Origin of the sequence: Methylocystis sp. SC2 (assembly GCF_000304315.1) — a bacterium.
In the GTDB taxonomy this organism is placed as follows: Bacteria; Pseudomonadota; Alphaproteobacteria; order Rhizobiales; family Beijerinckiaceae; genus Methylocystis.
The window spans coordinates 3421131-3476871 of sequence record NC_018485.1; the positions used below are offsets into that span (position 1 = coordinate 3421131).

Here is a 55741-nt window from a genome sequence, read left to right on the forward strand (position 1 = left end):
AGGCGGCCTTCACCTCCTCAATGCCCTTGATCTCTTCCGTGCCGACATTGAGCAGGCCGACCGTCGGGCGCTCGAGCCCGAGAATGACGCGCGCCATCGCCGCGCCCATGATCGCGAGGTCGACGAGATGGCTGGCGTTGGCGCCCATCGAGGCGCCGACGTCGAGCACCACCGACTGGCCCCTCAGCGTCGGCCACAGGCAGGCGAGGGCGGGCCGGTCGACCCGAGCCATCGTGTGCAGGCAGATTTTCGCCATGGCCATCAGCGCGCCGGTGTTGCCGGCCGAGACGGCGACGTCGGCGTCGCCTTTCTTGACCGCATCAATCGCGAGCCACATCGACGAGACCCGCCTTCCGTAGCGCAGCGCCTGGCTCGGCTTGTCGTCCATCCGGATCGACACCGAAGAGTGGCGCACGTCGGCGCAATCGGCGAGGCGCGGATGACGCTCAAGCTCGGCGCGGATCGCCGGCTCGTCGCCAATCAGCAGGAAGCGGCTGTTGGGACGCCGTTCGAGCGCGTTGGCCGCGCCCGCGATGGTCACCTTCGGGCCAAAATCGCCGCCCATCGCGTCGAGCGCGATCCGAACAGTTTGCGGCATTTAACTCGTTTCTCCCGACTGCGCGCCTGGATTCGCCGCCTTAACTCTTGGCCGGCCTTTGTGACGCGTCCGAGAAGCGCGTGCGCGCTCCCGCCCTTGCGGGCGACTTGCCATTTGCTGGCCATAGGCGCAAGTGCCTATTCTGTCTCGGCTCAAGCCTCGCGGCGCGGCTTGAGCCGTCCCAGGGCGGCGAAAGGGGAGACGGCCTGAGCTCCGTCGTCCGGCTGCGGTTCGACGAAATTTGCACCTGGCTTGCGAGGATAGGGATCAAGCGCCAGCGTAAAAAACTCCGAAACCACGGCGCCGAGATCGACGACGCCGCCGATCAACGGATCAGGCGGATCCTCGTCGAGCGTAATTTCAGTCACCGCTTCATCTCGCCCTCGGCCGCGCGGCGCCTCGTCTGGCGGCGGCGCAAAGCGCATCCGAATGGGTTCGACAAGCGCCGAATCGAACTCATCGAGCGTCGTGACGCAGGTCTGCCGAATGCTCGCGCGCAGCGCGCCTTCGATCTCCAATCCGTCGCCGCGCCGCCGCGCGCGCAGCTCTGCTTGAAGCGAATGGACGGCGGGCAGCGCATTGTGCCGCGCCAGTGCGGCGCATTCGAGCGGCGTCGCCCGGATGTCGACGTCGAGACCTTCGGGGGGCACTTCAGAGAGGGCGAGACGGCGCGAAAGCGGCGGATGCGAGTCGAAAGTGTTGGTCATGGCGCTGTCTCCATGTCGCGCTGTCTCCATGTCGCGGGCGTTCCACAGAACCAGATATGTGCGTCGGCGCACGGACGCCAGCGCTGTGCAGCGCAAGAAGAGCGTCTTGCTTTCGCTGCGTTCGAAGATTACGGATTTGGCGAGGGACTATCGACCGGGCGCAGGCGCGCCGCGGCGGATGATTTCGGAGATATTCATGGCGCAGGCTTTGCGCGTCGTTTCTCGTTTAGCGGCCGTGGCCGGCCTCGCTGCTTCGCTTTCCGCTTGTCTCGGGTATGAGGGCGTCGTCACCCGCGGCGCCGTGCTCGATTCGCGCAGCACCGGGCAGATCAAGCCTGGCATGCCGGCGCAGCAGGTGATGGCGACCCTTGGCACCCCTTCCACGACGTCGACGGTCGGCGGCGACGCCTGGTATTACGTCAGCCAGCGTATTGAGCGCCAATTCGCCTTCATGCCGCAGAATATTACCGATCAGCGCGTCTATGCGGTTTACTTCGACAAGTCGAAGAAGGTTCAGCGCGTGGCCGATTACGGCATGGAGGACGGCAAGCCGATCGACTTCATCAGCCGCACGACGCCGACCGCCGGCCCCGAATATCATCTGCTCCAGGGCATGCTCTCCAAGGTCTCGAATCTCTTTTAGAGACACCCGCTTCGTTTCGAGACGCCGCCGCCGCGAGTCCGCGTTTCGACTGATGGCGTCATTGTGGCGACGGCGACGGGCCTGTCTGCGCAATCCATTGTAATGCATGAGTTTACGGCTGCCGCTCGTCTGTGGCGCGGCCGTAATTATGGCGCGAGCAAGGCTCCGGCCGCCGATCTTTCGCCCCGCCTCGCAGGTAACCTTCTGTTTACGCAAACTTTGCGTAATTGTGGAGAAACCGCGAAGCATGACCGTCCCGCTGACGAACGCCCCGCCGCCTTCTAAAGACCAGAAGGTCGCGTCGCCTCGCTCCGGCCGGCACTCCAAGGCGTCGCCCAGCGCGACCTTGCCGTGCTTACTGCTTGATCAATCCTGTTCGCCTTTGTTGCGCGCGCTTTGCGTCGCGACCCTGCTTTCCGTGCTGGCTGTCCTGGCGATGACCGCTGAGCGCGACGCGACTCGTCGTCCGGAGCGGGCCGCGCGCGCTTCACGCGTCCGCGTCGCCGCCTCTCCGCTGACCACGCTGACGACGCTGACGCAATCCGCCGATGACGATACGGCGCTCGATTCGGACTTCTCTTTGGACCAGGCGGCGCTCACCTGGTCGCATCGGCTGGGGAGCGACGACGCCTTCGACGCGCCGGGCGTGATGCGGTTCGGGTCCGTCAAGGTGCATCAGTCAATCGTCGAGCGCGTCGTGAAGGCGGCGCAGACGACGGAAATGGACCCGGCGCTGCTCATGGCCATCGCGGACAAGGAGTCGAATTTCTCCTCGACGGCGAAGGCGCGGACGTCGTCCGCCAGCGGGCTCTTCCAATTCGTCGAGAAGACCTGGCTTAAGGCGATGAAAACCTTCGGTTGGCGCCATGGGCATGGCGAGACGGCGGCGGTGATCGCGAGCGACGATTCGGCGCGCGTCAGCGGACAGAAGCGGGCGCAGATCCTGGGCCTGCGCAACGATCCCTATCTTTCCGCGGTTCTCGCCGCCGAAATGCTTAAAAAGGACAGCGCCAGGATCGCCGAGAAGCTCGGCCGTCCGCTGACCCGCGGCGAAACCTACCTGATCCACTTCCTGGGACCGGACGACGCCGAGCGCTTCATGAGGACCATGGACGAGGCGCCGCACACGTCGGCGGCGTCGCTGCTGCCGAGGCCGGCGCGCGCCAACAGGCCGATCTTTTACGAGCAGCAGGGCCGCCGGCTCAAAACTCGCTCGGTCCAGGAGGTGCACGAAGCCTTCGAGACGATGATGGACAAGCGCACCAGCCGCTATGAGGACGTCGCCGCGAAACTGCCCGGAGGGGCGACGGCTTACGCCGAGTGAGCGGCGAATGGTGAGCTGAGCGCACTACTCACGACCCACTATTCGCTCGCTTTCCCCATCATCAGGTCGAGATTTTGCACCGCTGCGCCGGCCGCGCCCTTGCCGAGATTATCGAGCCGGGCGACGAGCAGGGCGTGACGGCGCGGCTCATTGGCGATGACGAAGACCTCCAAATCGTCGGTTCCGTTCAGCGCCAGCGGGTCGAGCTTGCCGCTTGTCGGCGCAGCCGCGTGCCGGACATGTTTCGCCTCGGCGTAGTGACGCGCATAGGCGGCCTCGAAATCTGCGGCTTTGGGCTTGCCGGGCAAGGCGTCGAGCGCGAGCGGCGTCGAGACCAGCATGCCTTGCCTGAAATTGCCGACCGAGGGCACGAAAAGCGGCCGCGCGGAAAGCTTCGAATAGGCCATGATCTCCGGCACATGTTTGTGCTCGAGTCCGAGCGCATAGAGTTCGAAGGGCGGCGCTTCGCCGCGCTGATAGGCTTCGATCATCTGCCGTCCGCCGCCCGAATAGCCCGAGATGGCGTTGATCGTCAGCGGCTGGTCCGACCGGATAAGCCCGGCGTCGACGAGCGGACGGATGAGCGCGATCGCGCCCGTGGCGTAGCAGCCGACGTTCGCGATCTTGCGGCCGCGGGCGATCGCCGCCGCCTGACCCTTGCAAAGCTCCGCGAAGCCGTAGACCCAACCCTCCGCCACGCGATGGGCGGTGGAGGCGTCGAGCAACCGCGGGCCGCCCGCGCCGAGGGCGTCGCAGAGCGCGACGGTTTCTCTGGCCGCGTCGTCCGGCAGACACAAAATCGCGATGTCGACGGAAGCGAGAATGTCGCGTTTCGCGGCGACGTCCTTGCGCGTCTCCTGTGGGAGCGCGTGGAGCGAAATGTCCGCGCGCCCGGAGAGCCGCTCGCGGATTTCGAGCCCCGTGGTGCCGGCGTCGCCGTCGATGAAGATCTTGGTTTTTGTCGTCATGGCCCGCATCTAGTCGATTTGGCGAAGAAGAAAAAGGATTGTCGCGAAGAACCGTCACGCGTTTTTGACGCGCGCGGCGCGCCATCCTATAGCGCGGCGGGACTCACTCCCGGGGCGGCGCAGTCAAAAGTGGAGCCGATGGTCGACAGTCCGTGCATAAAGATCTGCGAACTCGATCAGGACGGCGTGTGCGTCGGCTGCGGCCGCACGCGCGCCGAGATCGCCGGCTGGATGTCGATGTCGGATGCGCAAAAGGCCGAGGTCGTCGAACTGGCCGAGCGGCGCAGATCCGCACGTCGCAAACAAGCGCGCGCCAGCAAATAATCCTTTGAAATGGATTGGCGCCAGCTTGATCGTCCCTACTTTGCATTTTGAGGGCGAAATCACTCGCGCCCGCTTCCAAAGGAGGAGCGGCCATGGCGAAACAGGTCGCGGAAAGAGACGGCGCGTTGCGGGCATATGCGCTGCGGTTGGTGGATTCGGTCTACAACGCTTCGGTCTATTCGGTGATCGGCTACACCGCGCTCCTGGCCATGCTTGCGGTCATGGCTTTGGCGGTCTGCTTGAAAATCATTTACGTGCCTGAATTCCACCCCTGGTAGCCGCGCTCATTGCCCAAGCGCCTGCTCATCGTCGCGCATGCGCCGTCGCGCAACACCGAGCGGCTGAGGGACGCGGTCGCCGCCGGCGCGCGGGCGCCCGAGGGCGTCGAGGTCGAGACGCTCTGCCCCTTCGCGGCGACGCCCGAGCATGTTCTCGCCGCGCAGGCGGTCATTCTCGGAACCACCGAAAATCTCGGTTACATGAGCGGCGCGCTCAAGGACTTCTTCGACCGTTGTTACTATCCCCTGTTGGAGCGCACCCAGGGCCTGCCTTACGCGCTCTATATTCGCGCCGGCCACGACGGAACAGGAACGCGGCGCGGCGTCGAGACGATCGCGACGGGCCTGCGCTGGCGGGCGGTCCGCGAGCCGCTCATCTGCCGCGGCGAATGGCGGGAGGACTTCGTCGACGCATGCCGCGAACTGGGGATGCTCGTCGCGGCGGGCCTCGACGTGGGGGCGATTTGAGCCGATCAAGCCATCGTCTATAGCAGCCGTGCGGGCCGTAGGCCTGCGCGAACGATGGTCCGGCGGAGCGAATGCAGCGAAGCGACGATTTTCTCGGCCATCCGCGCGGGCTCGGTTTTCTGTTCGCTTCCGAAATGTGGGAGCGGTTTTCCTATTACGGCATGCGGGCGCTTCTCGTCCTCTATATGGTCGACTACCTGCTGACGCCGGCGCGCATGGACGCGGCGCTCGGCCTAGACGCCTTGAAGCGCGGACTCGAGACGCTTTTCGGTCCGCTCGGCCCGCAGCCTTTCGCCTCGCAAATCTATGGTCTTTACACAGGCCTCGTTTATCTCGCGCCGATTCTTGGCGGGGCGATCGCCGACCGCTGGTTCGGGCGCACGCGCACGATCGTGATCGGCGCGGCGTTGATGGCCGTCGGCCATTTCATGATGGCCTTCGATCGCCTGTTTCTGATCGCGCTGCTTTGCATCGCGCTGGGCTGCGGCGGCTTCAAGCCGAACATCTCCGTCCAGGTCGGGGAGCTTTATGCGCCGACGGACGCCCGTCGCGACCGCGCTTTTTCGATTTTCTACGTCGGCATCAATATCGGCGCGTTCTTCGCGCCGCTGGTTTGCGGAACAGTCGGGGAGACGATCGGCTGGCATTACGGCTTCGCCTGCGCGGGCGTCGGCATGGCGATCGGCCTCGCGACCTATGTGATCGGTCTTCCGAGCCTGCCGCCCGAGCCGATGCGCGGCCAATGGCGCGCGCCGACGGCGCAGGCGCGCGCGCAGTTTCGCCGCTCGTTCGCCATCCTGATGCTGCTCTTCGCGCCTTCCGCGCTGTTCTGGGCGGCCTTTGAGCAGCAGGGCAACACGATCGCGCTCTGGGCGGCGCAGTCCACCGACCGCGGCGTCGATGTTTTCGGATGGCGCGCCGAAATTCCGGTGACGTGGTTTCAGGCCTTCAATCCGCTGATGATCTTTCTCTTCACGCCGCCGCTCGTGTCCTTCTGGAGCCGGCTTTCCCGGGCCGGGCGCGAGCCTTCGACGATCGGCAAAATGTCGCTTGGCTGTCTCGGCGTCGCCGTGAGCTATGGCGTCATGGCGCTCGCCGCCTGGACGAGCGACGGCGACAAAGTGAGCTGGCTTTGGCTCCTCGCCTTTTTTTGCGTCATCACCGTTTCAGAACTGCACTTTTCGCCGATCGCCCTGTCGCTCGTGTCGCATGTCGCGCCGGAAGGATCGCGCTCGGCGCTGATGGGCCTATGGTTCACATCGATGTTTCTCGGCAATCTCCTGGCGGGATGGCTCGGCAGTTTGTGGTCGAGCGTCGCCAGCGTGCATTTCTTCCTGCTCATGGGCGCGCTCGGCGCCCTCGGCGCGCTGATCGTCGAGGCTGCGCGGCGACCGCTTGGGGGCCTCCTGTCTTCCCGCGTAAGGCATAGAGGCGACTGAGAGGAGCGGCGCGCGCTCTGTCGTCGGCTCGCCGCCGCCGCAACGGCAATGTTAGCCGGTCCGGCGCGGTTCAAGTTACACGAGATGAGGAAGTCTTCACCCGATCGCCTTGCCTCGCGGCCCCTCGCCATTGCCGTTTCCCCCCGAAACTGTCATATCGCGCATGATGAAGCGCGCGACGGCGCCGTCTGCCGCAGCCTTCGCCGCAACCTTGGACCGTCGCCTGTTTCGTTGAAACGAAAGGCCGCTCCAGGTTATTGTTTTAAACGCGTCTCCCGCATCGGCGCAGAAGCCGCTTCGGCGACGGAGACGCATTCGCGAGCCGTGACCGCATGAGTGGCGTCAACCAGATCCGAACCGCCTTCCTCGACTATTTCGCGCATAATGGGCACGAGAAAGTCGCCTCCTCGTCGCTTGTGCCGCACAATGATCCGACGTTGATGTTCACCAACGCCGGCATGGTGCCCTTCAAGAACGTCTTCACCGGCGTCGAGAAACGCGCCTATGCGCGCGCCGCCTCGGCGCAAAAATGCGTGCGCGCCGGCGGCAAGCATAACGACCTCGACAATGTCGGCTACACCGCGCGCCATCACACCTTCTTTGAAATGCTGGGCAATTTCTCCTTCGGAGACTATTTCAAGGAAGGCGCGATCGAGCTCGCCTGGAACCTCATTACGCGCGAATTCGGGCTCAACGTCGATCGGCTGCTCGTCACGGTCTATCACGATGACGACGAGGCCTATGATCTGTGGAAAAAGATCGCCGGCTTCGACGACAGCCGCATCATCCGCATCGCCAGCGCCGACAATTTCTGGAGCATGGGCGACACCGGCCCCTGCGGCCCCTGCTCGGAGATCTTCTACGACCAGGGCGAGGCGCTCAAAGGCGGTCCGCCCGGCAGCCCTGACGAGGACGGCGACAGGTTCCTGGAGTTCTGGAACCTCGTCTTCATGCAATATGAGCAGGTGGCGCCGGGCCAACGCGCGCCGCTGCCGCGTCCGTCGATCGACACCGGCATGGGCTTGGAGCGCATCGCCGCGCTGATGCAGGGCGTGACCTCCAATTACGACATCGATCTCTTCCGTGCGCTCACCGGCGCCGTCGCCGATTTCACCGGCGCGCCGGTCGACGGCCCGCAGGGCGCGAGCCATCGCGTCATCGCCGACCATCTGCGCGCCTCCTCCTTCCTCGTCGCCGACGGCGTCACGCCGTCGAACGAAGGCCGCGGCTATGTGCTGCGGCGAATCATGCGCCGCGCCATGCGCCATGCGCAGCTGCTCGGCGCGAAGGAGCCGCTGATGTGGCGGCTGGCGCCGACGCTCGTCGCCGAGATGGGCCTGGCCTATCCGGAGCTCGTGCGCGCGCAGTCGCTCATCGCCGACACGCTGCTCAGCGAAGAGACGCGCTTTCGCGCAACCTTGGCGCGCGGCCTCGCGATCCTTGACGAGGAGACGGCGGCGCTCGGCCAGGGCGACAAGCTGTCCGGCGAAACCGCGTTCAAGCTCTACGACACCTACGGCTTTCCGCTCGATCTCACCGAGGACGCCCTGCGTCCGCGCGGCATCGGCGTCGACAAGGAGGTCTTTAACGCCGCGATGGAGCGCCAGCGGGCGGACGCGCGCAAGGCCTGGGCCGGCTCCGGCGAAACCGCGACCGAAGCGCTTTGGTTCGCGCTGAAGGAACGTCTCGGCGCGACCGAATTCCTCGGCTACGAAACGGAAAGAAGCGAAGGCGTCGTCACCGCCATCATTCATGACGGGGGCGAGGCCTTTTCGCTGAAGGAAGGCGCGCGCGGGGCGCTGATCCTCAATCAGACCCCCTTCTATGGCGAGTCGGGCGGACAGGTCGGCGACGTCGGCGTGATGCGCGCCCGCGGCGTGCGCTTTCGCGTCGAAAACAGCATCAAGAAACTTGGCGACCTCATCGTTCACGAGGGCGTCGTCGAAGAGGGCGAGATCACGCCCGGCCTCGCGCTCGAACTCGACGTCGACCACGAGCGGCGCACGCAGGCGCGCGCCAATCATTCGGCCACGCATATTCTGCATGAGGCGCTGCGGCAGGTGCTCGGCGAGCATGTGGCGCAGAAGGGATCGCTCGTCGCGCCGGATCGGCTGCGCTTCGACTTCACCCATCCGAAACCGCTCACCGATGAGGAGCTGGCGCGCGTCGAGACGCTGGCCAATGAGATCGTTCAGGATAATGCGCCGGTCGAGACCCGCGTGATGGCCCAGGACGACGCCATCCGCTCCGGCGCGCGCGCGCTCTTTGGCGAGAAATACGGCGACGAAGTGCGCGTCGTCTCGATGGGCCCGGTGAATCCCGGCGCCGCCCACGCCTTTTCCGTCGAGCTGTGCGGCGGCACGCATGTTTCGCGCACCGGCGATATCGGGCTCATCGCCATCGTCGGCGAAGCCGCGGTTGCCTCCGGCGTGCGCCGCATCGAGGCGCGCACCGCCGAGGGCGCGCGCGGCCAGCTCGTGGCGCAATCGCGCGCGCTGCGCGACATGGCGGCGCTGATGCGCGCGCCGCTCGAGGACGCGCCGGCGCGGCTTGCCGCTCTGCTCGACGAGCGCAAGCGGCTGGAGCGCGAACTCGCCGACGCCAAGCGCAAACTGGCGATGGGCGGCGGCGCTGGCGACGGCGCCGCTGAGAAGCCGAGGGACATCGGCGGCGTCAAGCTGCTCGCGCGCGCGGTCGAAGGCATCGAGGCCAAGGATTTGAAGTCGATGGTCGACGACGCCAAGAAGGCGATCGGCTCGGGCGTCGTCGCCATCGCCAGCGCCTCGCCCGACGGCAAGGCCGGCATCGTCGTCGGCGTCACCGACGATCTCACCGAAAAATACAGCGCCGTGGATTTCGTGCGAGTCGCGAGCGTCATGCTGGGCGGCAAAGGCGGCGGCGGAAGGCCCGATCTCGCGCAGGCGGGCGGCCCCAACGCCGCCGCCATCGATCAGGCGCTCGCCTCCGTCGAGGACGCGTTGCGCGGAAAAGCAGCCGCGCCATGAGCGAGCCGGACCGGCGGCGCGGTCTGGCTTTGTTGCGGCGGCGCGTCCACGTCGTCCTTGACGGCGGCAGCCACGATCGGTTCGCGCGCGTCGTCCATCGCGGGCTGATTGGGCTCGTCCTGCTGTCGGTCGTTTCGGTGATCTTCGAATCGGTGCCGGACTATAGCGACCGCTATGAGGACGTCTTCACCGTCATCGAATATGTCGCGGTCGCCGCCTTCACGCTCGAATATATTTTGCGCGTCTGGTGCGCGCCCGAACATACGCTCTACGCGCGCCGCTCGCCGACGGCGGCGCGGCTCTCCTTCATCGCCTCGGGCTGGGCGCTGATCGACCTCGCCGCGTTCCTGCCCTTCTATCTTTCGTTCTACTTCTCGGCGGATTTGCGCGTCTTCTTGATGCTGCGCCTGCTGCGATTCTTCAAATTCGCGCGTTATTCCCCCGGCATCCGCACCTTGCTCGCGGTGATCGAGGCCGAGCGCAAGGCGCTGCTCGCCTGGCTGATCATTCTGTTTGGCGCGGTGCTGTTCTTTTCGACCGCGATGCATATCGCCGAGCACGAGGCGCAGCCCGAAAAATTCGGCACGATTCCCGACGCCATGTGGTGGGCGATCGAAACCGTGACGACCGTCGGCTATGGCGAAGTGATTCCACTCACGCTGGCGGGCAAGCTCATCGCCTCCTTCGCGATGGTGACGGGCTTTCTGCTGCTGGGCCTGCCGGTCGGCATTCTCGCCACCGCCTTCGCCGAAGAGATTCACCGGCGCGAATTCGTCGTCACCTGGACGATGGTCGCCAGCGTGCCGCTGTTTCGCGGCCTCGACGCGGCCGGAATCGCGGAGATCATGCGTTACCTTCGGGCGCAATCCATCCCCCGGGGCGCAATGATCGTGCGCAAGGGCGATCCCGCCCACTCGATGTATTTCATCGCCGAGGGCGAGGTTGAAGTCGAGCTGGCGCATGAAAACGTCACGCTCGGCGAAGGCCAGTTCTTCGGCGAGATCGCCGTGCTGCGCAAAACGTCGCGCACCGCCGACGTGCGGGCGACCGCGGCGACGAAGCTCCTCATTCTGGACGCCTATGATCTGCAGACGCTGACCAAGCGCAATCCGGAAATCGGCGACGCGATACGCGAGGTCGCCCAGTCGCGATCGGGATTGGCGCCCGTCGAGCTGCACGGCGACATCACCGAGGCCGAACTCGAAGAACCGGCGGCGTCGGCGGAAGCGGACGAGGCGTAGATCACGCTGCGTTGAGCGGTTCCGCATGGGAGCGCCGCGGATGCCCGCGACAAGCGCGCGGGCGGGGCGCGCAGAGGAAGCGCATGGCGACGAAGAGACACTCGCGTGGAAGCAGAGTCTCTAACCTCGTTGCGCAATCACTCAGCCGTCATGGCCGGGCTTGTCCCGGCCATCCACGCCGAGAGGAAGCGCAAACGTTGAGAGATTCGCCGGACGGCGTCACGTGAATGCCCGCGACAAGCGCGGGCAGGGCGCCGAGAGAAACTGCGAGACTGCGCGGCGGGCGCCGCGTGAATGTCCGGCGCGGTCGGATCAGCCGCCGATCGCCGCGCGCAGCTCCTGCAATTGCGCCAGCTTGTCGGACGCGGCGAGACGCGCTTCGTCAGACTTGGCGTCGGCGATGTCTTCGCGCGCATTCCGAATGTCGGCGTCGACCTTGGCGACGTCGATTTCGGAAAGCGGAATCGCCTGTTCGGCGAGAATGGTGAAGCCGGACGCGTTGACGTCGGCGAATCCCCCGCGCACGAAAAGCTTCTCGACCTTGCCCTCGCCGCCGGCCACCGTCACGACTCCCGCCTTCAGCGTGGTCATCACCGGCGCATGGTCCTTGAGCACGGTGAACTGGCCGTCGGCGCCGGGCGCGACAACCGATTCGACCTCGCCGGAGAAGAGATGCTTCTCGGGAGAGACGAGTTCGAAGTGGAATGCAGCCATGATGTTCTCCGACGGCGCTTTGCGTTCCAGCCCGTCATGGCCGGACTTGACCCGGCCATCCACGAAAACTGATCAGCGTCGTGGCCGAAGCATGTCCGGCCGAAACGCTTGCTAAAATTACGCCGCTTCCTTGGCGAGCTTGGCGGCCTTTTCGACCGCCTCATCGATCGAGCCCACCATGTAGAAGGCGGCCTCCGGCAGATGGTCGTATTCGCCTTCGACGAGGCCCTTGAAGCCCTTGATCGTGTCGGCGAGCGCGACGAGCTTGCCGGGCGAGCCGGTGAACACTTCCGCGACATGGAAGGGCTGCGACAGGAAGCGCTCGATCTTACGGGCGCGGGCGACGACGAGCTTGTCCTCTTCGGAAAGCTCGTCCATGCCGAGAATGGCGATGATGTCCTGCAGCGACTTATAGCGCTGCAGCGTCGACTGCACCTTACGCGCCACGTCGTAATGCTCCTCGCCGACGATCGCGGGCGACAGCATGCGCGAGGTCGAGTCGAGCGGATCGACCGCCGGATAAATGCCCTTTTCCGCGATCGAACGCGACAGCACGGTCGTGGCGTCCAAATGGGCGAAGGAGGTGGCCGGCGCCGGGTCGGTCAAATCGTCGGCCGGGACGTAAATCGCCTGCACCGAAGTGATCGAGCCCTTGGTCGTCGTGGTGATGCGTTCCTGCAGCGCGCCCATGTCGGTGGCGAGCGTCGGCTGATAGCCCACCGCCGAAGGGATGCGGCCAAGAAGCGCCGACACTTCCGAACCCGCCTGCGTAAAGCGGAAGATGTTGTCGACGAAGAACAGCACGTCCATGCCGCGGTCGCGGAAATCTTCGGCGACGGTGAGGCCCGACAGCGCGACGCGCATGCGCGCGCCCGGCGGCTCGTTCATCTGGCCGTAGACCAGCGCGCATTTGGAGCCTTCGCCGCCGCCCTTCTTGTTGACGCCGCCCTCGATCATCTCGTGATAGAGGTCGTTGCCTTCGCGGGTGCGCTCGCCGACGCCGGCGAAGACGGAATAGCCGCCATGCGCCTTGGCGATGTTGTTGATCAGCTCCATGATCAGCACGGTCTTGCCGACGCCCGCGCCGCCGAACAGGCCGATCTTGCCGCCCTTGGCGTAAGGCGCAAGCAGATCGACGACCTTGATGCCGGTCTCGAGAATCTGCGCTTCCGTCGCCTGCTCGGCGTAGGAGGGGGCCGGCTGGTGGATGGCGCGGCGCGATTTCGTCAGCATCGGACCCGCTTCGTCGACCGGCTCGCCGATGACGTTGATGATGCGCCCGAGCGTCTCGTCGCCGACCGGAACCGAAATCGGCGCGCCGGTGTCGGTGACTTCCTGACCGCGCACCAGGCCTTCGGACGAATCCATGGCGATGGTGCGAACGGAATTTTCGCCCAGATGCTGCGCGACTTCGAGAACGAGGCGATTGCCTTGGTTCGTCGTCTCGAGGGCGTTCAGAATCTCAGGCAATTGCCCGTCGAACTGCACGTCGACGACGGCGCCGATGACTTGGGTGATGCGCCCGCTGGGCTTATTGGCGGCCATGTTTCGTCCTCGTCCTAAAATGACTCAGAGCGCCTCGGCGCCCGAGATGATTTCGATGAGCTCCTTGGTGATCATCGCCTGACGCGACCTGTTGTAGATCGTCGTCTGCTTCTTGATCATGTCGCCGGCGTTGCGCGTCGCATTGTCCATCGCGCTCATGCGGGCGCCCTGTTCGGAGGCGGCGTTCTCGAGCAGCGCGCGGAACACCTGCACGGAGATGTTGCGCGGCAGCAGCGTCGAGAGAATTTCGTCCTGTCCCGGCTCATACTCGTAGGACGCCTGCGGACCTTCGACCGGCGGCGCGTTTTCGTTCGAGGGAATTTGCGCCGGGATGAGCTGCTGCGCGGTCGGAATTTGAGCGATCACCGATTTGAAGCGCGAGAAGAACAGCGTCGCGACGTCGAAGCCGCCCTCTTCGAACATGCGGATGATCTTCTTGCCGATCTCATCGGCGGTGTCGAAGCCCATCTGCTTGACGCCGCGCAGCTCGATGACCTCGATGATGTGGCGCTCATACTGGCGGCGGAGCTGCTCGAAACCCTTCTTGCCGACGCAGAGGATCTTGACGGTCTTGCCCTGATCCTGAAGCCGCGCGATGTGCTCGCGGGCGAGACGCACGATGGAGGAATTGAAGGCGCCGCACAGGCCGCGCTCGGCGGTGGCGACGATCAGGAGATGCGTCTCGTCCTTGCCATTGCCGGCGAGTAGCGCAGGTCCGCCCGCCGTCACGCCGGAGGCGAGATTGGCGAGCACCGACTCCATCCGTTCGGCATAGGGACGCGCCGCCTCCGCCGCCGACTGGGCGCGGCGCAATTTCGCGGCGGCGACCATCTGCATGGCCTTGGTGATCTTCTGCGTCGCCTTGACGGAGGAGATGCGGTTTCGAAGATCCTTTAGCGAGGGCATATCGTTTTGCCTGTCTCGTTTTTCCAACGCCCGTCATGGCCAGGCTTGTCCCGGCCATGACGACACGCTCGTTAGGCGAAGGACTTCGCGAAGCTCTCGACGACGTTCTTGAGTTTCGCCGCAGTCTCGTCGGTGAGATCCCGCGTCGTGCGGATGCTCTCGAGAATGTCGCTGTGCTGCGAGCGCAGCAGCGCGAGCAGGCCGTCCTCGAACGCGCGCACGCGATTGACCGGCAGCGGATCGAGATAGCCGTTGACGCCGGCGTAGATCACGCAGGTCTGCTCTTCCATCTTCAAGGGCGAGAACTGCGGCTGCTTCAAGAGTTCGGTGAGGCGCGCGCCGCGATTCAGGAGACGCTGCGTCACCGCGTCAAGGTCCGAGCCGAACTGGGCGAAGGCGGCCATTTCGCGATATTGCGCGAGTTCGCCCTTGATCTTGCCGGCGACCTTCTTGGTCGCCTTGGTCTGCGCCGAAGAGCCGACGCGCGAGACCGAGAGGCCGACGTTCACCGCAGGACGGATGCCCTGGTAGAAGAGATCGGTCTCCAGGAAGATCTGGCCGTCGGTGATCGAGATGACGTTGGTCGGAATATAGGCCGACACGTCGTTCGCCTGCGTCTCGATGACCGGCAGCGCGGTGAGCGATCCGGCGCCGCGATCGTCGGAAAGCTTCGCGGCGCGCTCCAGGAGGCGCGAATGCAGATAGAAGACGTCGCCCGGATAGGCCTCGCGGCCCGGCGGACGGCGCAGCAGCAGCGACATCTGGCGGTAGGCGACGGCCTGCTTGGACAGATCGTCATAGATGATGACCGCATGCATGCCGTTGTCGCGGAAATATTCGCCCATCGCGCAGCCGGAGAAGGGCGCGAGGAACTGCATCGGCGCCGGATCGGAGGCCGTCGCGGCGACGATGATCGAATAGTCGAGCGCGCCGCGCTCTTCGAGCACCTTGACGAATTGCGCCACGGTGGAGCGCTTCTGGCCGATGGCGACATAGACGCAGTAGAGCTTGGCCTTCTCGTCGTCGCCGTCGTTCAGGGACTTCTGATTGAGGATCGTGTCGAGCGCGATGGCGGTCTTGCCGGTCTGGCGGTCGCCGATGATCAGTTCGCGCTGGCCGCGGCCGATTGGAATCAGCGCGTCGACGGCCTTCAGGCCCGTCGCCATCGGCTCATGCACGGATTTGCGCGGGATGATGCCGGGCGCCTTGACGTCGACGCGGGCGCGCTGCGCCGTCCGGATCGGGCCCTTGCCGTCGATCGGATTGCCGAGCGCGTCGACGACGCGGCCCAGGAGCTCCTTGCCGACGGGAACTTCGACGATGGCGCCGGTGCGCTTGACCGTCTGGCCTTCCTTGATGGCGCGGTCGTCGCCGAAAATCACGATGCCGACATTGTCGGTTTCGAGATTGAGCGCCATGCCCTTGGTGCCGTCCTGGAATTCGACGGTCTCGCCGGCCTGCACATTGTCGAGTCCGTAGACGCGCGCGATGCCGTCGCCGACGGACAGAACCTGGCCGACCTCGGTGACTTCGGCCTCGGCGCCAAAGTTGGCGATCTCCTTTTTGAGGATCGCGGAAATTTCTGCGGCGCGGATATCCATCAGCCGACCTCTTTCATGCGTGTGCGGATTGCGTTGAGCTTGGTGCGCACGGAGGCGTCGACCATGCGTGAACCGATTTTGACGACCAGACCGCCGATGATCGACGGATCCGTCTTCACATTGAGATCGATGGTCTTGCCGCCGGTGACGCCGGCGAGCGTCTCGCGCAGCGCGGCTTCATGATCCGGCTTCAGCGGCGCCGCGATCGTCACGTCGGCGCGCACCAGGCCCTTCGCCTTGTCGTGCAGGCGGCGATAGGCGGCGATCATGTCGGAGATGATGAAGAGACGCCGCTTGGCGGCGACGAGACGGATGAAATTGGCGGCGACGCCGGAGATCTGGCCCTTATTGAGAACGGGTTCGAGGGCTTCGAGCTGCTCCTTGGCGGAGAACACCGGGCTTTTGACCATCCGCTTGAGATCGGCGCTGCCGTCCAGCAGAGTCTTGAATCGATCGAGCGCCGCGGCGACGTCATCGGCGGCGTGGTTTTCCGTCGCCAAATCATAGAGTGCGGAGGCGTAGCGACCCGCAACGCCCGATAAGGAATCTCCGTCTTGAGCCACTTGGTTCGCTCGTCAATCTACGCCGTTTGGAGACGCCGCTCGCAGTGCAATTCGCACGGTCGCGACGATTAAGCGGTTAGCCTCAAACGACGGATGCTGTAGGAAAAGGAACGAGGGCCGCTGCGCCCCAGCTCCAAGGCGAGCGTCCCCTAACACAGGCGTTTTGGGGGCGCAACCCTGTCACATTGCCGCGATTTTTGGCGCCGGTCCCCAACCGGCCAAGCAACAGCTGTCGAAGGAGACATGATTCATGACCAAAGCGGTCGTCGGAATAATCGGCGGGTCAGGCGTTTATGATCTACCGGGGCTCGCCAACATCCGCCGCCAGCGGGTCACGACGCCCTGGGGCGAGCCTTCCGACGAACTCGTCTATGGCGAGCTCGGCGCGACCCAGGCGGTCTTTTTGCCGCGGCACGGGCGCGGCCACCGGCTTTCGCCCTCGACCATCAACTACCGCGCCAATATCGACGCGATGAAGCGCGCCGGCGTCACCGATCTGATCTCGGTCTCGGCCTGCGGCTCGTTCAGATCGGAGCTTTTTCCCGGTCTCTTCGTGCTGATCGATCAATTCGTCGATCGCACCTTCGCGCGCCAATCCTCGTTTTTTGGCGACGGCTGCGTCGCCCATGTGTCGATGGCGCATCCGATCGCCCCGCTGCTCGCGGCGCGCATCGCCGCGGCGGCCAAGGCGGAAAACATCGACCATGTCGCGAGCGGAACCTATGTCTGCATGGAAGGCCCGCAGTTTTCGTCCTACGCCGAATCGCTCACCTACAAGGCCGCGGGCTATGACGTGATCGGCATGACGGCGATGCCGGAAGCCAAGCTCGCGCGCGAAGCCGAAATCTCCTACGCCACCGTCGCCATGGTGACCGATTTCGATTGCTGGCACCCCGAGCACGACAATGTCGACATCGCCTCGGTGATCGCTGTGGTTCAGAAGAATTCGGCGACCGTCGCGCGATTGCTGGCGCGCGTTCTGACCGATTTCCCGCGCGACCATGAGGCCTGCCCGATCGGCTCCGACCGCGCGCTCGACAGCGCCATCGTCACCGCCCCCGACGCGCGCGACCCGGGACTGTTGAAGAAGCTCGATGCGGTGATGAAAAGGGTGAATGGGGGGTGAGGGGCGAAATACGGACGGCCGCGAGGCTCCCCCAGGAACGCGCCCCGTTGGCCGTCCGGCGCGCTCGATCGAGCATGTCCGCATCAATAATGAGGATCGGCTGCCAGCGTCGAAACATTGCTTCTGGCGGCTTCACAAAGATCGCCAGCCTGTCCGGTCGGTTGTAGGCTGGAGCAATGCCCTGCGCGCCCACCTCCTCAAACCCCTCGCTTCCCCCCTTCCGCGAGCGGGCGCCGTGGCTCGGCGGCGATCTCCAGACCCTGCGCAACATCATCGTCGGCGGACCGCCGGAGCTTCCCGGCGGCGAGCGGCTGCTGCTCGCCATGCCCGACGGCGACCTTCTGGCGGCGCGGCTGGATCGGCCGGCCGCGGAAACGAACGCGCCGCTCGTCGTTCTGACGCATGGGCTCGCCGGCTCCGAATCGAGCCGGCATGGAATCGCCACGGCGCGCTATCTCGTGAGCCAAGGCTGGCCGGTGCTGCGCCTCAATCTGCGTGGCGCCGCGCCCTCGCGCCCGACCTCCGGCGGGCGCTACCACGCCGGCAAGACCGAGGATCTCGTCGCGGCGCTGCGCGGCCTGCCGGCGGAGCTCGTGCGTCGCGGCGTTGTGCTCATCGGCAATTCGCTCGGCGGCAATCTCGTGCTGAAATTCGTCGGCGAGGGCGGCCATGGGCTGCCGGTTCGCGCCGCCGTCGCCGTGTCGACGCCGATCGACCTCGCGGCGTCCTGCGCCCGCATGATGGCGCCGCGCAATTTCATCTATCATCGCTACATGCTCAATGAGATGAAACGCGAAGCGCTGGCGCCGGGCGCCGCGCTCACCGCCGCCGAGCGCGCCGCCATCGCCGGCGCCCGCACGCTGTACGAATTCGACGATCGCTTCGTCGCGCCGCATTTCGGCTATCGGGGCGCGCAGGACTATTACGACTCCAACGCGGCGAAGAATTTCCTCGCCGGCGCGAGCCTGCCGACGTTGATCCTGCACGCGCTCGACGACCCTTGGGTGCCGGCGGAGAGTTATGCGGCGATCGACTGGTCGAATCTGCCGGCGATCGAGACGGCGTTGACGCAGGGCGGGGGACACATGGGTTTCCATGGCGCGGGCAGCCTGACGCCCTGGCATGATCGCGTCACGGCGCAGTGGCTGGCGCAAAAGGGTCTCGGCCCGGAACGCATGTTCGAGACGAAGTGAGACCGCAGCGATGAATGCAGGCCAGACGATGGTGTTCGGCGACAATGCGGGCGACTATCGCGCCTTTCGCCCGCATTATCCCGACGCGCTGTTCGCGTGGCTCGCAAGCGTCGCGACGCAGAGTCGGCTCGCCTGGGATTGCGGCTCGGGGAGCGGGCAGGCGGCGCTCGGACTGTCGCGCCATTTCTCACGCGTGCTCGCGACGGATCCCGATCCCCGGCAGCTGGCGCTCGCGCCAAAGGAGCCCAATGTCGACTATCGCCTGGCGCGGGCGGAAGACGACATCGGCCTGCGCGCGGAGGTCGATCTCATCGCCTGCGCCTGTTCGATCCACTGGTTCGACCTGCCGAAATTTTACGTAAACGCGCGGCGCGCCCTGCGCCCCGAGGGGATCATCGCGGCATGGACCTACGACTGGCCGCGAACGCAGATCGAGCCGATCGACTCGATCCTGCGCAGGCTGAAGGAGGATATTCTCGGCCCGTTCTGGGCGGAGAATTCGGCGCTTTATTTCGATCGCTACGAGACCCTGCCGTTTCCGTTCAAGGACATCGACCGCCCGCAGTTTCAGACGCCCATCGCGCGCTCGAAAAGCGATCTCGTGAGCTTTCTCAAGACCTGGTCCGCGGTCGAGAAATACAGACTGCAGTATGGCCGCGATCCGCTGGCGCTCGTCGACCGGGAGTTGGAGGAAGCCTGGCGCGCGCATCCGCCCGATCTGCCGCTGTGCGTCCCGCTCTACATGCGCTGCGGCGTCAACACGGCGTGAACTTAAGAATTGGCGGGGAACGACGCCCGCCTATTCTATGTGTCGCCCGCAGTTTTCCCTAATTTTGCCCGTTTCTTGACGACGATGAAGAGTCGTCGCGTTGAGCCAATGCCGTATTTCCTAAGGGGATCATTCTGCAAAGGACAGCAACATGCTTGAGGCCGGGAAAATCTATAGAGTCACGACGCTGGTGAATTGCGAAGGCGCCTGGGACGAAGAGATCGATCTGTGGACAGTGACGGCGGTCGAAGGCACCTGCGCCAAGCTCTGCAATGAGAATCGCGAAAACAGGATCGTCGACACGGCGTCCTGGAATTTCGTCAAAGCCGAAGCGGTCGAATAGATTTCTGAGCGGCTGTCGGAGGACAGCGTCGTCCCCGCGACGAGGCGTCGCATGTCGCGCGGGCGCCGAAGCGCCGCTATTTGCACTTCATCAGCCGGGCGTCCTTCGTTAAGCCGGATTCGGTGCACAAGCCGAAGTGCCTGTCGGCGTCGTCGTTAGGACAGCCGCCGCCGGATTGTTTGTCGTAAGCGGCGAAATAATAACTGTCGAAGTTCTGCTCGCGCGTTTTCCACGTGCTGAAATAATCAATTTCCGACTCGATGTTCATGTCCTTCATGCCGGCGTTGTTGCCGCAACTCGGCCAGCCTTCCTCGGTGACGATAACCGGCTTCGTGGTTTTGCTCGCTAAGCCCGTAACAGTGGCCTGAATGTCGTTTGCGACGCTCCTGCCGTTGACCTTCTCGGGCGAGCCGCCCCAGAACGGATAGATATTCGCGCCGATGACGGGGACATTCTGCAACACTTTTTGAGGATCGCTGGCGACGAGGCGAATCCAATCCGGCGCGCGTTGCGCCGTCGTCACCACAACCTTGTTGTTGGTCTTACTCCTGAGCGTGTTCATGTCGGCCACGATTCGCTGCTGCATCGCCGGCTGCGGATTGCCTTGCCAATCGAACATGTCTTCATTGCCGACGACGAATGCGATGACCGTTCCGGGGTAGCGGATATTAGCGTCAACGGCGGCGCTAATCTGCGACTGCGTCCAGTCGGGATGATCGGGAAATTCGAAAACGCCGAGCATCAGGCGCATGTTTCTTGCCGACGCTAGCTCAGCGATGCTTACGCATTGCTGCCCGTTGATCGTGCAATAGGTCGAGTAGAATGTTTTGACCCGCGAAAAGCCCAGCGTCCTGATCTGGGTGAAATCGTCGCCAACGACCTTCTTCATCGTCGCGACGTCATTGGCCTTCTGCGCCGCCACGTAAGCGCCGCTGTGCGCAGGGTCGTAGTTGACGCCGTTCTCGGCGGCATAGGCATGGGACGACGCGAAAATAGACGCCACGAGGGCGCTGCGAATCCAAGTCTTCATAAATTCCTCCAAGATCTCTCTTAAAAGACGAGCGAACTTAACTTCCTTTGAGGTTTTTAAAACTTAAGAGGCGTGACAATCCGACTTTTCAACTAGAATTTTGTGGCGCGTGCGGTTTGATCTCGCCCGACGCGGCGCTGTGGCTCGGCGGCGTCAGTCGCGCTATGAAGGAGCGAGTCGGCGTCGACGCCGCGCGCATCGGGAGGCGGGGATGTATAAGAAAATTCTGGTGGCGGTGGAGATCGGCGAGGACGAGGTCACTCAGCTCGCGCTCGACGCGGCGGTGGCGCTCGCAAAAGTGGAGCATGAGGCGGAGCTTCGGCTCGTCAATGTCCAGCCGCTCGTTCCGGTGGCCTTCATCGACTACATCCCGCCCAATTTCGACGAGGAGATGCGCGAGGCGACCGAAAAGGACCTCGCAGTGTTGCGCAGCAAGGTCGCCTATCCGGCGGAGCGCGTCTCTTCGATCGTGCGCTTCGGCGCCGTCTACCCGGAAGTGCTCGCCGAGGCCGAGGAATGGGGCGCCGACCTTGTCGTGGTCGGTTCGCATCGCCCGACGATGGCCACCTATCTGCTCGGCTCCAACGCCAAGACCATCGTGCGTCACGCCAAATGTTCGGTGCTCGTCGTGCGCAAATAGGCCGCGGTGACAGGCGCCGGGCGCGCGGCTAGACTTTGGAAATGCTCCGATTCGCGGCAGTAGCGATTACAATTTGCCTCTTGCTCGGCGGCGGCGCCGCGGCGGCGAAAGCCCCTGTCGACGCCCAACTGCTGAAGCGCGGGCGGGCGATCGCGCAAGCAAATTGCGGCCGCTGCCATGCGGTCGGCGCGCGCGGCGTCAGCGCCAATGCCAAGTCGCCGCCGTTTCGCGTTCTCGCGCGAAAATATCCGCTGCACAATCTCGAAGAGGCGCTCGCCGAGGGCATCGTCGTCGGCCATGAGGGCGTCGAGATGCCGCAGTTTCGGCTCAGCGCCGCGCAGATCGAAGCGCTGCTCGCCTATCTCGAATCCATCCAGAGATAGCGCCTGCGCGACCGCCGGCGCGGAATGAATCACGATGGTTGATCTTGCGATCGACAGGCTTTTTGCGGGGCGCCCGCGCGAGATCGCGCCGGGCCGCAGAAGCGCGATCCGCAAGGCGCCGCTTGCCGCGCCCTGGCGCATTGAAGCGGAGGGCCTCGTCGGCGATCGACAGGCGGACCGGCGCCATCATGGCGGCGTCGAGAAAGCGCTGCATCACTATCCCTGCGAGCACTACGACGCCTGGCGCGCCGATCTGCCGGAACTCGCCGGCGAATTCGTCGCGCCTGCTTTCGGCGAGAACGTCTCGACGCGGGGGCTTGCGGAAGATGGGGTTTGCGTCGGCGACGTCTTCGCGCTCGGCGGCGCGCGCTTGCAGGTCAGCCAAGGCCGCCAGCCGTGCCTGACCCTCAATTTTCGTTTCGGTCGGCGCGACATGGCGCGGCGCACGCAGGAAAGCATGCGCTGCGGCTGGTACTATCGCGTTCTGGAGCCGGGCGAGGCGCGTCCAGGCGACTTGCTGCGGCTCATCGAGCGTCGGCGGCCGGCATGGACGCTCGCGCGGCTCTACGCCTTGCTTTACGGGCGCACGCTCGCCTTCGACGAACTTGCCGAGATGGCCGCGCTGCCGGAGCTTGCGCCGAATTGGCGCGACCTCGCGCGCCGGCGGATCGAAAGGGGCAAGGTGGAGGACTGGACGCGGCGGCTTGGCGGATAGGCGGCTCGGACATCTGCGACAAAGTCGTTTGCGCTCGGCGTCGCCCTACGCAATGCTCGCCGTTGTCGGCCACTCATTGGCGAACCGCACATTGCAGGCGATCGATGAAAGACATGGATATGGACGAACCCAAGGCGGTGCGCCGAATGCTCGATCGGATCGATCCGATCGGCTACCTGCTCACCGAAGGCTTTCACCTTCTCGGATTGTTCGCCATCGGCGGCGCAACGGTCTGGGCGGCGGCGAAAGCCTTCCTCGAAATGGCGACGAAGGGCCACGCGACGATCGAGGACCTGTTGCTGCTATTCATCTATCTCGAGATCGGCTCGATGGTCGGCATCTATTTCCGCACCAACCACATGCCGGTGCGCTTCCTCCTCTATGTCGGCATCACCGCGCTCACCCGCCACATGATCGGCTATGTGCAGACGGAGTCGCTCCCGGACGTCGGCATACTGATCCTCGCGGGCGCGACGCTCATTCTCTCGCTCGCCGTCCTCACGATCCGCTACGCCTCGGCGCGGTTTCCCTCCAAGGCGTCAGACGGAATGGACGGCTGAGCGCGCCGGTGAGGCGCGCTCCCGCCGTCGCGGCGGAAGCGCGGGAGACGGCGCGTCACTTCATCCTGGAGAGCGCATCGGCGCAATCCGGCGAGACTTCGGCCTTATGCGCCTGAAAACAGGCGAGGATGCGCCCGCCGCCGGGCATGACGCCGCTGCACAGCCTCGAATAATCGGCCTTGCATCTTACCTTCACGTCGTCGGGAATATCGTTTGCCGCCATGGCCTGCACAGGCGCGACGCTGGCGAAGAGGGCGATCAGCAACAGGCATAGGGAATGGCGCATGTAATTTTTCCTGAGTTGGGTTTTGGACGAAGGCGATCGGCCGGGAGTCTGATTGTGACCCGCCTGCCGCGGTCAGAGCAAGAGGCGAGGAGGAGGGGGCGGCGCGCCGAGCAGGCTGACCCGTAGCGCTTCAAATCGCCGCGCTCGGCCCTTTGCGGCCACGGCTTTGCGAGACAGGCCGCTCTAGTCTAAGAGAAAGCGGTAAAATAGCCGAGGAAAGAATGTCCGCGATACCGAACTTTGCATCGATTCCCTTTGCGCCCGTCGCGCCCGAGCAGGAGGCGAAGCCCCGCCGCTGGCTGACGCCGGAAGGGATCGAGGTGAAGAACGCCTATGGCCCCGAGGATATCGAGGGCCTCGCCTTCGTCGACGGCTATCCGGGCGTCGCCCCTTACGTGCGCGGACCCTATCCGACGATGTATGTCGCCCAGCCCTGGACGATCCGCCAATATGCCGGCTTCTCCACCGCCGAGGACTCGAACGCCTTCTACCGGCGCAATCTCGCCGCCGGCCAGAAGGGCCTCTCCGTCGCCTTCGATCTCGCCACCCATCGCGGCTATGATTCCGACCATCCGCGGGTGATGGGCGACGTCGGCATGGCGGGCGTCGCGATCGACTCGATCTATGACATGCGCACGCTGTTCGACGGCATTCCGCTCGATCAGATGTCCGTGTCGATGACGATGAACGGCGCGGTGCTGCCGGTTCTCGCGCTCTTCATCGTCGCGGCGGAAGAGCAGGGCGTGCCGGCGGAAAAGCTCACGGGCACGATCCAGAACGACATCCTCAAAGAATTCATGGTGCGCAACACCTATATCTATCCGCCCGACCCTTCGATGCGCATCGTGTCGGATATTTTCGCCTATACGTCCAAACATATGCCGAAGTTCAACTCGATCTCGATCTCCGGCTATCACATGCAGGAGGCGGGCGCCTCGGCCGATCTCGAACTGGGCTATACGCTCGCCGACGGCGTCGAATATGTGCGCGCGGGCGTCGCGGCGGGGCTCGACATCGAGGCCTTCGCGCCGCGCCTTTCCTTCTTCTTCGCCATCGGCATGAATTTCTTCATGGAGGTCGCGAAGCTGCGCGCCGCGCGCCTGCTCTGGGCGCGGCTGATGAAGGATCTCGGCGCCAAGTCCGAGAAGAGCCTGACGCTGCGCACGCATTGCCAGACGTCAGGCTGGTCGCTCACCGCGCAGGACGTCTACGTCAACGCCATCCGCACCTGCGTCGAGGCGATGGCGGCGACCCAAGGGCATACGCAATCTCTGCACACTAACGCGCTGGATGAAGCGCTCGCGCTGCCGACCGACTTTTCGGCGCGCATCGCCCGCAACACGCAGATCGTGCTGCAGCAGGAAAGCGGCACGACGCGGATCATCGATCCCTGGGGCGGCTCCTACTATGTCGAACGCCTGACCGCGGAGCTCGCCAAAGGCGCGTGGAAGCATATCGAGGAGATCGAATCGCTGGGCGGCATGGCCAAGGCGATCGCCGCTGGCGTTCCCAAGCAGCGCATCGAGGAGGCGGCCGCGAAGACGCAGGCGCGCATCGACAGCGGCGCGCAGGTGGTCGTCGGCGTGAACAAATATCAGCCGGTGAATGACGCCAGGCCCAATGTGCTGAAGGTCGACAACGCCGCCGTCCGCGCCGCGCAGCTCGACAAGCTCAAGCGGCTGCGCGCCGAGCGCGATGAAGCGAAGACGCAGGCCGCTCTTGACGCTCTCACCGAAGGCGCCACGTCGGGCGCAAATCTTCTCGATCTCGCGGTCAAGGCGGCGCGGGCGAAGGCCAGCGTCGGCGAGATCTCTTTCGCGCTCGAAAAAGTGTTCTCCCGCCATCAGCCGAAGGCCAATGTGATTTCGGGAGTCTATGCGCGCGAGGCCGGCAGGGAGAGCGTTCATCTTGGCCGCGTCATCGGCATGACGCGCGACTTTGAAGAAAACGTCGGGCGCAAGCCCCGTATCCTCGTCGCCAAGATGGGTCAGGACGGCCATGATCGCGGCCAGAAGGTCATCGCCTCGGCCTTCGCCGACATGGGCTTCGACGTCGTGATCGGCGATCTCTTCGCGACGCCCGACGAAGTCGCCAGGAAAGCGGCGGAAGCCGACGTGCATATCGTCGGCGTCTCGACGATGACCGCGGGGCATCTCACACTGACGCCGGAGCTGCGCGACGCGCTCAGACGCGCCGGGCGCGGCGACATCATGATGGTCGTCGGCGGCGTCATCCCGCCCGATGATTTCCAGGCCTTGTATGATTCCGGCGCCGCGGCGATCTTCCCGCCCGGCACCAATATTCCGGTGGCGGCGGAGCAGCTGCTGCATGAATTGAACATCCGCCTCGGCTTTGCGCAGCGCGAAGTGGCGAAGGCGGGTTAGCCGAGTATCTCTAGGGGTGATTGAAGGCCGGTAGGCGCCCCACCGGGCGCGGCTTGCGCCGCGCGCCCTCCCCGCAAGGGGAGGGATCGAACACGAAGGCCGTCGTCTTTCCTTTATAAGTTATTGCAATTCCTGTCCGTCCGTTGCGCGCGACGCTGATGCAGCGCCAATCCCTCCCCCTTGTGGGGATTCGCGAAGCGAACCGGGTGGGGGCCTTCCATGCATGACGCCGCCTCTTCGCGTCCTATCTATTCGCACGTAAGCTAGGGAGCCGGGCGATGGACGAAGACGCTTTCAATATGGCCGTTCGGAAGTTTCTCAAAGAGGTGGGCGTCACCTCGCAGCGCGAGATCGAGCGCATCGTGCGCGATCACAAGGTAGACGACGGCCGTTTGAAGCTGCGCATGGCGTTGACGGCCGAAGGCACGCCGCTCAACCATATCGTCGAAAGCGAGATCGACCTGCGCTGAAGACGTCAGCGCCCCTGATTCATATGCAACCGCGCATCGCGCGGCTGCACTGTCCTTGGTTTCCAGTCGTCGTTTAGCCAGTCTGGACCGGAAAGCCTACCAGCATGTGCAGCCGCCGTACCCATAGGCGGGGGCGGCTGCGCCATAGTAGCCCGGGGTGGCCGCGCCGTAGTAGCCAGGGTAGCCATAGCCGTACGGGGCGCTCGCCGCCGCGCCGAGCGCGAGGCCGGTCGCCAGTCCTGCGACGCCCAGTCCCAGTCCGGCGCCGCCATAGCCCCAGTAGGCCCCGCGGCCCAACCGCCACCGTACCCCCAGTGGCGGCCAAATCCGCCTCCGCCCCATCCGCCCCCGCCCCAACGGCTCCATGCGGAGGCCGGGGTGGCGACCGACAAGGCGCCGACCAGCATGGTTGCGGCGAGCGCTGTCGTGAGTAGCTTGCGTGAGTTTTTCATTCCCAATGCTCCAGGTCCTCATGTGAGGAGCCCCCCGAGCACGCCTAACGCGACACCAGTACTCTTGTTCCGGGCAGGAGGCTTGGCCGGGAGGTCTTATCTTGCGGAGGCCGGGGCTTTCGGATTGCTCTTTCAGCGCTCGAACAGGGAAGACTCGCATGAATTCCGTCGCGCTAAGTCAGACGCTTGCTGATTGCGCGTAAAGCTCGGCGCCGGGCGCAGGCGGATCTGCAGACGAGCGTAAGATCGCGTGAGCGAACGGAACGAAGCGCGCCGACTTGAAGCGATTGCAAAAGGCGTCAGATCGGTGATGCGCGAGGTTTCTCTATGGAAGTGTTGGCGAGAGAGACGGGACTTGAACCCGCGACCTCCGGCGTGACAGGCCGGCGCTCTAACCAACTGAGCTACTCCCCCGCGAGCGCGCGCACGCGAGAGGCGCCAGATAGCGCAGCCGCATCTTGAGGTCAAGGAACTTCGCCAACGCGGAGTGTCAGACGAAGCGCCGCGGGGTCGGGCAAGCCGTGCGCGCGCCCCCGCCGCCCGGTCTCTTTCGCCGACCTTCCTTTGCCTTTCCTTTGCCTTTCCTTTGCGCCTGCATTAAGCCTCGCGCCATATAAGGAGACTGATGTTGGACGACGACATGCGCAGGCGGCGCATCCGGGTGCGCGCCTGGCGGCGAGGCATGCGCGAAATGGACATCCTGATGGGGAGTTTTGTGGACGCGCGAGTCGAGACGCTTCCCGCAGCGGCGCTGGACGAACTCGAGACTCTGCTCGACCTGCCCGACGCCACGGTGTTCGGGTGGCTGTCGGGAGCTGAACAGCCGCCGGCCGAGCATGACACGCCGGTTCTGCGGCAGATCATCGCCTTTCACCAACATGACGGCCCGATCCATTGAGCGCGGCTGCGACAAAGCTCAAGAAAGCGGCGGCTGGACTCGAAGCGGCGCGTAGCGGTCTCGTCAAGGGCGAAAGGCTGATTTTCGCCCATGCGCCGGATGGCTTCGACGCTTTCGTCAGCGCCGATCTTGCGCGCGCGCTCGCACGCGAAGCGGAAGGACAGGCGGCGGTCTTCGTCCATGTCGCGCGCGACGGCGCGCGGTCGGCGGCCTTTCGCAACGCCCTGCGTTTCGCCAATCCCGACGTCGAAATCCTCGACATTCCGGGATGGGACTGTCAGCCCTATGATCGCGTGTCGCCGCACGCCGGAGTCGTGGCGCGGCGCATGACGGCGCTTTCGCGTCTCACGCGCGCAAAATCCTCGTCCGAACGGCCGCGCGTCGTCACGACGACCGTCGACTGCCTGCTGCAGCGCGTTCCGCCCCAAAAGATGGTCTCCGCCGAAAGCTTCGCCGCCGCGCCCGGCAATGTGGTCAAGCTCGACGAATTGGCGCTTTGGCTCGAGTCGAACGGCTATCTGCGCGCGAGCACGGTGCGCGAGACCGGCGAATATGCGCAACGCGGCGGCATCGTCGATCTTTATCCGCCGGGTCTGCCGGCTCCGATCCGTCTCGATTTCTTTGGCGAAACGCTCGAGTCGATCCGCTCCTTCGATCCCGATACGCAACGCGCCACGGGGCAGCTCCGTTCGCTCGACCTGACGCCCATGAGCGAAGTGCGGCTGACGAGCGACACGATGCGCCGCTTCCGGCAGTCCTACGCCGCGCGCTTTGGCGGGCAGACGCGCGGCGACGCGCTTTATGAGGCCGTCAGCGAAGGCCGGCGCTTCCACGGCATGGAGCATTGGCTGCCGCTCTTCTATGAGCGGATGGATACGCTGTTCGATTATCTGGGCGAGGCGCCTGTCGTGCTCGATCCGCTTGTCGAGGACGCTGCGGCCGAGCGCGTCAAGCAGATCGAGGATTATTACGACGCGCGCAAATATGCACATGATCTCGATCCCGCCGCCTCGAATTATAAGCCGCTCGAACCGCGCGCGCTCTATCTGTCGCTTGAGGATTGGCGCGCCGCCATCGAGGGGCGCGCGGCGGCGCAATTCACGCCTTTCGCCGCGCATGAAGGCCAGAAAGCCATCGACTGCGGCGCGCGGCCCGGCCGCGACTTTGCGCCCGAGCGCAATACGCCCGACGTCAATGTCTTCCAGGCGGCCGCGGACCATATCGAGGCGCTGCGCGACGCGGGCGGAACCGTCGTCGTCACCGGCTGGTCTGAGGGTTCCTGCGAGAGGCTCGGCCATGTGCTCGCGGAACATGGCGCGCCTGACTTGCCGCGCGTCGCGTCGCTGCCGCAGGCGTTGTCCAAGGCCGTCTCCATAGCTGTTCTCGGGATCGAACACGGCTTCGAGACGGATGCCTATGCGGTTGTCGGCGAGCAGGACATTCTTGGCGATCGCTTCGTGCGTCGCCGCCGCAAACGTAAGCCGAACGAAAATCTTCTGGGCGAAGTCGCCGCGCTATCCGCCGGCGATCTCGTCGTGCATGTCGATCACGGCATCGGACGCTTCGTCGGACTCGAAACCATCTCCGCCGCCGGCGCGCCGCACGATTGCCTCGAACTCCACTACGCCGGCGGCGACAAGCTCTATCTCCCCGTTGAGAACATCGAGCTCCTGACGCGCTATGGCGGCGAAGACGCCGAAGCGCAGCTCGATCGCCTCGGCGGCGCCGGCTGGCAGTCGCGCAAGTCGCGGATGAAGAATCGCATCCGCGAAATGGCGAAAGGGCTCATCGAAATTGCGGCGCAGCGGCAGCTGCGCGAGGCGCCGAAGCTCATTGCGCCGGAAGGACTCTACGACGAATTCTGCGCGCGCTTTCCTTATGATGAAACCGAGGATCAGCTCGCCGCCATTGATGCGACGCTCGATGACCTCGCCGCCGGCCGGCCGATGGATCGACTCGTTTGCGGCGACGTCGGCTTCGGCAAAACCGAGGTCGCGCTGCGCGCCGCCTTCTGCGCCGCCATCAACGGCAAGCAGGTGGCCGTCGTCGCGCCGACCACCTTGCTCGCGCGCCAGCACTACAAGACGTTCACCGAGCGCTTTGCGGGCCTGCCGGTGCGCATCGGACGATTGTCGCGGATGGTCGGCGCCGCGGAAGCGCGCGAGACGAAGAAGGACCTCGCCGAGGGCCGCATCGAGATTTTAATCGGCACGCATGCCGTGCTCGGCAAGACGGTGAGCTTCAAGGATCTTGGACTCGTCATCATCGACGAGGAGCAGCATTTCGGCGTCGGCCACAAGGAGCGGCTGAAGGAGTTGCGCGCCGAGGTGCATGTTCTGACGCTCTCGGCGACGCCGATACCGCGCACGCTGCAGCTCGCGATGACGGGCGTGCGCGAGCTTTCGATCATCGCCACGCCGCCGATCGACCGGCTGGCGGTGCGCAGTTTCGTCTCGCCCTTCGATTCGCTTATCGTGCGTGAAGCGCTGCTGCGCGAGCGCTATCGCGGCGGCCAGGCCTTCTTCGTTTGTCCGCGCATCGAGGACCTCGAGGAGGCCGCGGCGTTTCTGCGCGAAAACGCGCCTGAATCGAAATTCGTCACGGCGCATGGGCAGATGAGCGCGAGCGAACTCGAGGACAAGATGTCGGCCTTCTGCGACGGCAAGTTCGACATTCTGCTGTCGACGACGATCGTCGAGTCGGGCTTGGACATCCCGCGCGCCAATACGCTGATCGTCTGGCGCGCCGATATGTTCGGCCTCGCGCAGCTCTATCAGCTGCGTGGCCGCGTCGGCCGCGCCAAACTGCGCGCTTATGCGTTGTTCACGACGCCCGCCAACCGGACGATCACGCCTCAGGCGCAAAAGCGTCTGGACGTGCTGCAGTCGCTGGATACGCTTGGCGCGGGCTTCCAACTCGCCAGTCACGATCTCGACATTCGCGGCGCGGGCAATCTGCTTGGCGAGGAGCAGTCGGGACATATCAGGGAGGTCGGCTACGAGCTGTATCAGCAGATGCTCGCCGACGCGATCACGCTGCTGAAGGCTGGAGTCGAGGAGCCGCAGGAGGAAGCCTGGTCGCCGACGATCGCCATCGGCGCGCCGGTGACGATACCGGAAGACTATGTCGCCGACCTCACGCTGCGCCTGCAGCTTTATCGCCGTCTGTCGACGCTCGAAACGGATCAGGACATCGAAGCGTTCGCCGCCGAAATGATCGACCGTTTCGGCCCGATCCCGCCGGAAGTGGAACAGTTGCTCGAGATCGTCGCGATCAAGGCGCTCTGCCGGCGCGCCCATGTCGAGAAGATCGACGCCGGCCCGAAGGGCGTCATCGTCGCCTTCCGCGAAGATAAATTCGCAAATCCCGCCGGGCTCGTGCGTTATGTCGCGGAGCAGCGGACAAGCGCCAAGGTGCGCCCCGACATGCGCGTTGTGTTCATTCGCGAATTCGAGAACACGAAACAGCGCCTCGCCGGCACGCGCCGAATTCTGCGCGCGCTCGTCGAGATCGCGGAGAAGAAGGCGGCTTAGCCTTGCTGAATTTGCTTCGCTGCGGCGCATTCTTTCGCAGCTGCGAAAACAAAACTGCGGCAAAACGGCGCAAACGATCACTGTAGAAATTGCGACACGAAAAAGTAGCATTTTATACGCGCGTGAACTCGCGCCTTGCGTCGCCTTTTGGAGGAACGGGCGACGCGAGAACTACATCATCAGGGAGAGGAAACATGGCTTATAAGCTTTTTGCCGCCGTCGCCCTCGCTTCGGCTGCGGCCCTGACGAACCACGCCTTTGCCGGCGAGCAAGCATCGACGGTCGAATGGAAGCCGCCGCAGGCGGTGGGCCAGCCTGGATACAAGGAAGAGACGACCAAACCTCGCGAGGCCGTGGCGCCGCGCCCCATTGGTCAGGATCCTTATGCGGCGCGCAATGTGAACGCATCGTCGCAGAATCGGTAGGACCCGAATCGAGTGGCATTTGAGTGTCCTAAGCGGTGAACTCACCAGCGGCGGGCGCGAGTCCGCCGCGTTTCGCCGTGCAGTATTGCTTTGCAAAGTCGCAGGATCGCTTTTTGAAATTCATGCGTCCGCGTGACGATTCGCCCATCGCCTCACGGCTTGATCTGTGACAAAGTTGCAGACGTTCAACGGCGCCTGATGCTCGGTTAGGCGCTCAACATGCGCGAACCTCCATAATTGATTCGTCGCGCCAGCGACGACAGGAGCGATCGCGACAAACATCGCAAGGGAGGGCGCCATGACGACGCGAAAACAAACATCGCGCGGAAAATTGCTTGCGGCGAGCGCCGCCGCTTTGCTCCTCGCCGCTGGACTCTCGGCGGCGCGGGCGCAGCAGGGCGGCGCGGAACACGGCGGCATGGACCATGGCAAGATGGACCATGGCGCCATGGAGCAGGGCGGCGCCAACGCCCCGGCGCAATGGGCGGACCCTGGCAAGGCGCAATCAGGCGGCGCTGAATCCGGCAAGGCCGAAGACAAGAGCGAAGCGGGCAAGGCCGACGAAGGTCATGCAGGCCATCACGGCGGCATTTCGGGCATGGGCCACGGCGGCGGTCAAAGCGGCGGCATGGGCGGCGGCATGGGCGGCATGATGGGCGGCATGTCGGGCATGGGCCAAGGCGGCGGCCAAAGCGGCGGCAAAGGCGGCATGATGGGGGGAATGTCGGGCATGAGCCACGGCGGCGGCAAGGACGCCGGCGACGGCATGAGCGGCATGTCGCATGCCGGCGGCGCGATGATGAACAAAATGGTCTGCGGCTTCGCCGATCATCTTGAGGGACGCCTCGCCTATCTGAAGGCCGAGTTGAAACTGACCGACGGGCAAACCGGCGCCTGGAACGCCTTCGCCGAGGCGTGGCGCGCCGCAGGGCATAAGGCGAAGCAAAAATGCGACGCCGCCGATATGCGCGCGGACCATTCCAAGCCGGAAGTTTTGAACAAGCTCACGATGATGGAGAACCATATGGTCGACCATATCGAGGCCGTGCGCGCGCAGAAGGCGGCGATCGAGTCGCTCTTCACCAGTTTGAGCGACGAGCAGAAGAAGACCGCAAGTGAGACGCTGAGCGGCATCATGAAGGTCGGCATGTCCATGGGCGACATGATGGGCGGCATGATGGGCGGGATGGGCGGCGGCATGATGGGCGGCATGTCGCATTCAGGCGGCGGCGGCATGGGCGGCATGGGCGGCATGCAGCATTAGAGCGCGCAGCATCGCTCCCGGCGGGCCGTAGGCCCGACCGGGAGCGCGTTTGAATGGACAGCTTTTAAGATTGAGTTAGATAGACCGCTTCTGGATGCGAGAATGCGCGTCGCGGCCCGGCGCGTTTAAGCCGCTCTACTCCACCGAGAACTCGCGCATCATGCCAGCGTCCTCATGTTCGAGATTGTGGCAGTGATACATGAAGCGTCCCTTGAAATCGCCGAACGGCTTGATGATTCGCAGGCGCTCGCCCGGCGTGACGAGCACGGTGTCCTTTAGTCCGCTGTCGATGAAGCCGTCGCGGACCGAGGCGTAGGCGTCCTCGTCGCCCTCGAAGCTGCGCTCGACAATCTCGAAGGGCTGGCCGTGCAGATGGATGGGATGCGCCATCGACATCATTCCCATCATGCCCATGCCGCCCATTCCCATGCCGCCCATCATGCCCATGCCCATGCGGCCCATGCGGCCGCGCATCATGCCGCCGCCCATCATGCCCATGCCGCCACGCTCAAAGAAAATTTCGATGAGCTGCGTCGTGTCGACGGGAATGCGTTCGCGCGGCTGTATGTCGTCGTGGCCATAGGGGCGGCCGTTGAGGAACATCGCCATGCGCGCCATGGTGATGGCGATCGGAAGGGGGTCGTCCGGATTGGCGATCTCGTCCTTGCGGCAGCGCCTGATTGTCGAGAGCTTTTCCGGAAGCCTCCATGAATCGGTCGAAGCTTTCGTCACCCTGGCCGTAAACAGAGGGAATTCCTCGCCCATCGCGAGATCGCTTCCCATCATGCGCTGCGCCATCGGCGGAATCAGACCGTAGAATTCTCCGCTCAGCATCGTCAGCTTCGCGCCTTGCGGACGGCCGCTGAAATCGACGATGAGATCGACGCGCTCGGCGGGCGCCAGCATCACATAGGGCCGCGTTTCCGCCTTCTCCAACAGGCCGCCGTCGACGCCGATCACGGTCAGCGGAGTCCGGTCGTCCCAGCACAGCTTGTAGATGCGCGCATTCGAGCCGTTGAGGATCCGCAGACGGTAGGCGCGGCTCGCGACGTCGAGCGTCAAATTGCATCGTCCATTGACGAGCGCGCGGTCGCCATAAAAACCGAACATGCTCGTATGCATGTCGCCGCCATAGGCGAGCTGATTGTCGCCGTCGAACGCGCGATCCTGGATGACGAGCGGAATTTCGAATTCGCCGGACGGCAGTCCGAGCGCGCGCTCTTCCTCGTCCTCAACGAGGATGGCGCCCGCCAGGCCGCGATAGACCTGCGTCGCGGTCTTCTCGTGCGTATGCGGATGATAGAAATACATCCCGGCGCGATTGCGGATCTCGAATTCGTAGACGTAGGTCTCGCCCGGATCGATCGCCGCCGCCGGATGGCCGTCCATCAACATCGGCACATGCAGGCCGTGCCAATGCGTGACGGTTTCCTCCGGCAATTCGTTGCGCAGCCGGATGCGAATCTTTTGTCCCTTGGCGAAACGCAGCAGGGGGCCGAGGTAAGCGTCAGGCAGCGCCGTCAGCGCGTTGGCCGGACCTTTGATCAGATTGCCGACGTAGCGCCACACCCGCGTGGCCTTGCCCGTCAAGATGGACGTTTCGTCGCGCCTGCAGATTAATTCGAGTTCGACGTCCGGCGTGAAGGCGTCGGACGCCCGGTTCGGCGCGATCCGGCGCATCGTATGCCCCTGGCCCAAGGCCGGGGCGCCGATCGTCGCCGCTGCGCCCGCGCCGATGAGAAATCCTCGGCGAGACAAGGACCTGAAGCTTTTCATACATTCCCCCCGCGCGGCGTTCGAGCGCCACTTAAATTAGATAGATCTTATGTATGCGGTCGCGGGGCGTTGATAACTGCGGCAAAAGGCGTCATGTTTTTGCGGGGGCGCGTTTTTGCCCAAAGGCGGCTATAATTGGAGTGTGGCGCCCCCCGGTCACCGACCCAGATCGATAATGCAAGCAGCGGCGGCGCTGGAGCGCGGCTTTCCATCGCAATGAACGACAGCAGCCACCAACGCGCCTTTAGCGCGACCTTTGGCGTGGACGCCCTTCGGCGGCGGCGCGCGCTCGTCGTGCGCCCCCGCTTCCTCATGTTTCTCCTGCTGTGCCTGCTGGCGCATCTGTGCGTCCTCGCGTTCCTGCTGTTGGAGGACTGGCGCGCCGCCCGCGAAGCGCCGCGCATCGTCGAGGAAACGCCCGTCGAGGTGATCACCGAACCGCCCCCGCCGAAGCAGGAAGAGCCCCCTGCGCCCGAGCCGGAGAAACCCCCGGAGCAGCAAAAACAGCAGCAGAAGCCGCCGCCGCCACCGCCGTTGGAGGAGGAAAAGCCTGCTTTCGACGCCCCCGAGGCCGAGAGCAAGACCAAGTCCGACGTCAACGCGCCGGAGGAGAAGGACCTCAAGACGCCGAAGAACGCGCAGGAGAAGGACGCGCCCAAGGACGACAAGCCTCAGGGCATGAAGGACGGCGAGGACGAAGACGGAAAGGCGAAGGCGCCGGAAGAGACCAAGGACACGCCGATCGAGGACAAGAGCGACGCCGAAGTCATCGAGCAGGCCGCGCCCGAAAAGAAGCCGCAGGAGAAGCCCGACCCAAACGAAAAGGGGCCGGTCAAGAAGGGCGAGGGCAATTCCATCGCCGATCAGCTCGCGGCGCTCGCGCCGATACCCGACTATAAGCTTGCTGCGCCGCGCAAATTCTCGCCGGTGGGCGGCGGCCATGCGAAGACCACCTATCTGACGATCCTCTACGGCATGATCATGCCGCACATGCGCATTCCGCCGCGCGTGCGCGGGAGCGGCGCGATAGGCAGGGGCGCGGTTGTCTTCTACATCGACGAATCGGGCAATCTCACCCACCAGGCTGTGCACCAGCCGAGCGGCGCGCCCGATCTCGACGCCGCCGCTCTCGCAGCCGTGCGCCGCGCCGCGCCGTTCCCGGCGCCGCCGCGCGGCCTGCCGCATTCGATGATCTTCAGCTACGCGACGAAGTAGGCCGCTCCAAGGAACAACACTTTTTAATCCGCTCGTCGCCCAGACCCATAAACTGGATGCGTGACGTGTCGGCGAATACCGATCCCGATAGGAAGCAGCTGCAGTGTTCTCTTTGACTTAATTGGCAGATGCGCAATTCATCTTGGAGGGCAGCCGGTGCAGGGAATGGAACCAATACGCCAATTCGCGCCGCAGGCTGAAAGAGACGGGGCAATCGCAAATAGCATGAGCATCGATAAAACTAGCGGCAATCGCATACTTTGGCTCCAATAACAGACTAGGCTCGCTATCAAGGAATCTGGCTAACTCAAAGTGAGTATAACGCGCATTCTGAAATACGCCTAGGCGTTCGGCGGAACATGACGCGCCATCCTTCACATGACAAGGGTGATTACGGTAATCACATCAGATCAGCGCGATCGCCGAGACGAGCCGTCCATAGTCCGGCTCCTTGCGATGGACGCTGCGGCGGTAGCTGAAACAGCGCGCTTCATCCGCATAAGTGTCGACGCCAAGATCTTCGAAGGAGGCGACGTCCAGCGCCTCGACGCGTGAGGCGATGAAGCCCGGCAGATCGAAGGTCGCATGGCCTTCGCGCGCCGTCGGCGTAAAAAAGCGCGCGAAGGCTTCGTCCGTTTCGCGAAACTGATCGATGAACTCCGGCCCAACTTCATAGCTCGTCGCGCCGATCGCCGGGCCGAGCGCGACATGGATGTCGCCGCGGCGCGCGCCATGCGCCTCCATCTCTCCGACGGTCGCTTCGATGACGCCGCCGAGCGCGCCTTTCCAGCCGGCGTGACAGGCGCCGATCACGGCCGCCTTCACGTCGGCGAACAGCAGCATGCCGCAATCGGCGCCGGTGACTCCGAGCGCGAGCGAAACTTCCGTCGTCACCACGCCGTCGCATCGCGGCCGCGCCTCAGCGCTCCACGGTTCACGCACGGCGCGCGCCTCTGCGGAATGGATCTGGAACGGCACCAGCAGGCGCTCGGCCGCCACTCCGAGACGCGCCGCCATGCGGGCGCGATTCTCCTCGACATGCGGCGGCGCGTCGCGCGAGCCGACGCCGCCATTGAGCGAGGCGTAGACGCCTTCGGACACGCCGCCATCGCGGGTGAAAAAGGCGTGGCGCAGGCCGGGCAGGCTGAGATTTCGCGCGGTCAGCGCAGGCGTTTCGGACGTCATCGCGCCGATATTACACGAAAAATCCCGGCAGGTCGGGCATGTCGGGATGGGTCACCGCCATCACTTTGAACAGTTGGCCCATCTGATCGCGCGCATGGTCGACGCCGGTGAGACGTTCGAAAGCGTCGATGATCGACTGCGCCTGTTCAGGCGTCGCCTTTTTCGACAAGGTCTCGGCGCGGCGTTCGATGCCAAGCTGCAGCAGAAATTGCGCTTGCGTCACCGGGCCCATCACCTTGGCGCCGCGCGCGCGCGCGGCGCGCGCCAAAGCGGCGAAATCGACGTGAGCCGTGAGATCCGCTTCGCCGGGAGTCGCGAGCGGATCGACATAGGCGTGGCGCGACACCGCCTGGAAACTGTCGCCGAGCGACGTCTGCTCATAGCCGTAGTCGATGAGCAGCAGCGCGCCGCCTTGGGCGACGAGCCGCGCGGCGATGTCGCCCATAAGTTTTTGGCTCACGGCGCTGACTTCGATGATCGACCCTTCGCGCGCCGGGACGTTGAGCGTCGGCTCGATCTGATCGGACAGTCCGAAGGCGAGCTCGCCTTGAGCGTCGAGCCCGACAAGTTGTTCGCGCCAGCCGCTGGCGGTCTTGACGAAGTGCCTGACGGGCAGGGCGTCGAAAAATTCATTGGCGAGGATGAAGGCTGGGCCGGGAGGGATCTCGGCAAAATCCAAATGCCATTGCGCCGGCTTTGCGGCCCTGGCCAGCGTCTGGCGTTGCGCTTCGCGCAGCACCGGACTGGTTTCGACCAGATGCACGCTGACGGCGGAAAAGAAGTTGGGCGCGATCGGCGTCACCCGCAGCACGTCCGACATCAGCGTGCCGCGGCCGGGGCCGAGCTCGACGAGCCGGGCCTGAGACGGCGCTCCCGCGGCGCGCCAGGCTTCGGTGACCCAGACGCCGAGCAATTCGCCAAACATCTGGCTGATCTCCGGCGCGGTGATGAAGTCTCCGCCCGCGCCGAATGGATCGCGCGTCATGTAATAGCCGTAGCGCGGATGCGTCAGGCAGAGCGACATGAATCGCTCGAGCGTCATCGGACCGTCATGAGCGATCGTCTCGACGATCTCTCTTTGCAAGGCGCTCATGCCGTCGCGCTCCTCGGGCGCAGCGCGAACAGGATCGCCGCCGCGCCAATTAAGACAAGCGGCGCAGAAAGGACCATGCCCATGGTCAGCCCATTGGGCAGCGCTTCCTGAACCGGATCGGGTTCGCGAAAAAACTCGCAGAAAATGCGCGCCAGCCCATAGCCGACGCCAAAAAGGCCGGTGGCGAGACCCGGGTGTTTGAGCGCGCCTTGACGCGCCGCGAGCCATAACAGCAACCCCAGCGCCAAGCCTTCGAGCCCCGCCTCATAGAGTTGGCTGGGATGGCGCGGGACGTCGCCCGCGCCGGGAAAGACCATCGCCCAGGGAACGTCGGTTTCGCGTCCCCACATCTCCGGCTTGATGAAATTGGCGAGCCGGCCGAAGAAAAGTCCGATCGGCGCGACCGTAGCGCAAATGTCGCTCACGGTGAGCAGCGGCACGTCGTTGCGACGGCCGTAAAGGGCCATGCCGATGATCGCCCCGACGAGGCCGCCATGAAAGGCCATGCCGCCTTTCCAGGTTTGAAAAATTTCCAGCGGATGCGAGAAATAGAACGCCGGATCATAGATCAGCACATGCCCGAGTCGTCCGCCGATGACGACGCCGAAGGCGACGAAGATGAGAAGATCATCGAGAGATTCTCGGCTTGGTCGCGGTTGGCCGCGCCGCCAGAGCGCATCGTTCGCGGCGAGCGCGCGCAAGCCGAGCCAGCCGAAGAGAAAGCCGCCGATATAGGCGAGCGCATACCACCGCAGCGGCACGGGCCCGATGTTGACGGCGACAGGATCGATCACTGGAAAGGGAAGCACGAAAATCGGCATTAACCAGGTCCGGGCGCGGGCGCGCGGGTCAAACCTACACGCCCAGCCTGTCTTTTACCCGCCGGCATGACGGATGTCATGTCCCCTAAAGGTGAAGCGCCCTCGCAGCCTGCGATCAGAGGCGGCTCCTCGTCCTTCGAGACGCGGCTTCGATCTCGGGCGCGCCCGAGATCGACATCTTATGCGCAAGTCGGGAAAACCCGACTTGCGGGCCGCTCTCGGGATGAGGGGGCTCAGCTCCGCATTTTTGCATGCTCGATGAAGCAGCCTCATGCTGAGGAGGTCGCGAAGCGACCGCCTCGACGTACGAGGGCTGTGATGCCGCATGAAATTACGCCGCCATTTTCTGTGACATGAAGCGTCCGTAGAAGGTTTCGCCCTTCGCCGCCATGTCGCGCAGCAGTTGCGGCGGCTCGAAGCGCGTTCCGTATGTCGCGGCGAGCCTGTCGCACAGCGCGACGAAATTTTTCGCGCCCATGCCGTCGATGTAGGAGATGACGCCGCCGGTGAAGGGCGCGAAGCCGAAGCCCAAAATGGAGCCGACGTCCGCCTCGCGCGGATCGGCGACCACGCCCTCGGCCATGGCGCGCGCCGCTTCGACCGCCTGGGTGACGAGAAAGCGCTGCTTCATTTCACCGACGTCGAGCGTATCGGGATCCAGCCCTTTTTGCGCCAGGGCCGAGAGGCCCGGCCACAGGCTCTTCGTTCCATTGGCGTGGTAGTCGTAGAAGCCTTTGCCGTTCTTGCGGCCGAAACGCCCGTTTTCCTCGACCATGAAACGCAGCACGCGCTCCTGCGAAGGATCGACGGCGCCTTCGCCGAGATCCTTCTTCGTCGCCTGCAGTATTTTCCACCCGAGATCGAGCGCGACTTCGTCGTTGAGCGACAGCGGCCCGACCGGCATGCCGGCCATGCGGGCGACATTTTCGATCATCGCCGGCGGCACGCCGTCGACCAGCATGATCTGCCCTTCGCGAACATAGTTGAGCACGCAGCGATTGGCGAAGAAGCCGCGCGAGTCGTTAACCACGATCGGCGTCTTCTTGATGATGCGAACGAAGTCGAGCGCCGTCGCCAGCGCGCGGTCGCCGGTTTTCTCGCCCATGATCACTTCGACGAGCAGCATTTTTTCCACTGGCGAGAAGAAGTGGATGCCGATGAAATTCTCGGGCTTTTGGGTGGTTTCTGCGAGCGAGGTGATCGGCAGCGTCGAGGTGTTCGAGGCGAAGATCACGTCGGCGCCCACAACCTCCTGCGCGCGCTTTGTGACGTCCGCCTTGACGGCGCGATCTTCGAACACCGCTTCGAGCACGAGATCGCAGCCTTTGAGCGCGGCGTAATCAGCGGTGGCGACGACGCGCGCCATCAGCGCGTCCTTGTCGGCGGCGGTCGCGCGGCCTTTGCTGACGGAGCTCGAGATGAGCTTGTCGATCGTCGCGAGGCCCTTGTCGGCGCTCTCCTGATCGCGGTCGACAAGAACCACGTCGAGGCCGTTCAGCGCGCTGATATAACCGACGCCCGCGCCCATGAAGCCCGCGCCGATAATGCCGATCTTCTTGAGATTGGTCGGGCCGACGTCTTTAGGCCGGTGCGCGCCCTTGTCCAATTCATTCTTCGAGAGAAACAGCGAGCGGATCATCGCCGCCGCTTCCTTCGAGCGCAGAATATGCGCGAACCAGCGCGACTCGACGGTGAGCGCCTGGTCCATCGGCAATTGCAATCCTTCGTAGACTGCATGCAGAATGGCCTTGGCGGCGGGATAATTGTCGTAGGTCTCGCGGCGATAGATGGCGTTGGCGGCGGGCCAGACCATCATGCCGGCGGGCGAGAACACCCTGCCGGACGGATTCTTGAAGTCCTTTGCGTCCCATGGCGCCTGCGCCTTGCCGCCATTGGCGATGAAGGCCCGGGCGCGATCGACGATCTCGGCTTTCGGCGCAATTTCGTGCACGAGTTTGGCGCCGAGCGCCGCTTTCGGCTTGATCTGATCGCCCCGGAACAGGAACTGCAGCGCGTCGCCGGTCTGCATGATGCGCGCGACGCGCTGCGTGCCGCCGGCGCCAGGGAAGAGTCCGACCTTGATTTCCGGCAGGCCGACCTTGGTTTTCTCGTCGTCGGCCATCACGCGATAGTGGCAGGCGAGCGCAAGTTCGAAAGCGCCGCCGAGACAGACGCCGTGAATGGCGATCGCAAAAGGTTTGCCGCAGGTCTCGAGCCTGCGATAGAGCAGCGACAATCGGCGCGAGAATTCGAAAAACTGCTTGTTCGCCGCGTCTTCGCCTTGCTCCTTCAGCGCCTTGGCGTATTGCGCGGCGCCATGCTGCAGCATGGAAAGATCGGCGCCGCCGGAAAAGGCGCTCTTGCCCGAGGCGACGACGCAGCCTTTGACGTCGGGCGCCGCGACCACCGTGTCGATGATCGTCTCCAGCTCGTCCATCACCTCCGGCGTGATGACGTTCATCGAGCGCTCGGGCATGTCCCAGGTCGCAAGCGCGACGCCGTCGGCGCCGGTCTCGAAGCGGAAATTGACGAGATTCATTTCACGATTCCTTGCTCGATTCGTCTTCGTCGTCTTCAAACCCAAATTCTGTTTCACGCAGTTCGGCGCGAACGACTTTGTCCCACAATGCTTGGTCGGATTCAGCAGAAATTGCGTCATTTAAATCGTTCAAGGGAGTCTTTGAGTTCCAAAGGTCATGAACAGGCATTTTGGAGCATCCGTCGGGCTTCACGCTGATTATTGTGGAGCCATCCACGATGTGGAGTACGTCGAACCATTGGTCCTGGCGCCAAAAATTCTCGACCTCAGGAATCATCACAGATAGCGCGTCTTCAAAATGGATGTTTGGTAGAGGAGCGTTTACGTACACGAGGAGCCAAACTTTCTGACATCTGCTGAAATAAGCAGATACCCTTTTTGTTTTCCTTTGTGCCGCCTCTATGACGTAGTTTGCCCATTCGTGTTCTGGTTCGTTCCCGCTCCAGCCCTCCGAAGTGAGGCGCCGTTTGTTCGCCTCCGCCTCCATCGCATCAATTCGGTCTTCTTGGTGGCGTGCGCGTTTCCATGCCCCAGGCCGAAAAGAGGCTGGTTCGATGAGTGCGAAGGATTTTTCCGGAAAAGCTCGCTCTCTTTTGGCAGCAAAAGTTAGATATTCGGAGTAAGCGTCCGATGTCGCTTCAGTAACTTCGACCCCGATGGGCACACTGCCCAAATTGAGAATGAAATCTGGGTCGGGCGGGGCGGTCTGCTCCGCGGATAGAGGATAAATTAGCTCGTCAGCCTGCGCCAGGGACGAGAGGAGTCGACAAATCGTCGATCTCTCTTTGTGCTCTTTGGTTCTACCGTCAGCGCGCCCGGGAACCCGAACCTCAATCCCTCCTAGCGAGGAAAAGAGTTCATCCCGATTTTTCGCGGCATCAATAAGCATGGTCACGCTGACGACCCGCCTTCACACCCGCTCCACGATCGTCGCCGTGCCCATGCCGGCGCCGATGCAGAGCGTGACGAGCGCGGTGGATTTTCCGGTGCGCTCCAATTCGTCGATGGCGATTCCCATCAGCATCGCGCCGGTCGCGCCGAGCGGATGGCCCATGGCGATGGCGCCGCCATTGACGTTGACCTTCGCCGGATCGAGGTCGAAGGCCTGCAAATAGCGCAGCACCACGGCGGCGAAGGCCTCGTTGACTTCGAAGAGATCGATGTCGTTCACCGTCATGCCGGCGCGATGCAGCACTTTTTTGGTCACGTCGACAGGTCCCGTCAGCATCAGCGCCGGGTCCGAGCCGATATTGGCGTAGGCGCGAATTTTTGCGCGAGGTTTTAGCCCACGCTTCTCGCCCGCATCCTTCGAGCCGACGAGCACCGCCGCCGCGCCGTCGACGATGCCCGAAGAGTTGCCGGCATGATGCACGTAATTCAATTTCTCGACTTCGGGATGCGCCTGAATCGCCACCGCGTCGAAGCCGCCCTGTTCCGCGTAAAAGGCGAAGGAGGGCTTTAGCGCCGCGAGCGACTGCATGTCGGTTCCCGGCCGCATATGTTCGTCGCGGTCGAGCAGGGTGATGCCGTTGACGTCCTTCACCGGCACGATCGAATGTTTGAAACGGCCTTCCTCCCAGGCCTTCGCCGCGCGCTTTTGCGATTCGACCGCATAGGCGTCGACGTCGTCGCGCGAGAAGCCGTATTTCGTCGCGATGAGATCGGCGGAGACGCCCTGCGGCATGAAATAGGAAGGAATGGCGATCGTCGGATCGACCGGCCAGGCGCCGCCCGACGCGCCGATGCCGACGCGGCTCATGCTCTCGACTCCGCCGCCGATCGCCAGATCATGCTGGCCGGACATGATCTCGCCGGCGGCGAAATTCACCGAGTCCAATCCGGAGGCGCAGAAGCGGTTGATCTGCACGCCGGGAACTTTGTACGAATAGCCGGATGAGATCGCCGCGGCGCGGGCGATGTCGCCGCCCGCTTCCCCGACCGGATCGACGCAGCCGAGGATCACGTCGTCGATTTCGGGACCTTCGAGCTTGTTGCGCTCTTTGATCGCCTGCAGCGCCGTGACGGCGAGGCCGAGCGAAGAGACCTCATGCAGCGCGCCGTCCGGCTTGCCGCGGCCGCGCGGCGTGCGAACGGCGTCATAGATAAAAGCGTCGGGCATGAAGAGTTCCTCTTCTTGAATCTTTCCGGCGTTTCCCTCTCCCGCGAGCGGGAGAAGGAGGGCGCCCCTTAAAACATCTCCTCGGGCAGCGACATCATCGTGTCTGCGCCGGTTGAAATGCGCGCCAGGCGCATGCCCGTTTCCGGCAGCATGCGCTCCATGTAGAATCGCGCGGTGAGAAGCTTCGCGTCCATGCGCGCCGCTTCATGAGGTTCGCGCGCCTTCTTCTCCATCGCCGCCTGCGCGATCTTCACCCACATCACGCCGAGCGCGACGCGGCCGAAGAGATGCATATAGTCGTATGAAGCGGCGCCGGCGTTGTCGGGCTTCGCCATGGCGTTCTGCATCAGCCACATCGTCGCCTTTTGCAGATCGTCGAGCGCCGACTTCACCGGCGCGACGAAAGCTTTGATTGCGTCGTCGTCGGCGAGCGGCGCCAGGAACTCCGCCGTGTCCTTGAAATAGGCCATGATCGCGCGGCCGCCGTCGCGCGGCAGCTTGCGGCCGACGAGGTCGAGCGCCTGAATGCCATTGGCGCCTTCGTAAATCATGCTGATGCGCGCATCGCGAACGAACTGCTCCATGCCCCATTCGCGAATATAGCCGTGTCCGCCGAGCACCTGCTGGGCCTTGACGGTGTTTTCGAAGCCGATGTCGGAGAGCACGCCCTTGAGCACGGGCGTCAGCAGACCGAGACGGTCCTCCGCCGCCTGGCGCGAGGCGGCGTCGTCGGACCGATGCGCGATGTCGCTGTCGAGCGCGGCCGACAGCGCGAAGCCGCGCGCCGCCTCGTTGAAGGCCTTCATCTCGAGCAGCATCCGCCGCACGTCCGGATGCACAATGATCTGGTCGGCCGGTTTTCCGGGGTTTTTCGGACCGGAGAGCGCGCGGCCCTGCAGACGCTCCTTGGCGTATTGCGCCGCGTTCTGGTAGGCGACCTCGGACTGGGCGAGGCCTTGCATGGCCACGCCGAGCCGCGCCTCGTTCATCATCACGAACATCGCGTTCAGTCCGCGATTGGCTTCGCCGACGAGAAAGCCCTGCGCGCCGTCGTAATTCATGACGCAGGTGGCGTTGCCGTGGATGCCCATCTTTTCCTCGATGGAGCCGCAGCTGACGCCGTTGCGCGCTCCAAGCGCGCCATCGCCGTCGACCAGGAATTTCGGCACGACGAAGAGCGAAATTCCTTTCACGCCGGCGGGCGCGCCTTCGATGCGCGCGAGCACGAGATGCACGATGTTTTCGGTCAGATCATGTTCGCCGGCGGAAATGAAAATCTTCTGCCCGGTGATCGAATAGGAGCCGTCGCCCCGCGGCGTCGCCTTGGTCGTCAGCAGGCCGAGATCGGTGCCGCATTGCGGCTCGGTCAGATTCATCGTGCCCGACCAGCGGCCTTCCGCCATCTTCGGCACATAAAGCTTCTTCTGCGCGTCATCGCCATGGCGCAGCAGAGCGGCGAGCGCGCCTTGGGTCAGACCAGGATACATGGCGAAGGACATGTTGGCCGAGGAGGCGAATTCATTCATCGCCATGGCGAGCGTATAGGGCAGGCCTTGTCCGCCATATTCCTCGGGCACGGCGAGGCTGATCCAGCCGCCTTGAGCGAAAGCGTCATGCGCCTCCTTGAAGCCCGGCGGGGTGGAGACGGAGGCGTCGTCGTGGCGCTTGCAGCCCTTTTCGTCGCCAATCTGGTTGAGCGGCGCGAGCGACTCCTCGCAGATCTTTCCCGCCTCCAGGAGGATTTGCGACATGACGTCCGGCGTGACGTCCGCGAAGCCTGGCAGATTGCCGAAACGCTGAAAATTCAAGACATCATTTAGCAGGAAGAGGGTGTCGTCTACAGGCGCCTTGTAGCTCGGCATCAACGCCTCCTTGCAAGCCGGCGCTTGGGGCCGAACCGTCGCGCCGCGATTCTCTCGGGCTGCGTCATAGGTAGAGAGGCGCCGGCGCGGGCGCAAGCGAGCCGCGGTGCGACAATCGTGAACGCAACGGCGCTTTAAAGCGGCTTCTTAACGGCTTCTTTACTTCGATCGACGGAAAGTCACGGCGGTCGGCGGCCCGCGCCGACAGTAGCGCGCGATTCGGGCGTTCGCGTCGGTTCCACCGCGTTTTGTTCCAATTCCACGGGTCGATCCCGCCGGACAGCCACATGACCAAGGCGCAATTTCCTGATCAGGGGCGTCCGAATTCCGAGTCGCCCGCACATGAGCGCGAGGCTGGACATCGGGAGGAAAATCTTCCTAACACGGAAGAGCCACGCGACGAGAACCGTGGCGTCGACCAAGACTCCATCTGGCGGTCGATCGCCGCGCTCTCCAAAAGCCGAATCGAGAGCCAGCTCGGCGCGCAGCCGTCCGCGAATGCGCGGCCGATCCGCAACGCGCTGGCGGAGCTCGAAGCGCGGCTCGCGCGGCTGTCGGGCGAACATCGCGGCGCGGACGTCGAGAAGACGTTGCGCGGCCTTGATCAGCATCTCGCCGAAATTGCAGGACGGCTGGACGACAATGCGACGCGCGGGCGCGCAGCGAAGCCGGGCTTGACGCCGGGCGCCTCCGCCGGATCGCGCTTTGAGGCGCTGCAGCGCTCGATCGATTCCGTCTCGCAGGGTTTGGACAGCTTTCGCGAGGACGCCGCCGAGCGGGGCGACCAGCAGCTCGTGATGATGCGACAAATCGAAAACGTCCGTCGCGAACTCCAGGATGTGGCGCAAGCGATCGGCGAACTCGCGCCGCGCGCATCGGTCGCCGCCATCGAAACGGCGATGGGCGATCTCCGCCAGGGCATCGAGTCGCAACGCGGCCGCGGGGTTCCAGACGAGACGCTCGCGCCCGCCGAAAGAATGATCGGCGAATTGCGCGCGGTGATCGAAGATCTCGATCCGACTCCCATCGTGCGTAACTTGCGCGCCGACGTCGAAACGATCGGCATCAGGCTGGAGAAGCTGCAGAACGGAGACATTGCGAACGCGTCGGCCGTGCGCGACCTCGCGCGCGAAACTCACGAGATCAAGGAACAGCTGGCGGCGCTTATGGCGCGCCCGCTGCCGCTTGAGCGGATCGAAACACGCATCATCGACGTCACCCAACGCGTCGACGCGCTGGCGCTTTCACGTGGCGCGTCCGGCGCGGATCTCGGCGAAGTGGTCAAGGCGATCCGCTCCATCGTCGCCGCCGAAACAGGGAAGGGACTGGAGACCTTCAACACACGGCTCGAACGGCTCGCGCGCAAGCTCGACGTCGTCGCCGAACATTCGGCGGCGGCGCGGTTCGACGAAATCGGCGAGCGCATCGACGAACTCGGCAAGACGCTGACGCAGCGCATCGATCGCGGCGCCGCGAATATGGCTCCCCTCGAAGCGCTCATCACAACGCTCGCCAAAAAAATTGACGCGGCGTTGGACAACGACAATCACGCCTCGGCGTTCGAGGAGATCGGCCGCAGATTCGATCGGTTCGAGTCCCACGTCGTGGACGGCGCGCCGGCGGAATCGCTCGCGCGCATCGAGGCCATGCTCGCCGAACGAAACGCCGAACGTCAGTTCGCCGATCTCGCGCAGCGCATCGATGCGCTTCGACAGATGATCGCCGCGCGATTGGAAAACCCCTCGGGCGCCGGCGATTCCGAACATTTCGCAGCTCTCGAGAATCTGGTGCGCGGCCTCGACAGAAAAATGGACGCCGCCTTCGCCGCCGACGCGCGGGATCTCGATCTGCAGGCTGTCGAGCGTCAGCTCGCGCAGCTCTCGTTCAAGATCGACCGGCTCGACGATCCATTCTCAGCGCCGAGATTTGGCGAACAGAACGCCCGGCTCGACGACATCGTCGAGCGCCTCGACCGTATGCACGCCGCATTCGCGCAGCGGGCCGAAGACGGCGCGCGGGTCGAGAAACGAGAGGACGAGCTGGCGGCTCTCGTCGGGTCGTTCGCCGACCGCATCCAGCAGACGGCCGAGTCCGCATCCGATGGCGGCGCGCTCAAATCGCTTGAAACTCAGATCGGCGCGCTGGCGCAGCGGCTCGAACGACTCGACGCAGGGAGCGGCGCGCTCATCGGCTTCGAGTCGAAGATCAACGATCTTTTCGCGCGCCTGGAGGACACGCGGTCCGCAACGACGCAGGCGGCGGAGGCGGCGGTTCGCCGGGCGGCCACCGAGGTTCTTCGAGATGCGGCGGGCGTTCAGCCGGCGGCCGTGCGCGTCGCCGTGCAGCGCGAATTGAACGACTTGCTCAGGATGCAAGACGCGAGCGGTCAGCGCACGAATGAGACGCTGACGGCGGTCCATCAAACGCTCGAGCGCGTCGTCAAACGTCTCGGCGCGTTTGACGACGAGTTGACCGAGAGCCGCAGTTCGACCGATGCGGAAGTCGGGCGCGAACCTTGCGGCGACGATGCGCGCGAGCGCGTCGGCGCGCCCGCCGCCGCCAACGCCCCAGAGGCTGAAAGCGAAGCCCTGGCGCCGATCGATCCGATGGAGTTCCTGCTGCCGGTCGGCGATGGCGTTGGCGAACGGCGCGAGCCTTTCATTGCGCCGTCAGGACCGGAGGCGGATCGGGCCGCACATCGCAGCTCGATTCAGTCGGACTTCATCGCCGCCGCGCGCCGCGCCGCGCAAACGCCTGCGGCTGACGCCCCTTCGGACGAAGCGGCGCGCCAGGCGGAACAGGCTCAGGAAAAGCCGCAGGGCGCCGCCGTCGTCAAACTCAGCGCTCTCATTCAGGACCGCAGGCGTCCGCTGCTGTTAGGCCTCGCCGCGGTCATGCTGCTGATCGGCGCCTATCAGATCGCGCGCATGGAGGGGCAGGGCGGCTTGACGTTCGGGCCGTCGCCGAGACAGCAGGAGGCGAAAGCGCCAGCCAAGGCGGTTCGGCCGGCGTTGTCGCCGGAAAAGCGGCTGGCCTCTAACGGCGCCTCGTCGCCGGCTGTCGCCCAACGCCCGACCAAAGATCTTCCCCCCGACACGGGGCCGGCGGCGTCCGTCTCGCGACCCGTCGCCGCCCAGCGGAACATCGATCCGACGCCCACTGGAACAATCGAGGCGCCGCCGCTCTCGTCCGGCGACGCCCTGGCGACGATCGAGCGCCTCGCCGTCGAAGGCGATCCAGCCGCCCAGTATGAAATGGGGGCGCGTCTTGTCGAGGGGCGCGGCGCCGCGCGCGACGCCAAGGCGGCCGCGCATTGGTTTGAAAAGGCGGCTGAAATGGGCCTGGCGCTCGCCCAATACAGGCTGGGTGCGATGTATGAGAGGGGCGTCGGCGTCGCGCGCGACTACGCCCGCGCCAGGCAGTGGTACGAGCGCGCCGCAGAGTCCGGCAACGCCCGCGCCATGCATAATGTCGCCGTGCTGCTCGCCGAGGGCGGCGACGGCAAGCCGGATTACGCCGCCGCTGCAGAGTGGTTCCGTCGGGCGGCCGAATACGGCATCCGTGACAGCCAGTTCAACCTCGCCATCCTCTACGCTCGCGGCCTCGGGATCAGCCGCGATCTGCAGCAATCCTATGCGTGGTTTTCCGCCGCCGCAGATCAGGGCGATGAGGACGCAGCCAAAAAGCGCGACGAAATCGGCGCCCGGCTGGATTCCAGGGAGCTTGCCGCGGCTAGGGCGCTCGCCGCCGCGTTCCGCGCCAAAACCCCGACATCGGAGGCGAATGACGCGCCGGCGCTCAGGACAGGCGGCGGCGAGGGCGCGCGGGAGCAGACTCCGGTCAAGCCGACGCCGAAGTCGCCTTCCGGCAAGCCGCGGGTCTCGCAGCTCTGAAGCGTCGCCACGCCGGCCATTAACGATTCATCTACGGGATCGCTCCTATTGTCCCGTCGAGCGAGCTTGCCGGCGCAGCGCGTGCGGAGATGTGGCTCGCCCGTCTTGGGAGAGTATGATGCGCAAAACTATCGCCACGCTTTCGGCGGCTTTGGCTTTCGGCGCCGCGGCCATGACGCCGGTTGCGCCAGCGCGCGCCGATTCAGCCGGCCCGGCCATTGCGGCGGGCATTGGCGGGTTTGCGCTTGGCGCCATCACCGGCGGGGCGCTCGCCAATTCCGCGCCGCCCGTCGTCTATGCGCCCGCGCCGGTCTATGTCGCGCCGCCGCCGGTGTGCTGGGTCGAGCGCCGTCCCGTCTTCGACGAATATGGCGAGGTGATCGGCTCGCGCCCACGCCGCGTCTGCGAGTGACGCGAACTTTTCAAGCCAAGCGGCTCATGAAAAAGCCGCGTCCTTGCGATAGAATTCGCAGCATGAAGGCAAATCATCTTCTGCCGGCGCTCGCCGTCCTTTTACTTGCGGTCGCGCCGGCCCGCGCCGAATGGTCGAGCTGTCTCTCCGGTCTGCGCGCCGCTGCGGCGGGCGCCGGCGTCGGCCAGCAGACGATCGCGTCGGCGACGAATGGTCTCGCCCCCAACGACGCCGTCAGCTTCATGGACAAGCAGCCGGAGTTTACGACGCCCGTCTGGGACTATGTCGCCGGGCTCGTCGACGAGGAGCGCGTCGAAGAAGGACGCGCTATGCTGCATCAGCATGCCCGCGCGCTGCACGCGGCGGAAAGCCGCTACGGCGTCGACGCCCCGACAATCGTCGCCGTGTGGGGCGTCGAATCCGACTTCGGCAAGAGTTTCGGCAAGCGCCCCGTGGTGCAGAGCCTCGCGACGCTCGCCTGCGAAGCGCCGCGTCGCAACGACTATTGGCGCAAGGAATTCATCGCCGCGCTCAAAGTCCTCGACCATGGCGATATCGCGCCGGAGGAGTTCTACGGCTCCTGGGCGGGCGCCTTCGGCCACACGCAATTCATGCCCTCGACCTTTCTCGGCATGGCGGTCGATCTCGACGGCGACGGGCGGCGCAATATCGCCAGCTCGGCGGCCGACTCGCTCGGCTCGACGGCGAATTATCTGCGCAAGAGCGGCTGGCGCGCCGGCATGCCCTGGGGCTTCGAAGTGCGTCTGCCGGAAGGCTATTCCGGACCTTCCGGACGCAAGACCCGCCAATCCATGGGCTTCTGGCAGTCGCGCGGCGTGACGCGCCTCGACGGCGGCGGCCTTGGCGAGGGGGCTGCGGCGCTGCTGCTGCCGGCGGGGCGCAACGGTCCCGCATTCCTGGTGACGAAAAATTTCGACGCGGTCTACGCCTATAACGCCTCCGAATCCTACGCGCTGGCGATCTGCGTCCTGTCCGACAGGCTGCGCGGACGGCCGGGCATTCAGACGCCATGGCCGACCGACGATCCGGGCCTCTCGCGCGCCGAGCGCCGCGAATTGCAGGCGCTTCTGACCCGCAGCGGCTATGACGTCGGCGAGTCGGACGGGGTGATCGGCACGAAGACGAAAGAGGCGATCGCCGATTTTCAGTCGCGCGCCGGCCTGCAGCGCGATGGCCGCGCCGGCCTAAAGGTTCTTAACGCCTTGCGCGGACGATAGCGCCGGCGGCGTCTCCACGGCGAAGTCGGGCTCGGCGGCCGTTTCGCTGACCAATTTGAGGTCGTCGGCGATCCAGGCTTTCGTCAGCTCCCAGACGACGGCGAGCACCACCGGTCCGGCGAACAGGCCGGCGATGCCATGCGCGAGAACGCCGCCGATCACGCCCACGAAAATCACCGGTATCGGCGTCGACAGCCCATGCGCGAAAATGAAAGGCTTCAGCACGTTGTCGACGTAATTGACGCTGAGCATGCAGACCGTCAGCGCCAGCGCCGGCCCCGTCGCCAAGGTCGTCCACGCCCAGAAGATGACGGGCGCCACGACGATCAACGGCCCGATCTGGATAATGCCGAGGACGAGAATGGCGATGGTCAGCAGGCTCGCGCCCGGCACGTCGGCGAGATACATGCCGGCGCCGCCGACGACCGCCTGCAAGAGCGACAGGCCCATGACGCCGCGCGACACGGCGTTGATCGTCGCGCCGGCGAGGTCGACGAATTTCTCGCCGCTCGACGGATCGATGCGCCGCGACAGCGCCCTCGCGCCGGCGAGCATTTGCGGCGCGGCGGCGAGAATGAAGCCCATCAGCAGGACGGAGACGAGAAATTTCAGCGTGCCCGCGCCGGCGCTCTTCGCCATATCGAGCAAGAATTCCCCGGCGGGCTTCAGCTGCGGCAAAACTTGGGTGAAGGCGCTGCGCAGATTGGTCGAGGCCAGCAGCCAGAAGGAATAGAGCTGCTCGCCGACGAACGGCCAGTCCTTGATCGAGGCGGGCGGCGGCGGCACCGCGATATCGCCGGTTTCAATGCCCGCCATCACCGCCTTGATGGGGTCGATGGCGCCGACCGCCATCCAGGTGACGGGCCCGATGATCAGCACCAGGCCGGCGATCGTCATCAAAATGGCGGCTGTTATTGGCCGGCCGCCCAATATTTCGGCCACCACGCGAAAGATCGGATAGAGCGCCACGGCGAGCACGACGCTCCACAGAATAATCGCCGCGAAAGGCAGGACGATGATGAAGGTCCAGTAGATCAGCGCGCCGATCGCGAACAGGCGGATCGCCAGTTCGATGACCAGCGCGTTGAAGCGGCGGTCGGAGCCGTTAAGGCCGTTGGTCGGTTCATTCACCGGCGTTCTCTCGCCATCCCGCGACTTTTGCATCGCAATAGAGTGAAGATTTGGCGGGCGTCTGACAAGAGGAGCAGTTTACCCTGCGGCGTCACCTCTAATAGTCGCCGCTTCCAACCAAAGGATGGATGCCGCCGGCGCCGCCGCGCTCGGCGTTCTGCCGACTGCGCTTGCCGGTTTTTGTCGCCGGGTCCGATTTTGAGGCCGAAACGGATTTGCCGGCGGATTTCGGGGACGCCGCGGCGGCGGGCGGCGCAGCGATCGCGCAAGCGAGAATTAAAGCAAGAATGTAACGCATGGGGTTACTCCCTGGGCCAGGAGATCCATCGACCAGGGCCCAGCCATTAGGTAGCACAATTCGTCGCGCAGGCGAGCGCGTGGGGCGCGAACCCGCAACGCTTCGACAAGCCTTGCGCATTCTGCGATAGACTGTCCGCTCCACATCGAAAGATTCGAGCCGCATGACCATCCGCCTCCACCAGGGCGATCTCCCCGAGGGGATCGGCGCTGGCGCCATTATCGCGATCGACACCGAGACTCTGGGCCTCAATCCGCATCGTGACCGTCTCTGCCTGGCGCAGCTCTCCTTCGGCGACGGGGACGCCGAGCTTGTCCAATTCGCGCGCGGTCAGACGCGCGCGCCCAATCTCGAGCGCCTGCTGGCCGATCCGACCATTCTGAAGCTCTTCCACTTCGCCCGTTTCGACATCGGCGTGTTGGCCAAGACCTTCGGCTTCGTTCCTGCGCCGGTCTATTGCACCAAGATCGCCTCCAAGCTCGCCCGAACCTATACGGACCGGCATGGCCTCAAGGATCTCGTGCGCGAGCTTCTGGGCGTCGAGATTTCGAAGCAGCAGCAGTCGTCGGACTGGGGCGCGCCGGTTCTTTCCGACGCGCAGCAGGCCTATGCGGCGTCGGACGTCCTCTATCTGCACCAGCTCAAGGACAAGCTCGACGCGATGCTCGCCCGCGAGGGCCGCGCCGAACTGGCGCAGGCCTGTTTCGACTTTTTGCCCGCCCGCGCTCGGCTCGACCTCGCCGGCTGGCCGGAAACGGATATTTTCGCCCATGAGTAAGGCTTTGGCGGTCGAGGCTTTGGCTCTGCCTCGAATTCGCCACCTGCCTGCCTCATGATCACGGCATGACCGACGTCTTGCCGGCGCCCAGCGCCCGCGATCGCCTGAGCGGCCTTGCCGTTCCGCGCCAGAGCGCCTTTCCGGAGGCGCTGCGCCATACGACGCGCGTGGCGCGCCTGCGCCGCTGGATCCTTTGGGGGGCGGGCGGCGTCGTGGGGATCGTCGGCCTCGGCCTGCTGATCAGCTCGCTGCGCTTTCTGCCCGCCGATCTGAGCCTGGCGCGCGTCGCGCTCAAGGGCTCCCGCATCGTCATCGAGAGCCCCAAGCTCGTCGGCTATCGCAAGGACGGGCGTCCCTATGAAGTGCGCGCGCGTGTCGGCATGCAAGATCTGGCGAAGCCGGATGTCTTCGAACTCGATCAGCTCGAGGTTCGGGTCGAGAACACCAAAGACACTTCCATAGTCCTGTCGGCGGCGAAGGGCGTTTACAACAGGAAAGCCGATCGGGCCGATATGAGCGGCGGCGTCGACATCCACGAAGACAAAAATTTCGACATGCGGCTCGAGTCGGCGGTCATGGATTTCAAGGATAGCGTGATGACGTCCGACAAGCCCGTGCTGTTGAAGATCGACGGCGGCGAGGTCACCGCGCGCTCTGTCGAATTTTCCCAAAAGGACCGTCACGCGTCCTTCGCGGGCGGCGTCCATTCGGTGCTATACGGGGAGGGCGATGCGCACCCGCAAACTTCGGGCGCCGCGACCAAGGACTAAATGCGCCGCCACCCTTTCGTTCTTCTCCTTGTTGCGCTCGTCGCCGCGACGCCGGCAGGCGCCGCGGGCCGCTCGGGCGGCATTCTGCCTGGCGCCTCCGCCAAGGATCCGCTCAACATCGACGCGGGCAAGCTCGATTATTTCGAGAAGGAGCAGAAGCTCATCTACTCCGGCAGCGTCATCGTCACGAACGGGCCCTCGACGCTCAAGGCCTCGCGCCTCATCATTTTTCTCGAAGGAAAGGGCGGCGGACAGGCCGACGCGACGACCAACGACCGCGTCAAACATATCGACGCCGAAGGGCCGGTGACGCTCGTTTCAAAGGACCAGATCGGGACGGGCGATCGGGGCAGCTACGACAAGGCCGAAAACAAGGTTTATCTCGTCGGCAACGTCACGCTCACCCAGGCCGAGAATATCGTGAAAGGCGACAAGCTCGTCTATGACGTGGCGACCGGCATGGCGACCGTGCAAGGCGGCGCGGCGCAAGGGGGGCGGGTGCGCAGCACCTTCACGCCGAAAAACCAATAATGCTTCGGGATTCACTGCGAGGCTGACGTCACCAGTTCGTCCAGCATCCGCTTGCGCTTGGCTTCATAGTAGTAGCCGCCGGCGTAAAGCTTGATCGCCCGGCCTTCGTCGCCGCCGCTGACCTTATAGGCGTTGGCGAGATAGGGCACCGCGAACGCAAGATTGGTGTCGACGTCGAGAAGGCCGCTGGGCGGGCCGTCGTAGCCCATGTGCCGCGCCGTGTCGTGGCGGATCTGCATCAACCCCCAATAGGGCCCGTGGCGGGCCGCGGGATTGTAATTGCTCTCGCGGCGGATCGAGCGATGGATGAGCGATTCCGGAATGTCGTAGATGCGGGCGTAATGGGAGATTCGCGCATGCAGCGCGTCCTGACCGGTGAGCTCGGTCGGCTTCGCGGCCTCGTCATAGGCGGCGGGAGCCGAGGCGACGGGCGACTCCTGCGGGGCGCAGCCCGCGAGCGGCAAAGCGCCGACGGCGACGAAAGCGGCGGCCCGGCGGAATAGTCCCATCTAAATATCCCTCATTGGCCGCCCAGGGCCCAGCAGGGAAATCCGCCACGCGCAAATGGCGAAATCGTGGCGGTCACGCTTCGAGGATGTTGATTTCTGTGGGCGGCCGACTACCTGCCCAGGGATTCTGACAAGCGCTCCTGACAAGCGCTCCTGAGACGAGGCGGACGATGGCGCAAAGGCAGCCGAAAAGCCGCGCGCCGGCAAAAAGTGCAAAGACGGCGGCCAACTACTGGTCAGGCGAGGTCACGCGCCACAGCAACGCGCTCGATCTCGAAGCGGGTGTGTTCACGTGGGACGACCCCGCGAAGATCGCCCGCTCGCTCAAGCGCTCGGCGGAGATGAGCGAGCGGCGCAAAGCCGACCCGTTCCGTTCGGCCATGTCGATGCTGACCTTCTACATCAACAGGGCCGGCAAGGATTTGCCGCAGGCGCGCCGACAGGCGCTGGAGCAGGCGAAGGACGAGCTGCGGAAGGCGTTTGGGCGGACGCCCCACTGAGCATGCATGGCGCGCCGCTTTTGGCGCGGGATTTGGGATGGCGTCGAAATGACTTTCCGGCGGACGAACGGCTGGCGCCGCAACGCATTGCGTCGCCGGAAATTATGACCTACTTCTCGAAAAATGACCATTTTCGAGGCGGCCATGTCGTCCTACCCCATCGCCAAGGCGAAAGAACAATTGTCGCGGCTGATCGACGAGGCGCTGGCGGGGGAGACGGTGACGATCACCCGTCACGGCAAACCCGTCGTCGAACTGCGTCCGAGCACACCCGAC

At 64.6% G+C, this 55741-nt stretch carries 52 protein-coding genes and 1 tRNA gene (2 of these 53 only partly in view); 31 read left to right on the forward strand and 22 right to left on the reverse strand.

Annotated elements, in window-relative coordinates; genetic code table 11:
* Both plsX and BN69_RS16540 read right to left on the reverse strand, forming a co-directional pair.
* Positions 1–598, reverse strand: partial view of a phosphate acyltransferase PlsX gene (gene plsX / locus BN69_RS16535; protein ID WP_014892794.1) — the 5' portion only. It extends 479 nt beyond the left edge of the window; the window shows 598 of its 1077 coding nt (coding positions 1–598); its start codon is at positions 596–598; its stop codon lies beyond the left edge, outside the window.
* 152 nt (positions 599–750) lie between these two features.
* Positions 751–1305 carry a YceD family protein gene (locus tag BN69_RS16540; RefSeq protein ID WP_014892795.1) on the reverse strand — a complete coding sequence of 185 codons (555 nt, stop codon included), beginning with the start codon at positions 1303–1305 and terminating at the stop codon, positions 751–753.
* A gap of 196 nt (positions 1306–1501) precedes the next feature.
* Between BN69_RS16540 and BN69_RS16545 the strand changes: the two genes are divergently transcribed.
* Both BN69_RS16545 and BN69_RS16550 read left to right on the forward strand, forming a co-directional pair.
* Entirely contained in the window at positions 1502–1948 is a 447-nt protein-coding gene (locus tag BN69_RS16545) for an outer membrane protein assembly factor BamE (RefSeq protein ID WP_244434982.1), read from the forward strand.
* A gap of 247 nt (positions 1949–2195) precedes the next feature.
* Positions 2196–3272, forward strand: a complete 1077-nt coding sequence (locus tag BN69_RS16550; protein WP_041927020.1) for a transglycosylase SLT domain-containing protein — start codon at positions 2196–2198, stop codon at positions 3270–3272.
* 38 nt (positions 3273–3310) lie between these two features.
* Here BN69_RS16550 and argC read toward each other — a convergent pair whose 3' ends face one another.
* A complete protein-coding gene (gene argC, locus BN69_RS16555) occupies positions 3311–4240 on the reverse strand; it encodes an N-acetyl-gamma-glutamyl-phosphate reductase (protein ID WP_014892798.1) in 930 nt (309 codons plus the stop codon).
* Positions 4241–4378: 138 nt separating this feature from the next.
* On the opposite strand from argC, the gene BN69_RS16560 reads away from it, so the two are divergent.
* The 6 genes from BN69_RS16560 (at position 4379) to BN69_RS16590 (ending at position 10995) form a co-directional block, all read left to right on the forward strand.
* Positions 4379–4564, forward strand: coding sequence for a DUF1289 domain-containing protein (locus BN69_RS16560; RefSeq protein ID WP_014892799.1), 186 nt, complete (start codon positions 4379–4381; stop codon positions 4562–4564).
* 92 nt (positions 4565–4656) lie between these two features.
* A complete protein-coding gene (locus BN69_RS16565) occupies positions 4657–4842 on the forward strand; it encodes a hypothetical protein (protein WP_014892800.1) in 186 nt (61 codons plus the stop codon).
* A gap of 9 nt (positions 4843–4851) precedes the next feature.
* Positions 4852–5310 carry a flavodoxin family protein gene (locus BN69_RS16570; RefSeq protein WP_014892801.1) on the forward strand — a complete coding sequence of 153 codons (459 nt, stop codon included), beginning with the start codon at positions 4852–4854 and terminating at the stop codon, positions 5308–5310.
* A gap of 71 nt (positions 5311–5381) precedes the next feature.
* The gene (locus BN69_RS16575) at positions 5382–6749 is read left to right on the forward strand and encodes a peptide MFS transporter (protein ID WP_014892802.1); all 1368 of its coding nucleotides are present in this window, start codon (positions 5382–5384) and stop codon (positions 6747–6749) included.
* 332 nt (positions 6750–7081) lie between these two features.
* On the forward strand, positions 7082–9754 hold the full coding sequence (gene alaS / locus BN69_RS16585) for an alanine--tRNA ligase (RefSeq protein WP_014892804.1): 2673 nt from the start codon (positions 7082–7084) through the stop codon (positions 9752–9754).
* Positions 9751–10995 carry a cyclic nucleotide-gated ion channel gene (locus BN69_RS16590; protein ID WP_014892805.1) on the forward strand — a complete coding sequence of 415 codons (1245 nt, stop codon included), beginning with the start codon at positions 9751–9753 and terminating at the stop codon, positions 10993–10995. The genes alaS and BN69_RS16590 overlap by 4 nt, the downstream gene beginning before the upstream one ends.
* Before the next feature lie 312 nt (positions 10996–11307).
* Here BN69_RS16590 and BN69_RS16595 read toward each other — a convergent pair whose 3' ends face one another.
* From BN69_RS16595 to BN69_RS16615, 5 genes are all read right to left on the reverse strand, one after another.
* On the reverse strand, positions 11308–11709 hold the full coding sequence (locus BN69_RS16595) for a F0F1 ATP synthase subunit epsilon (RefSeq protein ID WP_014892806.1): 402 nt from the start codon (positions 11707–11709) through the stop codon (positions 11308–11310).
* Positions 11710–11826: 117 nt separating this feature from the next.
* Complete coding sequence (gene atpD, locus BN69_RS16600) at positions 11827–13254, reverse strand: F0F1 ATP synthase subunit beta (protein WP_014892807.1); 1428 nt, start codon at positions 13252–13254, stop codon at positions 11827–11829.
* Positions 13255–13278: 24 nt separating this feature from the next.
* Positions 13279–14160: a F0F1 ATP synthase subunit gamma gene (locus BN69_RS16605; RefSeq protein ID WP_014892808.1), complete on the reverse strand. Its 882-nt coding sequence runs from the start codon at positions 14158–14160 to the stop codon at positions 13279–13281.
* A 71-nt stretch (positions 14161–14231) separates the two neighbouring features.
* Entirely contained in the window at positions 14232–15761 is a 1530-nt protein-coding gene (gene atpA, locus BN69_RS16610) for a F0F1 ATP synthase subunit alpha (protein ID WP_014892809.1), read from the reverse strand.
* On the reverse strand, positions 15761–16324 hold the full coding sequence (locus BN69_RS16615) for a F0F1 ATP synthase subunit delta (protein ID WP_014892810.1): 564 nt from the start codon (positions 16322–16324) through the stop codon (positions 15761–15763). The genes atpA and BN69_RS16615 overlap by 1 nt, the downstream gene beginning before the upstream one ends.
* A gap of 250 nt (positions 16325–16574) precedes the next feature.
* On the opposite strand from BN69_RS16615, the gene BN69_RS16620 reads away from it, so the two are divergent.
* The 4 genes from BN69_RS16620 (at position 16575) to BN69_RS16635 (ending at position 19755) form a co-directional block, all read left to right on the forward strand.
* Positions 16575–17450 (forward strand): S-methyl-5'-thioadenosine phosphorylase, encoded by an 876-nt coding sequence (locus BN69_RS16620; RefSeq protein ID WP_014892811.1) that lies wholly within the window; start codon positions 16575–16577, stop codon positions 17448–17450.
* A 176-nt stretch (positions 17451–17626) separates the two neighbouring features.
* Complete coding sequence (locus BN69_RS16625) at positions 17627–18643, forward strand: YheT family hydrolase (RefSeq protein WP_014892812.1); 1017 nt, start codon at positions 17627–17629, stop codon at positions 18641–18643.
* A gap of 10 nt (positions 18644–18653) precedes the next feature.
* Positions 18654–19412, forward strand: a complete 759-nt coding sequence (locus BN69_RS16630) for a class I SAM-dependent methyltransferase (RefSeq protein ID WP_014892813.1) — start codon at positions 18654–18656, stop codon at positions 19410–19412.
* Between the two features lie 151 nt (positions 19413–19563).
* A complete protein-coding gene (locus BN69_RS16635) occupies positions 19564–19755 on the forward strand; it encodes a hypothetical protein (protein ID WP_014892814.1) in 192 nt (63 codons plus the stop codon).
* A gap of 76 nt (positions 19756–19831) precedes the next feature.
* On the opposite strand, the gene BN69_RS16640 is transcribed toward BN69_RS16635, so the two are convergent.
* Positions 19832–20785 carry a glycoside hydrolase family 17 protein gene (locus BN69_RS16640; RefSeq protein ID WP_014892815.1) on the reverse strand — a complete coding sequence of 318 codons (954 nt, stop codon included), beginning with the start codon at positions 20783–20785 and terminating at the stop codon, positions 19832–19834.
* Between the two features lie 211 nt (positions 20786–20996).
* Between BN69_RS16640 and BN69_RS16645 the strand changes: the two genes are divergently transcribed.
* From BN69_RS16645 to BN69_RS16660, 4 genes are all read left to right on the forward strand, one after another.
* A complete protein-coding gene (locus BN69_RS16645) occupies positions 20997–21425 on the forward strand; it encodes a universal stress protein (RefSeq protein WP_014892816.1) in 429 nt (142 codons plus the stop codon).
* 41 nt (positions 21426–21466) lie between these two features.
* A complete protein-coding gene (locus tag BN69_RS16650; RefSeq protein ID WP_014892817.1) occupies positions 21467–21808 on the forward strand; it encodes a c-type cytochrome in 342 nt (113 codons plus the stop codon).
* A gap of 34 nt (positions 21809–21842) precedes the next feature.
* On the forward strand, positions 21843–22523 hold the full coding sequence (locus tag BN69_RS16655) for an MOSC domain-containing protein (RefSeq protein ID WP_014892818.1): 681 nt from the start codon (positions 21843–21845) through the stop codon (positions 22521–22523).
* A 104-nt stretch (positions 22524–22627) separates the two neighbouring features.
* Positions 22628–23083, forward strand: coding sequence for a phosphate-starvation-inducible protein PsiE (locus tag BN69_RS16660; RefSeq protein ID WP_014892819.1), 456 nt, complete (start codon positions 22628–22630; stop codon positions 23081–23083).
* A 55-nt stretch (positions 23084–23138) separates the two neighbouring features.
* Here BN69_RS16660 and BN69_RS16665 read toward each other — a convergent pair whose 3' ends face one another.
* Positions 23139–23369, reverse strand: coding sequence for a hypothetical protein (locus BN69_RS16665; protein ID WP_014892820.1), 231 nt, complete (start codon positions 23367–23369; stop codon positions 23139–23141).
* A gap of 221 nt (positions 23370–23590) precedes the next feature.
* On the opposite strand from BN69_RS16665, the gene scpA reads away from it, so the two are divergent.
* The gene (gene scpA, locus BN69_RS16670) at positions 23591–25753 is read left to right on the forward strand and encodes a methylmalonyl-CoA mutase (RefSeq protein ID WP_014892821.1); all 2163 of its coding nucleotides are present in this window, start codon (positions 23591–23593) and stop codon (positions 25751–25753) included.
* 278 nt (positions 25754–26031) lie between these two features.
* The gene (locus BN69_RS16675; protein WP_014892822.1) at positions 26032–26223 is read left to right on the forward strand and encodes a DUF6494 family protein; all 192 of its coding nucleotides are present in this window, start codon (positions 26032–26034) and stop codon (positions 26221–26223) included.
* A 789-nt stretch (positions 26224–27012) separates the two neighbouring features.
* Here BN69_RS16675 and BN69_RS16685 read toward each other — a convergent pair.
* Positions 27013–27089 (reverse strand) — tRNA-Asp (locus BN69_RS16685).
* A 211-nt stretch (positions 27090–27300) separates the two neighbouring features.
* Between BN69_RS16685 and BN69_RS16690 the strand changes: the two genes are divergently transcribed.
* The 4 genes from BN69_RS16690 (at position 27301) to BN69_RS16710 (ending at position 32795) form a co-directional block, all read left to right on the forward strand.
* Positions 27301–27573: an FAD assembly factor SdhE gene (locus BN69_RS16690; protein ID WP_014892824.1), complete on the forward strand. Its 273-nt coding sequence runs from the start codon at positions 27301–27303 to the stop codon at positions 27571–27573.
* Positions 27570–31106 carry a transcription-repair coupling factor gene (gene mfd / locus BN69_RS16695; protein ID WP_014892825.1) on the forward strand — a complete coding sequence of 1179 codons (3537 nt, stop codon included), beginning with the start codon at positions 27570–27572 and terminating at the stop codon, positions 31104–31106. Before BN69_RS16690 ends, mfd begins: the two co-directional genes overlap by 4 nt.
* Before the next feature lie 194 nt (positions 31107–31300).
* Positions 31301–31531, forward strand: a complete 231-nt coding sequence (locus BN69_RS16700; protein WP_014892826.1) for a hypothetical protein — start codon at positions 31301–31303, stop codon at positions 31529–31531.
* Between the two features lie 298 nt (positions 31532–31829).
* On the forward strand, positions 31830–32795 hold the full coding sequence (locus BN69_RS16710; protein WP_014892827.1) for a Spy/CpxP family protein refolding chaperone: 966 nt from the start codon (positions 31830–31832) through the stop codon (positions 32793–32795).
* A gap of 135 nt (positions 32796–32930) precedes the next feature.
* On the opposite strand, the gene BN69_RS16715 is transcribed toward BN69_RS16710, so the two are convergent.
* Positions 32931–34553: a multicopper oxidase family protein gene (locus BN69_RS16715; protein ID WP_244434983.1), complete on the reverse strand. Its 1623-nt coding sequence runs from the start codon at positions 34551–34553 to the stop codon at positions 32931–32933.
* A 234-nt stretch (positions 34554–34787) separates the two neighbouring features.
* Here BN69_RS16715 and BN69_RS16720 point away from each other — a divergent pair, with 234 nt between their 5' ends.
* Positions 34788–35786, forward strand: coding sequence for a TonB family protein (locus BN69_RS16720; RefSeq protein WP_014892829.1), 999 nt, complete (start codon positions 34788–34790; stop codon positions 35784–35786).
* A gap of 405 nt (positions 35787–36191) precedes the next feature.
* On the opposite strand, the gene BN69_RS16725 is transcribed toward BN69_RS16720, so the two are convergent.
* From BN69_RS16725 to BN69_RS16755, 7 genes are all read right to left on the reverse strand, one after another.
* A complete protein-coding gene (locus BN69_RS16725; protein ID WP_014892830.1) occupies positions 36192–36971 on the reverse strand; it encodes a purine nucleoside phosphorylase YfiH/LACC1 family protein in 780 nt (259 codons plus the stop codon).
* A 10-nt stretch (positions 36972–36981) separates the two neighbouring features.
* On the reverse strand, positions 36982–38064 hold the full coding sequence (locus BN69_RS16730) for a class I SAM-dependent methyltransferase (RefSeq protein ID WP_014892831.1): 1083 nt from the start codon (positions 38062–38064) through the stop codon (positions 36982–36984).
* Entirely contained in the window at positions 38061–38885 is an 825-nt protein-coding gene (gene lgt / locus BN69_RS16735) for a prolipoprotein diacylglyceryl transferase (RefSeq protein WP_014892832.1), read from the reverse strand. Before lgt ends, BN69_RS16730 begins: the two co-directional genes overlap by 4 nt.
* Before the next feature lie 331 nt (positions 38886–39216).
* Positions 39217–41424, reverse strand: coding sequence for a 3-hydroxyacyl-CoA dehydrogenase NAD-binding domain-containing protein (locus BN69_RS16740; RefSeq protein ID WP_014892833.1), 2208 nt, complete (start codon positions 41422–41424; stop codon positions 39217–39219).
* 1 nt (position 41425) lies between these two features.
* Entirely contained in the window at positions 41426–42319 is an 894-nt protein-coding gene (locus BN69_RS16745; protein ID WP_041927023.1) for a hypothetical protein, read from the reverse strand.
* A gap of 15 nt (positions 42320–42334) precedes the next feature.
* The gene (locus tag BN69_RS16750; RefSeq protein WP_014892835.1) at positions 42335–43543 is read right to left on the reverse strand and encodes an acetyl-CoA C-acetyltransferase; all 1209 of its coding nucleotides are present in this window, start codon (positions 43541–43543) and stop codon (positions 42335–42337) included.
* Between the two features lie 68 nt (positions 43544–43611).
* Positions 43612–45405 (reverse strand): acyl-CoA dehydrogenase C-terminal domain-containing protein, encoded by a 1794-nt coding sequence (locus tag BN69_RS16755; protein ID WP_014892836.1) that lies wholly within the window; start codon positions 45403–45405, stop codon positions 43612–43614.
* A 287-nt stretch (positions 45406–45692) separates the two neighbouring features.
* Between BN69_RS16755 and BN69_RS16760 the strand changes: the two genes are divergently transcribed.
* From BN69_RS16760 to BN69_RS16770, 3 genes are all read left to right on the forward strand, one after another.
* Positions 45693–49298 (forward strand): SEL1-like repeat protein, encoded by a 3606-nt coding sequence (locus BN69_RS16760; protein ID WP_051013345.1) that lies wholly within the window; start codon positions 45693–45695, stop codon positions 49296–49298.
* 115 nt (positions 49299–49413) lie between these two features.
* Entirely contained in the window at positions 49414–49710 is a 297-nt protein-coding gene (locus BN69_RS16765; protein ID WP_244434984.1) for a hypothetical protein, read from the forward strand.
* 62 nt (positions 49711–49772) lie between these two features.
* Positions 49773–50948, forward strand: a complete 1176-nt coding sequence (locus tag BN69_RS16770) for a lytic murein transglycosylase (RefSeq protein WP_041927508.1) — start codon at positions 49773–49775, stop codon at positions 50946–50948.
* On the opposite strand, the gene BN69_RS16775 is transcribed toward BN69_RS16770, so the two are convergent.
* Together BN69_RS16775 and BN69_RS16780 are read right to left on the reverse strand one after the other, a co-directional pair.
* On the reverse strand, positions 50916–52079 hold the full coding sequence (locus BN69_RS16775) for an AI-2E family transporter (RefSeq protein WP_014892840.1): 1164 nt from the start codon (positions 52077–52079) through the stop codon (positions 50916–50918). The two genes, BN69_RS16770 and BN69_RS16775, sit on opposite strands and share 33 nt — an antisense overlap.
* A gap of 97 nt (positions 52080–52176) precedes the next feature.
* Positions 52177–52377 (reverse strand): hypothetical protein, encoded by a 201-nt coding sequence (locus tag BN69_RS16780; protein ID WP_014892841.1) that lies wholly within the window; start codon positions 52375–52377, stop codon positions 52177–52179.
* Positions 52378–52540: 163 nt separating this feature from the next.
* Here BN69_RS16780 and BN69_RS16785 point away from each other — a divergent pair, with 163 nt between their 5' ends.
* The 3 genes from BN69_RS16785 to lptA all read left to right on the forward strand — a co-directional run bounded on the left by BN69_RS16785 (position 52541) and on the right by lptA (position 54456).
* Entirely contained in the window at positions 52541–53155 is a 615-nt protein-coding gene (locus BN69_RS16785; RefSeq protein WP_014892842.1) for a ribonuclease D, read from the forward strand.
* Between the two features lie 65 nt (positions 53156–53220).
* Positions 53221–53925 carry an LPS export ABC transporter periplasmic protein LptC gene (lptC, locus tag BN69_RS16790; RefSeq protein WP_014892843.1) on the forward strand — a complete coding sequence of 235 codons (705 nt, stop codon included), beginning with the start codon at positions 53221–53223 and terminating at the stop codon, positions 53923–53925.
* Positions 53926–54456 (forward strand): lipopolysaccharide transport periplasmic protein LptA, encoded by a 531-nt coding sequence (lptA, locus tag BN69_RS16795; RefSeq protein WP_014892844.1) that lies wholly within the window; start codon positions 53926–53928, stop codon positions 54454–54456.
* Positions 54457–54467: 11 nt separating this feature from the next.
* Here lptA and BN69_RS16800 read toward each other — a convergent pair whose 3' ends face one another.
* Positions 54468–54965 carry a lytic transglycosylase domain-containing protein gene (locus tag BN69_RS16800; RefSeq protein WP_014892845.1) on the reverse strand — a complete coding sequence of 166 codons (498 nt, stop codon included), beginning with the start codon at positions 54963–54965 and terminating at the stop codon, positions 54468–54470.
* Between the two features lie 170 nt (positions 54966–55135).
* Between BN69_RS16800 and BN69_RS16805 the strand changes: the two genes are divergently transcribed.
* Together BN69_RS16805 and BN69_RS16810 are read left to right on the forward strand one after the other, a co-directional pair.
* On the forward strand, positions 55136–55465 hold the full coding sequence (locus BN69_RS16805) for a DUF3175 domain-containing protein (RefSeq protein WP_014892846.1): 330 nt from the start codon (positions 55136–55138) through the stop codon (positions 55463–55465).
* Between the two features lie 144 nt (positions 55466–55609).
* Positions 55610–55741, forward strand: partial view of a type II toxin-antitoxin system Phd/YefM family antitoxin gene (locus BN69_RS16810; RefSeq protein WP_244434985.1) — the 5' portion only. Its footprint extends 123 nt past the window's final position; the window shows 132 of its 255 coding nt (coding positions 1–132); the start codon lies at positions 55610–55612; its stop codon lies off the right edge, out of view.

Excerpts from the sequence above, each read along its gene's own strand:
- BN69_RS16620 (WP_014892811.1), top strand. The coding sequence starts at position 16,575 with ATGACCAAAGCGGTCGTCGGAATAATCGGCGGGTCAGGCGTTTATGAT.
- lptC (WP_014892843.1), top strand. The coding sequence starts at position 53,221 with ATGACCGACGTCTTGCCGGCGCCCAGCGCCCGCGATCGCCTGAGCGGC.
- BN69_RS16785 (WP_014892842.1), top strand. The coding sequence starts at position 52,541 with ATGACCATCCGCCTCCACCAGGGCGATCTCCCCGAGGGGATCGGCGCT.
- BN69_RS16560 (WP_014892799.1), top strand. The coding sequence starts at position 4,379 with ATGGTCGACAGTCCGTGCATAAAGATCTGCGAACTCGATCAGGACGGC.
- BN69_RS16665 (WP_014892820.1), bottom strand. The coding sequence starts at position 23,369 with ATGCGCCATTCCCTATGCCTGTTGCTGATCGCCCTCTTCGCCAGCGTC.
- BN69_RS16755 (WP_014892836.1), bottom strand. The coding sequence starts at position 45,405 with ATGCCGAGCTACAAGGCGCCTGTAGACGACACCCTCTTCCTGCTAAAT.
- BN69_RS16725 (WP_014892830.1), bottom strand. The coding sequence starts at position 36,971 with ATGACGTCCGAAACGCCTGCGCTGACCGCGCGAAATCTCAGCCTGCCC.
- BN69_RS16730 (WP_014892831.1), bottom strand. The coding sequence starts at position 38,064 with ATGAGCGCCTTGCAAAGAGAGATCGTCGAGACGATCGCTCATGACGGT.
- BN69_RS16780 (WP_014892841.1), bottom strand. The coding sequence starts at position 52,377 with ATGCGTTACATTCTTGCTTTAATTCTCGCTTGCGCGATCGCTGCGCCG.
- BN69_RS16550 (WP_041927020.1), top strand. The coding sequence starts at position 2,196 with ATGACCGTCCCGCTGACGAACGCCCCGCCGCCTTCTAAAGACCAGAAG.
- BN69_RS16660 (WP_014892819.1), top strand. The coding sequence starts at position 22,628 with ATGAAAGACATGGATATGGACGAACCCAAGGCGGTGCGCCGAATGCTC.
- BN69_RS16630 (WP_014892813.1), top strand. The coding sequence starts at position 18,654 with ATGAATGCAGGCCAGACGATGGTGTTCGGCGACAATGCGGGCGACTAT.
- BN69_RS16565 (WP_014892800.1), top strand. The coding sequence starts at position 4,657 with ATGGCGAAACAGGTCGCGGAAAGAGACGGCGCGTTGCGGGCATATGCG.
- BN69_RS16805 (WP_014892846.1), top strand. The coding sequence starts at position 55,136 with ATGGCGCAAAGGCAGCCGAAAAGCCGCGCGCCGGCAAAAAGTGCAAAG.
- BN69_RS16770 (WP_041927508.1), top strand. The coding sequence starts at position 49,773 with ATGAAGGCAAATCATCTTCTGCCGGCGCTCGCCGTCCTTTTACTTGCG.
- BN69_RS16690 (WP_014892824.1), top strand. The coding sequence starts at position 27,301 with ATGTTGGACGACGACATGCGCAGGCGGCGCATCCGGGTGCGCGCCTGG.
- atpA (WP_014892809.1), bottom strand. The coding sequence starts at position 15,761 with ATGGATATCCGCGCCGCAGAAATTTCCGCGATCCTCAAAAAGGAGATC.
- BN69_RS16635 (WP_014892814.1), top strand. The coding sequence starts at position 19,564 with ATGCTTGAGGCCGGGAAAATCTATAGAGTCACGACGCTGGTGAATTGC.
- BN69_RS16545 (WP_244434982.1), top strand. The coding sequence starts at position 1,502 with ATGGCGCAGGCTTTGCGCGTCGTTTCTCGTTTAGCGGCCGTGGCCGGC.
- BN69_RS16800 (WP_014892845.1), bottom strand. The coding sequence starts at position 54,965 with ATGGGACTATTCCGCCGGGCCGCCGCTTTCGTCGCCGTCGGCGCTTTG.
- BN69_RS16575 (WP_014892802.1), top strand. The coding sequence starts at position 5,382 with ATGCAGCGAAGCGACGATTTTCTCGGCCATCCGCGCGGGCTCGGTTTT.
- BN69_RS16605 (WP_014892808.1), bottom strand. The coding sequence starts at position 14,160 with ATGCCCTCGCTAAAGGATCTTCGAAACCGCATCTCCTCCGTCAAGGCG.
- BN69_RS16645 (WP_014892816.1), top strand. The coding sequence starts at position 20,997 with ATGTATAAGAAAATTCTGGTGGCGGTGGAGATCGGCGAGGACGAGGTC.
- argC (WP_014892798.1), bottom strand. The coding sequence starts at position 4,240 with ATGACGACAAAAACCAAGATCTTCATCGACGGCGACGCCGGCACCACG.
- BN69_RS16700 (WP_014892826.1), top strand. The coding sequence starts at position 31,301 with ATGGCTTATAAGCTTTTTGCCGCCGTCGCCCTCGCTTCGGCTGCGGCC.
- BN69_RS16650 (WP_014892817.1), top strand. The coding sequence starts at position 21,467 with ATGCTCCGATTCGCGGCAGTAGCGATTACAATTTGCCTCTTGCTCGGC.
- BN69_RS16760 (WP_051013345.1), top strand. The coding sequence starts at position 45,693 with ATGACCAAGGCGCAATTTCCTGATCAGGGGCGTCCGAATTCCGAGTCG.
- BN69_RS16640 (WP_014892815.1), bottom strand. The coding sequence starts at position 20,785 with ATGAAGACTTGGATTCGCAGCGCCCTCGTGGCGTCTATTTTCGCGTCG.
- BN69_RS16540 (WP_014892795.1), bottom strand. The coding sequence starts at position 1,305 with ATGACCAACACTTTCGACTCGCATCCGCCGCTTTCGCGCCGTCTCGCC.
- BN69_RS16675 (WP_014892822.1), top strand. The coding sequence starts at position 26,032 with ATGGACGAAGACGCTTTCAATATGGCCGTTCGGAAGTTTCTCAAAGAG.
- lgt (WP_014892832.1), bottom strand. The coding sequence starts at position 38,885 with ATGCCGATTTTCGTGCTTCCCTTTCCAGTGATCGATCCTGTCGCCGTC.
- BN69_RS16750 (WP_014892835.1), bottom strand. The coding sequence starts at position 43,543 with ATGCCCGACGCTTTTATCTATGACGCCGTTCGCACGCCGCGCGGCCGC.
- BN69_RS16655 (WP_014892818.1), top strand. The coding sequence starts at position 21,843 with ATGGTTGATCTTGCGATCGACAGGCTTTTTGCGGGGCGCCCGCGCGAG.
- BN69_RS16720 (WP_014892829.1), top strand. The coding sequence starts at position 34,788 with ATGAACGACAGCAGCCACCAACGCGCCTTTAGCGCGACCTTTGGCGTG.
- BN69_RS16625 (WP_014892812.1), top strand. The coding sequence starts at position 17,627 with ATGCCCTGCGCGCCCACCTCCTCAAACCCCTCGCTTCCCCCCTTCCGC.
- BN69_RS16765 (WP_244434984.1), top strand. The coding sequence starts at position 49,414 with ATGATGCGCAAAACTATCGCCACGCTTTCGGCGGCTTTGGCTTTCGGC.
- BN69_RS16595 (WP_014892806.1), bottom strand. The coding sequence starts at position 11,709 with ATGGCTGCATTCCACTTCGAACTCGTCTCTCCCGAGAAGCATCTCTTC.
- alaS (WP_014892804.1), top strand. The coding sequence starts at position 7,082 with ATGAGTGGCGTCAACCAGATCCGAACCGCCTTCCTCGACTATTTCGCG.
- lptA (WP_014892844.1), top strand. The coding sequence starts at position 53,926 with ATGCGCCGCCACCCTTTCGTTCTTCTCCTTGTTGCGCTCGTCGCCGCG.
- BN69_RS16710 (WP_014892827.1), top strand. The coding sequence starts at position 31,830 with ATGACGACGCGAAAACAAACATCGCGCGGAAAATTGCTTGCGGCGAGC.
- BN69_RS16740 (WP_014892833.1), bottom strand. The coding sequence starts at position 41,424 with ATGAATCTCGTCAATTTCCGCTTCGAGACCGGCGCCGACGGCGTCGCG.
- BN69_RS16590 (WP_014892805.1), top strand. The coding sequence starts at position 9,751 with ATGAGCGAGCCGGACCGGCGGCGCGGTCTGGCTTTGTTGCGGCGGCGC.
- atpD (WP_014892807.1), bottom strand. The coding sequence starts at position 13,254 with ATGGCCGCCAATAAGCCCAGCGGGCGCATCACCCAAGTCATCGGCGCC.
- scpA (WP_014892821.1), top strand. The coding sequence starts at position 23,591 with ATGTCCGCGATACCGAACTTTGCATCGATTCCCTTTGCGCCCGTCGCG.